The organism is Pedobacter heparinus DSM 2366 (assembly GCF_000023825.1).
Taxonomy (GTDB): domain Bacteria; phylum Bacteroidota; class Bacteroidia; order Sphingobacteriales; family Sphingobacteriaceae; genus Pedobacter; species Pedobacter heparinus.
Genome location: NC_013061.1, coordinates 2,998,922 through 3,056,592 on the forward strand (window position 1 = coordinate 2,998,922; position 57,671 = coordinate 3,056,592).

The following is a 57,671-nucleotide window of genomic DNA, read 5'->3' on the forward strand; positions in this document are numbered from 1 at the left end:
ATAAACTATATTTTGGTGATGACGACCTGCTGGTTGCTGAAGTGGTTGACAATACCACCTCTCGTGGACGTACCATCCGTTTCTTATTTGATGGCACTGACGAAGAATTCAGAAAAAACATTGAGATATTGGGCGAAACACCACTGCCAAAATACATCAAACGTAAAGCTACTGCACAGGATAAAGAACGTTACCAAACTATTTTCGCAAAACATGAAGGCGCTGTAGCAGCCCCTACTGCCGGTTTACACTTTAGCAGGGAACTGATGAAACGCCTGGAGTTGAAAGGGATTAACTTTGCGGAGGTGACACTACACGTTGGTTTAGGTACCTTCAGATCTGTAGAAGTTGAAGACCTGACCAAGCATAAGATGGATTCTGAGCAATTTATTATTGAGCAGAAAGATGCAGACATTGTTAACAAAGCAATTGAACGTAAAAAAAGGATCTGTGCCGTGGGTACTACTTCAATGCGTGCCATAGAATCGGCTGTTTCTTCAGGCAGGACCCTTAAGGCTGCTAACGACTGGACCAGCAAATTTATCTTCCCTCCTTATGATTTCAGCATTGCAAATTCTATGATTACCAATTTCCACACACCTGAATCTACTTTGCTGATGATGGTAAGTGCATTTGGCGGCTATGATTACGTCAGACATGCTTATGAGGTGGCTTTGAAAGAAAAATACCGTTTCTATAGCTATGGCGATGCGATGTTGATCATCTGATAAAAATATTAACCAATAAATTGAAAATTGCAATAGGAGATTTGAAACCAATCGGTTTAATCTCCTATTTTTGTTTAAAAGCTGCCCAATATGAAGTATTATGCAATTATAGTAGCCGGAGGTTCAGGGAACAGGATGCAAAGTACTGTTGCCAAACAATTTTTATTGCTGGATGGCAAACCGGTGCTCATGCATACACTTACAGCTTTTGATCAATGCAAATACAGACCCGAAATATTACTGGTACTGAATATACATCAGCACAGCTATTGGGAAGAACTTTGTCTGAAGTATAATTTTGATATCCCGCACAAGGTAGTAAGTGGTGGTGAGCAACGGTTCCACTCTGTAAAAAACGGGTTAAAAATTATCAAAGGAAATGGAATAGTGGCCGTCCATGATGCTGCCAGACCCTTGGTTTCGGCTGCGCTGATTAACAGGTCATATGACGTTGCCGAAGAAAAAGGTAATTGTGTAGCAGGCATAACACCAACAGATTCGGTTAGAAAAATTCTGGAAGAAGGAAATGAATCATTAAACAGAAATGAGCTGGCATTGATACAAACACCACAAACATTTCAGGTGAGTACGCTTAGAAAAGCTTATCAGGTTCCATTTAGAAATGATTTTACTGATGATGCTTCTGTAGTTGAGTTTGCTGGTTTTAAAATAAACCTGATTGATGGTGAGCGAGAGAACATAAAGATTACCTATCCGGAAGATCTGGAAATCGCAACGATCTTTATAAAGAAAAGGGAACTTAGTTAGGGTTTACCTTTGCCATGCCAAACCAGGCCGACATGGCAAAGGATAAGATTATGCAGCCCTGTTAATGACTTTAAGCAGAATTGCTATGATTGCGATAACCAGTAAAATGTGAATCAGCCCGCCTACATTTGGCCCAAAGCCATTAAAGAAGAAGCCAATAATCCATAATATAACCAAGACTACAGCAACAAGATAAAGTAAATTTCCCATAACGTTCAATTTTAAATATGTGTTTTAAGTTTAAATCATAGATTGTTAAAGAATCTATGACATTACATTAACAATAATCAAACCGAAAAGTTCTGAAAAAAAGAAAGGCCCCGTATTTTCGGGGCCTTTTAAAATCTATTATGGCTTTTATTAAACCCTAATACTCATCTTCATTAAAGAAGAAATCATCCTTAGTGGGATAATCAGGCCAAATTTCTTCTATGGTTTCGTATGGTTCACCATCATCTTCCAGAGCTTGTAAATTTTCTATCACCTCTACCGGTGCGCCTGATCGTATACCATAATCAATCAATTCATCTTTTGTTGCAGGCCATGGAGCGTCTTCCAGGTGCGATGCGAGTTCTAATGTCCAATACATATTTCTTACTATTAGGTTATTCAAATTTATTTCGCAAAAGTATATTAAAAAACACGAGCAAAACAAAATTTTTTTCAACTATTTCCATTCTATAACTTTGTTTGTCAGTTATATTTGGTTTATAAAAACTACCACTTCAACTGGCTGTACATCCCGATCATAATCGCGGAATCCAGATATTTTCCTCTATTTTAGCATCTGAACTCAGTTTTCGTGCCAAAACAAATAAATAATCACTTAAACGGTTCAAATAAATAGTCATTTTTTCGTCAACAAAGCTATCTGACGCCAGATGAACCGTTAACCGTTCGGCCCTGCGGCATATACAACGGGCAATATGGCAATAGGAAACCACCGTATTTCCGCCGGGAAGGACAAAATGTTTCAATTCTGGCAATACTTCGTTCATATCGTCCATTTCTTTTTCAAGCAAGCTGATGTCGCTTTCATGAAGATCGGGAATTTTCATTCTTGATTTTTCAGGATCCGCAGCTAAAGACGCACCAACGGTAAACAGACGGTCCTGTATCTCCTTTAACACCTTTTGGTAATGGACATCTATTTCCTGACACATGATGAGACCGATATAGGAGTTCAATTCATCTACAGTGCCATAACACTCTATCCTCAAATGGAATTTAGGCACCCTTGTCCCCCCAATCAAAGATGTCAACCCTTTGTCACCTGTTTTGGTGTATATTTTCATCTATCTATATACTTTTTTCAATTTATCTTTTCAAAGTCATCACCTTTTTCCTTTAATCCGGATAAACGTGGAGAAACTGTTTTGACATCTGTATTTTGATAATCCTTCTCGATCAGTCCGTCCCGCATCCTTACAATACGGTGTGCATGCTGGGCTATGTCCTCTTCATGCGTTACAAGAATAATGGTATTTCCTTTGCTGTGGATCTCTTCCAGCAGTCCCATGATCTCGATGGAAGTTTTGGTGTCCAGGTTTCCGGTAGGCTCATCGGCCAGAATAATGGAGGGGTTATTGATGAGTGCCCTGGCAACAGCAACCCGCTGACGCTGCCCGCCCGATAACTCATTGGGCTTGTGGGTTACGCGGTTACCCAATCCTACGTTCTCCAATGCTTTATATGCACGTGCTTCACGTTCTTTTTTATTGGCACCCGCATAGATCAGCGGCAGGGCGACATTATCCAGCGAGGTGGAACGGGGCAGCAGGTTAAAGGTTTGAAATACAAAACCGATCTCCTTATTTCGGACCTCGGCCAGCTCATTGTCTGACATGTGGCTTACATTGGTACCGTTTAATACATAATGTCCCTTGCTGGGTGTATCCAAACAGCCTAAAATATTCATGAGGGTAGATTTCCCTGAACCAGAAGGCCCCATCAACGCTACAAACTCTCCTTTATGAATATCAAGTGTAACCGATTTCAATGCATGGATCACTTCAGAACCGATGACATATTTACGACCAATATCTTTAATGTTGATTAACGCTTTATCAATCTTTACTGTCGACGCTTTCTCCATTTTTTTTGTTTTTAGACAACGCCTATCGGGCCAATGTTACAAATACCTTTATTTTTCTATAATCTTTGGCACCAGAAAAAAGCTTTCGTTGTGGCGGGCAGCATTTTTTAGTCCGTCGGCCACACTGATCTCCTGTTTTACCTTGTCCTCACGCCAAACATTTTCTTCCATATTCATATATACCAATGGCTCAACACCCTGGGTATCCAACTCGTTCAGTTTTTCCATAAAAGTAAGGATCTTGTTCATATCGGGGATCAGTGCTTCAATTTCTTCCTCCTTTACAGCAATTCGGGCCAGATCTGCCACTTTGTATATGGTTTGCTTATCTATAATCATTTATCAACAAGTTTACTGTTTATCAGCTCAAAAATACGGTCTTTTAGTTCATCTGAATCATTTATTGTCAAATTAGTAGTTAAAACCGGCTTATGTACGTAAATATCACATATTCCTGGTGTAGAACCATATTTTGCCCCATCATCCCACATTCTTTTCCAGATATTGGTTAAACTGACCGGAACAATAGGAATTTTCTTTTCTATGGCCAATCTGAAAGGGCCGTTTTTAAAGGGCATCAATTTTGGCGGATAGTGTCCATCATCTATTTTCCCTTCCGGAAAAATGATCAGGCTCATCCCCTGTTCAAGGTTTTCGCCTGCCCGTTTAAAGGCCCTGAAAGCAGATATTTTACTTTCACGGTTTACAGGAATATCAATCGTCTTAAAAAATATCTTCAGTACAGGATTTTTAAGCAGCTCATCCTTTCCCATAAAATGAAACCGTCCCCTTGCCAGGGTACATAAGATCATGATGTCGAGATTGGAAGTATGATTTGAACAATAAATATAAGGCTGATGGTCAGAAAGAGGTTCTTCGAAGGTAAAACGAAATATGGCTCCTATAAAAAAACTGCACAACCTGCTGTTCAGTTTACGCATCTGATTCAGTAAACCATAGGTTCCAGGATTTTGGGCAGCAAGGTAATAGAAGGGATAAAAAAGCAAGGAGAACAACAGTATAATAAAGATGGAATAGATTCTGTGTGCTTGCTTAAAAATACTGGTCATGGACATTCAAAAAATTAAAATGGACAAACAAATATTAGGGTTTTTTATTAATTTCGGCCTCCTGAATCTTTTATAGATCCGGTTTTAACTGGCTGAATGTATAAAATTTTTCTCGAGATCATATAAGATATATACTAATGAAAGAAACGGTAGTTAGCGGGATCCGTCCGACAGGACAGTTACACCTTGGAAATTATTTTGGTGCAGTAACCAATTTTGTAAAAATGCAGTATGATTATAACTGTTATTTTTTTATTGCCGACCTCCATTCTTTAACCACCCATCCTACACCTCAGGACCTGCATGGCTATGTGAGACATGTGCTGGTAGAATATCTGGCCTGTGGAATAGATCCTGAAGAAACGACCATCTACATTCAGTCTGATGTTCCTGAAGTTGCTGAATTGTACCTGTACCTGAATATGAATGCCTATATGGGCGAACTGGAAAGAAGTACTTCTTTTAAAGATAAAGTAAGATCACAGCCCGATAACGTAAATGCAGGTTTGCTAACCTACCCTACCTTAATGGCAGCTGATATTTTGATCCATAAGGCTACCAAGGTACCTGTTGGAAAAGATCAGGAACAACATCTTGAGTTTACACGCACCTTTGGAAACCGTTTTAACAGATTATACAATGCTGATTATTTCCCAGAGGCTTTTGCTTTCAACTACGCAGAGAACCTGGTTAAAATACCAGGTTTAGATGGCAATGGTAAAATGAGTAAATCCAGTGGGGACGGCAATTGTATTTATTTGGCGGACAGCCCGGAAATCATCCGCAAAAAAGTATTGCGCGCAGTAACAGACAGCGGACCAACTGAAGAGAACCAGGCCAAGCCGGAAGCTATCCAGAATTTATTTGACCTGATGAAAATTGTTTCAGCAGCCGATACATTGGCACATTTCGATGACATGTACAACAAAATGGCAATAAGGTATGGTGATTTCAAAAAACAACTGGCCGAAGACATGATTATTTTTAACACGCCTATCCGTGAGCGCATAGAGGAAATCTCTAAAGACAGCTCTTATCTGCGTCAGGTAGCCAAACATGGGGCTTTAAAAGCCAGAGAGAGCGCACAACGGACAATAAAGGAAGTCAGAGAACTCATCGGTTTCAAATCATTTTAATAATAAAGAATAAAAATTACTACCTTTCTGATCTACAAGAATAAAATATGCACATAGCAATAGTTGGAAATATTGGCGCGGGGAAAACTACCCTGACCGGGTTACTTGCAAAAAATTATGGTTGGGAAGCCTTATATGAAGCTGTAGATAACAATCCTTACCTGGAGGATTTTTACAGTGACATGAAACGATGGAGCTTTAACCTGCAGATTTATTTCCTGAACAGCCGTTTTCAGCAAATCGTAGACATTCAGAACTTTAACAGGAATGTAATTCAGGACAGGACCATTTATGAGGATGCGCATATTTTTGCCGATAACCTTCATGAAATGGGACTGATGACCACCAGAGATCATCAAAACTATAAAGCTATATTTGAAAATATCACTTCATTTATTAAACCACCCGATTTGCTGGTATACCTGCGTGCTTCTGTACCTACGCTGGTAAACAACATACAACGCAGGGGAAGGGAATACGAAACCAGCATCCGGATTGATTATTTATCCAAACTAAACGAAAAATATGAAGCCTGGATAAAGAATTATAGTTTGGGCAAACTGCTGATACTGGATAAGGATAAATTAGATTTCAGCAATAACCCTGAAGATCTGGGCACTATTATACAGGCAATAGAAGCAGAAATTAACGGCTTATTTTAGCATGAAAGTACTTGGCATTATACCGGCACGTTATGCCTCTACCCGTTTTCCTGGTAAGCCTTTAATAGAAATTCAGGGCAAAAGCATGATCCAAAGGGTTTATGAACAAGCTTTAAAAGCCATAAGTTTAACCAAGGTAGTGGTGGCTACAGATGACGAACGCATTGCAGAGGCCATAAATAACTTTGGTGCTGAATTTGTAATGACCAGAGATGATCATCAGAGTGGTACAGACCGTTGTGCAGAGGTATCACAGCACTTTCCTGATTTTGATATTGTAATCAATATACAGGGAGATGAACCTTTCATCAATCCCAAACAAATAGACCTGCTGGTATCCTGTTTTGAGCATGGCAATGTAAAACTGGCAACATTGATTAAAGAAATCCATACGGAAGAGGAACTACTTAATACCAATATTCCAAAGGTTGTGATCAACAGCAGACAGGAAGCTATATATTTTAGCAGACATACCATTCCTTACATCAGAAATGCTGAAAAAAACAAATGGCTTGATGTGCATCAGTTTTATAAACACATTGGAATTTACGGTTATACCACCCCTACCTTGCTTGAAATCACCAGGCTCCAACCTTCTTCACTTGAAATGGCTGAAAGCCTGGAACAATTGAGATGGGTAGAAAACGGTTATACCATCCAGACCAGGATAACAGCCATAGAAACAATTGCAATAGATACCCCTGAAGACCTGGATAAAATTGTGGGATAACAACCCTGATTATTTATTATATTAGGCTATGCATAAGAAAAATTATTTAATCCTGATTTTATTTGCCTTAGGATTGCTAACAGCCTGCAATTCCTCTGACCATCAAAACTTCTCTAAAACGGCTGATCAGGTTGTATTGAAACCTTTTAGCGATAGTCTGAAAGTAGATACGTTTAAAGTATCCCTGATGGGAGATGTATTAAAGGATATTACCATTCGGTTTACCATTACATCACATGGCGGACAACTTATTTACAAGAAGGACTTTAAGGCAACAGATCTGATTGAAAATTATAAATCCAGTGTAGACCTGAAAAAAGAGCGTACCCAGCTGGCCTTTATAAAGGACGAGTATAAACTGTTCTTTGAGGATGAGAACTTTCTGGAACCTGCGGTTACAGAAAATGAAAATCCCGACAAAAATACACCAGACATACATTTTTATAACGAATTGAAACAATCTGCTTTAAACGGTTTCAAATATCGTTCGGGTAAAGAGACCAGTGTTTACATTGCCTGGTCTGAAAAGGAAAAAAAAGTTAAACCCTATTACAGTTGCTGTAAATAGTCCATTTTAATTTTATTGCTAAAAAACCGCTTTTATATAAGACAGAAGCATGTCTAAATTCAAAAAAACGATACTTTCTGAACCTCATCAAAAAAAAATAAAAATAATATTATGATTGTTATAAATTTTATATTATGTTTATATAATCAAACAGCAAGTAAGAAGTTTGATTTTTTTAAAACCAGCATATTCTAACCAAATATACTTTTACAAAAGAGCCCGATTTTTTTCGGGCTTTTTTTATAATCCGCTCTTAAGACACCTGTAATTTGTTCGGTTGTTGCTATGTAAAAACAGGTGTTTTATAGGTGTTTTCTACCTGTTTCATACCTGTCTCGTACCTGTATACACCTATAAAACCGGGTTTAAACGCGGTTTTTACGGACAATATCCATCTTTCCTGATGCCACCATTTGAATCGATGGAACTGTGGTTGTACGGTAGGGTATATGGCTTATAAAAACGAAGATAATTTGGAAAAATTAATGCGGACAGGAAAATAGTTCTTAGATTTAAGAACTCGACACGGTGGTTACACGGTAATTTATGCTGAAGAAGATTTTAAGTTTTATTCTTTTAACAATTTCTGTTTTTACCGTTTCGGCACAAAAAGCAAGTATAAAAGGTTTTGTTGCAGATACCCTGGAAAAAAAGAAACTGGAATACAGTTCAATTTTACTTATCCGATCATCAGATTCTATATTGGTAAAAACAACAAGATCAGATAAAAACGGAAAATTTGACCTCAAAAACCTGTCAAAAGGCGATTACAAAATATTGATATCATATCCTAAAATGGCAGATTACATTCGAAACCTGAGATTATCAGACACTTCAAATATAGATTTAGGAAACATCAATATGGAATTGAAATCCAAGGTTTTAAACGAAGTAGTGATACAGGCCACAAAAAATGCAGTACGAATGAAGGGCGATACCCTTGTTTTTCAGGCCGATAGTTTTGCTGTCAGGACCAATGCAAATGTGCAGGAACTTTTAAAAAGATTACCCGGAATAGATGTAGACAAAAACGGGGTGATCAAAGCCCAGGGAAAAATGGTAAAAACAGTATTAGTTGATGGGGACGAGTTTTTTGGAGACGATCCCTTACTAGCTACTAAATATCTGAAGGCCAATGCAGTTGACGAAATACAGGTGTATGATAAAAAAAGTAAAAATTCTGATCTGACGGGCATAGATGACGGCATAAAAAACAAAACCATCAATATTAAGTTAAAAGAAAATGCAAAAAACGGTTACCTCTCTACGATCGACCTGAACAGCAATATGGAAAACCTTGGCGATTACGGAGGTATGATGGGAATATTTAAAAATAAACTGAAGGCCGCTATTTACGGCAATTATTCCAGTCTGAACAATGAATCCAGGATTAACAATTCGATGCGTAAGTTAAAAGGTGAAGAATATGACCTGATAGAGGTAGGCGATGATGGCAGTTCAATCATGTATGTTTCCGGTGGTGACGATGATGATGATTACATTTCCGCATCAGGCGGACTACCCAACAATTTAAGTTTGGGCGCTTATTATGCAGATAAGTTTAGCGATAACAAAATGGGCATTAAACTTAATTTCAAAAGTTTTGACAACAACAATGTTAACCACACCACTACAAATGCCCAGGAATTGCTCCCTAATGAAACAAAATTTTTTAGTGCCGGCAAAACCGACAACAATTCCAGTATAGCGGGCGAATCTTTAAAAGGCACTTATAACTACACCCTTGATCCACAGTCTAATTTAAAAATATCATTTGGATTAAGTAAAAACAGGAACGAGAGCAATTCTGTAAGTGCAAATGAAACACGTACAGGTAATGGTTTTTTCATCAGTAAGAACAATCAGGAAAATGCCGGACATGGCAATAGCGAAATCTTCAATGGAAATATAAACTGGTCAAAGCGGTTCAATAAAAAAGGAAGGACACTTTCCATAGACCTGCAGCCCCAAAGCCAGACCAGCAAGAGTACGGAGAATAGCTCTAACCTGACCAATTACTTTGACAGTAACGGAAACCTGGACAGAGTTGAGGACACAGATCTTAGAAAAAAGAATAGCGGCAACCAAAATTCTATAGGTACCAGGATCAATTATACTGACCGCATTTCTAAAAGGTGGACACTTGAGGCAGGTTATAGTTTTAAAACCATTTCATCGGGAAGTAACCGTATGGTTTTTGATAATATTGGGGACAATGCCAAAAAGATCGACTCTTTAAGTAATAACTTTAAGTTTATAAACTTCTCCAACGTTGGGAAAATGATTTTACAGTATAGTTATGACAATTTCTCTATATCAAGCGGGCTGGAAGCTACCCAAACCAATTTTGAACTGAAGGATGTGGATAAGCAGACAGATTTCCAAAGAAGCTACCTTAACCTTTCGCCTAGAACCAATATATATTACAAAGTTAATGCAGGCACTACCCTTGCCATTAATTACAATGGTTATATGCAGCAACCAAGTATAGACCAGTTGCAGCCGGTCAGGCAAATCAATAACCCCTTGTATCAGGTAATTGGAAATTCAGCATTAAGGCCATCCTTTACCAATAGTTTCGGGCTTTCCTACAATAGCTTTCAGTTTAAATCGGATCAGTATATATCGGCTTACTTCAACTATGGTTTTACCAATAATGCTATAGTAAGCACAGAACTGGTTGATGAATTTAACAAAAGGATTTCAAGCTTTATTAACGTTGGCGGCAACAATTCCATCAGTGGTAATTTAAGTTACTCAAAAGGCTTCTCCAAATCGCACCTGCGTTTTGGGGTAGACCTGGGGATAAACAGGTCGAATACCATTGCCATTATAAATGCGACCCAGAACAAAACCGCAAGTACACAATATAATTTAAGGGGTTCATTGAATTATTATACACAAAAAATAGAATTCAGCTATATACCTTCAGCCTCTTTAATGACAGGAAAATCATCAATCGGAGAAATCAACGATGGCAGAAGCGTTACCCACAACCATGAAATTTCCGGAACTGTTCAATTGCCCTTTAAAACCGAATTCAACACCTCTTTTTCTTTATCCTTCCGTCCTGCAAATGCCGCATTTGGTCAGGATATCAATACAGCCATATGGAACAGCTATCTATCGACCAAGGTACTTAAAAGTGAAGCATTGGAGATCAAGCTTTCTGTAACAGACATTCTTAACCAAAAGATAGGATACAATAGATTTGTAGGTGGAAACGTTACAAGTGAAGATACCTTTAGCTATATACCCCGTTATGTACTGATCGGACTAAACTGGAATTTAAGTGGTAATTTCATAAAAAAGACTACTGAAAAATAACAAATGGAATTCAAAGTACTAGCCTTTCTGCTCCTATGTTTTCCCTTCCTGTCACTTAAGGCACAGGGAACATTTATACCGTATGGCAAAATTACATTTGAAAAAAAATTCAATGTCATCAGAAGTCTGGACAATACTTCAGTGCCTGATGAAGCTAAAGCAAAAATGCAGAAGTACATCACCAACGAATGGGAATTTATTTTTGACCAGAACAGATCTTTGTTTAAACCTGTCAAAAGAGAAAAGGAAGACGAAAACCAAAGCTTCTTCCCTTTTGCCCTGGGCAGGCAGACCAGCGAAATTTATACCGATTACAGTAAAAAACAACGGGTATTAAAACGCAATATTATGGGCGATGACTATTTACTTACAGATACCATCCCCAATCTTGACTGGAAAATTATGCATGATGTAAGAAATATTGCAGGGTATGAATGCAGAAAAGCGATTGGTATTATTTACGATAGTGTATATGTAGTGGCCTTTTATACGGATGAAATTTTACTGCGTGGTGGTCCGGAAGGATTTACCGGTTTACCGGGTATGATTTTAGGTCTGGCTATACCCCGTTACAATACCACCTGGTTTGCCACAAAGGTAGAAGGCTTTACCAATCACCAGGCGGAAATCATACCGGCATCAAAGGGAAAAAAAATAGAAACAGAGAAAGATTTAAAAAAACTGATCGAATTATTTACCCGTTACGAGCCCGACAAAAAGGAAAAAGCAGAAGAAGCAAAAAAAAAGCTATATGGTTTTACGCTCTAACATTTTCTCCGATAAGATTTTAACGTTTTTTTCTATCACCAACGAATATTTGTAAAAAGAGCCTCCCTGCTTCAGTTTTATTTGCTAACTTTGTATCCCGTACAAAAACAATAAGACAGCAATTTAATTACTGCTTTATTTCAGAAAATCACAAACATGACTAAGTATATTTTTGTTACGGGCGGTGTTACTTCCTCATTGGGCAAGGGCATCATCTCCGCTTCATTAGCCAAATTATTGCAAGCACGTGGCTATAGTGTTACCATCCAAAAGTTTGACCCTTATATCAATATTGATCCGGGAACCTTAAACCCTTATGAGCATGGAGAATGCTATGTTACCGAAGATGGTGCAGAAACAGATCTTGACCTTGGTCATTACGAACGTTTTTTAAACGTTGCTACTTCGCAGGCCAATAACGTTACCACTGGCCGGATTTATCAGAACGTAATCAATAAAGAGAGACAAGGAGAATATCTGGGTAAAACAGTACAGGTAGTACCACACATTACCGACGAGATTAAAAGGAATATGCGTTTGCTGGGAGAAACCGGCGAATATGATATTGTAATCACTGAACTGGGAGGCACAGTTGGTGATATTGAATCTCTGCCGTTTATTGAAGCGGTACGTCAGTTTAAATGGGAAGAAGGTGCACACAATGCGATTGTAATCCACTTAACACTAATTCCATATCTTGCTGCTGCCGGAGAATTAAAGACCAAACCTACGCAACACTCTGTAAAAGCATTACTGGAATATGGTATCCAGCCAGATATCCTGGTTTGTCGTTCAGAACGTTCCATATCTCTGGATATCCGCAAAAAAATTGCCTTATTCTGCAATGTAAACGTAAATGCGGTAATCGAATCACTGGATGCCTCTACAATATATGATGTTCCTTTACTGATGATGAAAGAACAGCTGGATAAAACAGTATTGAGCAAACTTAAACTTGCACAAAAAAATGAGCCGGACATGGAGAGATGGAAAGAATTCCTTGGCCGCTTAAAAAACCCGACCTCAGAAGTAAAAATTGGTTTGGTTGGTAAATATGTAGAATTGCCCGATGCTTATAAATCTATAATTGAATCTTTTATTCATGCAGGTTCTAAAAATGAATGTAAGGTTAAAGTAGAATATATCCACTCAGAAAGTATTTATCCAGACAATGCAAAAGAACGTCTGGCACATCTGGATGGCGTACTTGTAGCACCTGGTTTTGGTAGCAGGGGTATTGAAGGAAAAATTGATACCATTAAATATGTTAGAGAAAATAATGTTCCTTTCTTTGGTATCTGTTTAGGTATGCAATGTGCGGTAATTGAATTTGGACGGAACGTACTGGGATTAAATGGCGCAAACACTACCGAAATTGATGAAGAAACAATTCATCCTGTCATCAATATGATGGAAGATCAGAAAAACATTACGGCCAAAGGGGGCACCATGCGTTTAGGGGCTTATCCATGTGACCTCAAAAAAGGCACAAAAGCTTATTCGGCTTATGGAAAAACACATATTACAGAGCGTCACAGACACCGTTATGAATTTAACAGTGCTTATTTAAACCAATTCGAAGAAGCCGGCATGATCGCTTCGGGCGTAAATCCTGAAAGTAATCTGGTTGAAATTGTAGAGTTAAAAAACCATCCTTTCTTTGTAGGTGGGCAGTTTCATCCCGAATTAAAATCAACAGTTGCTAATCCTCACCCACTTTTTGTTAAATTTGTCGCCGCTGCGATGGAGTTTGCGAAGAAAAAAACAAAATAATACGCGTTTAATTAACAATAATGGATAGAAATACGTTTACAGGATTGTTCCTGATCATGATCGTTTTGGCAGGTTCTTTTTATTTTTTTAAGCCAAGCGAGGCTGAAATAAAAAAAGAAAGGGAAAGAATCGCTGCTGATTCGGCAAAAAAAGCCGGGGTTGTCAACACTCCCACGCCTGTAGCAGCTGTTGCAGCAACACCTGTTGTGGATTCAGCAGCATTAAAAGGCCCTTTTGGTGCAAACATTAGTGGTACAGTACAGACCAGTGTACTTGAAAATGAAAATTTAAAACTAGTACTTAGCAATAAGGGCGGTAAAATTTTATCCGTTGAGGTGAAAGGAGAAAAAACCTATAATGGAAAACCTGTCATTTTATTTGATGGAGATCAGAATAAATTTGGTTTAAACCTAAACATAAGCGGTAAAATTGTTAGCACAAATGACCTTTACTTTACGGCAACCCCTGGTAATGGTATCGTTACCATGCGTGCCAATTATTCGGCTAATCAATACATTGAATATATTTATGATCTAAAACCGAAAAGCAGTCAGGTTGGTTTTAACATTAATTTAAATGGTTTAAACCAGGTTATTCAAAACAATACCATCGCTTTGAACTGGGAAGCTACCTTGCTTGAACAGGAAAAATCCGGGAAAAAAGAGCGGGAGCACTCTGCACCCTACTATAAATATGCAGACAAAAACCCGGACCACCTAAGTATAGCCAAGGATGAAAAAGAGGAGCTTGCAGCAGGGAAAATTGAATGGATATCTTTCAAACAACAGTTTTTCTCGGCAGCCTTAATACCTAAAAATGGATTTGAAAAGGGAGATCTTGAGGTTAAAGTAAGTACCGAGCCTGGAAAAATTAAATGGTATGGTGCCAATATGGTACTGCCTTTTAACCAGCTTGCAGCGCAAAGCTATGCCATGGTCTTCTATTTCGGTACCAATAAATTCGATACCCTGAAGGCACAGGGTTATGAACTTGAAAAACAGGTAGATATGGGCTACTGGCCACTTAAATACATCAACAGGTTCATTGTATTACCTGTATTTAAGTTCTTGGAAAGCTTTAACTGGAACTATGGCGTAATCATTTTGCTTTTAACCATTGCGCTAAAAGTAGCCATGTCTCCGCTCACTTATAAATCATACCTTTCCATGGCTAAGATGAGGATATTGAAGCCGGAAATGGATGTGATCAAGGCTAAAGTTGGTGATGACAATCCTACGCTTTTACAACAGGAATATTTAAAGCTTTATAAACAGGTAGGTGTAAACCCGCTTGGAGGTTGTTTGCCTATGCTGCTGCAACTGCCCTTTGTAATGGCCTTCTTCTTCTTCTTCCCTAATTTATTTGAGTTAAGGGGGGAAACTTTCTTATGGATGAAAGATCTTTCTACTTATGATGATTTTATCAAATTCGGCTTTACCATTCCTTTTATTGGTGATCACCTGAGTTTGATGTGTGTACTGATGACGATCTCTACGTTGATCTATACTTATTTCAACAACCAGATCTCGGGAGCTACAGGACAAATGAAATATATTGGGTACATCATGCCAATTATCTTTTTAGGTGTACTGAACAGTTACCCGTCAGGATTAAACTATTATTATTTCCTGGCCAACATGCTCACTTTTGCCCAGCAGTTCCTGATCAAATCTATGGTTGATGATGAAAAGATCCATAGAACATTACAGGAAAATAAAGCAAAACCAGTAGAAAAGAAAAAGAAATCTGGGTTCAGTGCCAAGTTGGAAGACTATATGCGCCAGCAACAGCAAACAGCTGCTCAACAAAAAAAGAACAAGTAAAAGTTACTTTTTGATAAAAGAAGCCATATCATTTAAATGATATGGCTTCTTTTGTTTGGCATCTGCTATTGTAAAAATTGGCATACAATAGCTGTTTGTGATTTTTTTTTGTGATTTTTAGCCCGCAGGGCCCAAAACCAACCTACATCTTAATTTTATGCACAGATTTTTAAGCATTACGCTACTTCTATTTTCAAGTTTAACTTACGCTCAAAAAAAACCAATAAACCATACTGTTTACGATAACTGGGAGTCGGTTGGCACAAAACAATTATCCAATAATGGGATATGGGCTTCTTATTCGGTGCTAAAGCAGGAAGGAGATGGTACTTTGTACCTCAACAATCTTTTGTCAAATACCAGACTAAATGTATCAAGGGGTACGAACCTACAATTTAGCACCGATTCTAAATATGCGGCCTTAGTGGTTAAGCCCATGTTTAAAGATGTTCGTGAAAGCAAGATAAAAAAGAAAAAACCAGATGAGCTGACCAAAGATTCCCTTTGCCTGGTTAACCTGACCAATCAGGCTATCGACAAAGTGCCAAGGGTCAAATCTTATAAAATGCCTGAGAAAGGCGCTTCATTGGTTGCATATTTACTTGAAAAACCTATAGACACTTCAAAAAAAGCAAAACCAGATGCACCAGAAAGCAAGACCAAACAGGAAGGTACCGATCTGATAATAAAAAACTTACTTACGGGCACAACCCGTACTTTTAAGTATGTAAGTGATTACAGCTTTAATAAGAGTGGTAAACAACTGGTTTTTGCCTGTACCGGTTCGAAGAAAGATAAATTGGCCGACGAAGGCGTATTCCTCTTAAATACAGAAAAAGGCAGTGTAAAAACCCTTGTAAAAGGTAAAGGAAACTTTAAAAATTTCATCTTTAATGAAGAAGGTGAATACCTTGTATTTTTAGGTGAGAGAAGTCCTGAAAAAAAGGAGATCAAAGATTTTAACATCTACTATAATTCTCCCAGTCTTGATACAGCACAGATTCTGGTAGATAACGAAATTACTGGAATGCCTGCTAAATGGGCTGTTAGCGGCGATGGAAAACTGGGTTTCAGTAAAGATGGCAATAAGCTGTACTTTGGTATTGCTCCGGTTAAAAAACCAAAAGATACTACCCTGGTTGATTTTGAAAATGCTAAACTGGATATATGGGGCTATAAAGACGATTATTTGCAACCTATGCAGTTAAAAAACATGGAAAATGAGCTCAAAAGATCCTATTTAACTGTCATGGAAATATTCAACAGCAATCCAAAGATTGTTCCATTAGCGGATATTAAACTTCCTGAAGTTATGCCGGTAGCTGAAGGCAATGCCAATTTTGCATTGGCCTTTACAGATTACGGCAATAGGATCCAGTCGCAATGGACTGGCAGTTCTATAAGAGATTATTATTTAGTAGATACCAAAACAGGAAGTAGAAAAAAAATTATTTCAGACCTTTCGGGATATGCTATTGCGTCTCCGGCAGGAAAATATGTTCTTTATTTTGACAAAAAAACAGCCAACTGGTACACTTATAATGTACTTACTGCAAAAATCACCCATTTAAATAATGGGCTAAATATCAAATTTGTTGATGAGGAAAATGATGTTCCGGAAGACCCTTCACCTTATGGTCTGGCTGCCTGGACCGCAGAGGACAAGGCAGCTCTGATCTATGATCGTTACGATATATGGGAATTTTCGCCGGAAGGAAAAAATGAGCCTAAAAATATCACCAATGGATTTGGGCGGCAAAACAAGATCACCTTCCGTTATGAAAAACTGGACACCGAAAGCAGGTTTTTAAATAAAAAAGAAACCATCTGGTTGAATGCCTTTAACAATACCACTAAAGAAAGTGGCTTTTATAAAAAAGAAATTGACAATGCTAAAAATCCGGAGCTGGTGGTGATGGAAAAAATGAGATATTCAGGTATGGTTAAAGCCAAAGATGCAGAACGCTTCATTTTTGACAAAGGTAGTTTCAGCAATTCACCAAATGTTTATGTGTCGGCCGACATGAAAAACCAGCTAAAACTGAGCAATACCAACCCCCAGCAACAGGATTATAACTGGGGTACTGCAGAACTGGTAAAATGGACTACACCTAAGGGTTTTAATGCAGAGGGCATATTATATAAGCCGGAAAACTTTGATCCGACAAAGAAATACCCGATGATTGCATATTTCTATGAAAAACTTTCTGACGGTTTATATACTTACCAGTCACCGGCACCTACCCCATCCAGGTTGAATATTACTTATTTTGTAAGTAATGGCTACCTGGTATTTACGCCGGATATCAGTTATGAAAAAGGCTACCCTGGTCGTTCTGCTGAAGAGTTTATCAATTCAGGAGTTGAAGCGTTAAAGAAAAACAGTTGGGTAGACGGGACAAAAATAGGCATACAAGGGCAAAGCTGGGGTGGCTACCAGGTAGCCCATCTGATTACCAGAACCAATATGTATGCTGCTGCATGGGCTGGTGCACCGGTAGTAAATATGACTTCAGCTTACGGCGGTATGCGTTGGGAAAGCGGTATGAACCGACAGTTCCAGTACGAAAAAACCCAGAGCCGTATTGGAGCTACTTTATGGGAAAAACCAGAACTGTACATCGAAAACTCGCCATTATTTAAATTGCCCAATGTAACTACACCGGTTGTAATCATGTCCAATGATGCCGATGGAGCAGTGCCATGGTACCAGGGAATTGAAATGTTTACGGGTTTGCGCAGATTGGGCAAACCAGCATGGCTGCTAAACTACAATAACGAAGCACACAATTTAATGCAGCGTCAAAATAGAAAAGACATACAAATTCGTGAGCAGCAATTCTTCGATCATTACTTAAAAGGTGCAAAAGCACCTGTTTGGATGGTAAATGGAATACCTGCAACCGAAAAAGGCAAAACATGGGGATTTGAACTTACAGATGAAAAACCTTAATACAGAAAACATCATAAAGGACTATGCTACTTTTGCTGAATCTGCTATCCGAAACCGCTTTATTAAGCACAAGGATGTTTTAAAACTGATAAAGCAGTTACCAGCTGATTTTAAGGTTACAACAGCTGGCTATTCTGTTGAACAGAGAGTATTGAACCTGATAGAATGGGGCAACGGACCAGTTAAGGTATTTTTATGGAGCCAGATGCATGGTGACGAAGCCACAGGTACCATGGCCTTGTTTGACCTGGTCAGTTACCTGCAGCAGGATGAAAATACTGAATTGGTAAATCAGGTAAAAAGTGTCTGCACACTATACATTCTTCCTCTGGTAAACCCTGACGGAGCGGAAAGGTTTACCAGGCGCAACGCGCAGCAAATAGATATCAATAGAGATTTTCTTAAAACTGTTTCTCCGGAGGCTAAAATACTTAAAGAATTGCAGGCAGCTATAAGGCCCGATTTTGGGTTTAACCTGCACGACCAGCTCACCTTATGGAGTGTAAACGGCAGCAAAAAACCAGCTACCTTATCATTTTTAGCGCCTGCTTTTGACGAGCAACTTTCCAACAGTCCGAACCGTGAAAGGGCAATGCGGGTTATAGCCGACATGTTTACAGCTGTAACTCCTTTCCTTCCGGGACATATCGGTTTATTTGACGATGAACACGAACCAAGGGCATTTGGTGATAATTTCCAGCTCAGGGGTACCTCCACCATTTTAATTGAAGCTGGAGGCCTGGTAAACGATGATGAAAAACAGGAAATCAGAAAGTACTATTTTTTAGCTATCCTGGCAGCCCTGCATTCCATAAGTACCAAAACTTACCAGCAACAGCAACTGGCAAATTATTTTGACATTGCTAAAAACAACAAGCAGATTTTTCATATCCTGATCCATCAGATTAGGTTAAACGGTATTGAAGTAAGCATAGGCATAAATTATGAAGAGAAACCCATGGCTAAGGCCGGGGCTACTTTTAAGAATTATACCATTCAGGACATTGGGGACATGGATAATTTATCGGCTTACCATATCTATCAGGGAGCCGATTTGCAGGTTAATGGAGAGGTTTTACTTTATGAAAATGCGGATTTTCAACTTTTATCAAAAGGAGAAATAATATTATCTTTTAAAAACGGGATATTAGAATCAAAACTTTAAATTTAAGGCCTAAACTAAATCGTTTTTAATGGCATTAAGCAGAATCTGGTCGGCCTTTATCATTGTTGCAATTGTAGTAGCAAGTGTAAAGTGCTTCTTTTTTGGACAAAGTGATATTTTTAACTGGATGGTTATCGGCAAAGCCGATGATGCCACCAATCCTTTGAAGTTAGATGGCATTATACAGACCTGTTGGGTAGCCGTTGAACTTTGCCTCAAACTCATTGGGATTCTGGCCTTGTTTATGGGGCTGATGAGCATTGCCGAAAGAGCCGGTGGGATCCGTTTATTGTCGAGGATTGTAGGACCTTTCTTCTCCAAACTTTTTCCTGATATCCCCAAAGGCCACCCTTCAATGGGGCACATGATCATGAATTTTTCGGCCAATTTACTGGGTCTGGACAATGCGGCAACGCCCTTTGGTTTAAAAGCTATGGAAAGTTTACAGGAACTTAATCCGAGTAAAGATGTAGCCTCAAATTCGCAGATCATGTTTTTGTGCCTCCATGCAGCAGGGCTTAACCTTATACCGGTTAGTGTAATTGCGATTCGTGCTTCGCAAAATGCATCAAATCCTACAGATATATTTATTCCCTGTTTAATAGTAACTTTTGTAGGAACAATAGCTGCCATGCTTATTGTTTCTTTTAAACAAAAGATCAATATCCTGCAACCGGTAATCATCCTGTGGGTACTTAGTATCTCTTTAGTAATTGCTTTACTGGTACTTTATATTGTTTCACTGAATGCTGAGGGTATAAAATCTTTTTCCGGCATATTAAGTAATGGTTTAATACTACTTGTATTTTTACTGATTATACTTGGAGGGCTTTATAAGAAAATAGATGTTTTTGATGCATTCATAGATGGTGCAAAAAACGGGTTTGATACGGCTATTAAAATTGTTCCTTACCTGGTTGGAATGCTTGTTGCCATTTCTCTTCTTCGTACCAGTGGTACTTTTGATGTGGTGATCAGCACAATAAAAAGTGCTTTTGCTTTTTTAGGTGCCGACACCAGATTTGTTGAAGGACTGCCAACTGCATTGATCCGTCCATTAAGTGGCGGCGCAGCGAGGGGAATGATGGTAAGTACCATGGAAACTTATGGTCCTGATTCATTTGCCAGCAGGCTGTCCGGAATATTCCAGGGGGCTTCAGATACTACCTTTTACATAATAGCTGTTTATTTTGGCTCTGTAAGTATTAAAAATACACGATATGCCATCGGTGCTATGCTTTTAGCAGATCTGGTGGGTGTTTGTACAGCAATAGGGATGGCTTATTTATTTTTTGGCTAATAATAAAGGAAGCTGGTTTATGCAGCTCCCTTTATTTGATTATCAGGTCTTTTCAGTATTCATATACTATTATTGAGCCAATGAAAAGCTGATAGGAATGTTATATTTCACACGTACAGCTCTACCATTTTGAATTCCAGGCATCCATTTAGGGCTGGCTTTTAACACCCTAACAGCTTCTTCGTCTGTACCATAACCCAGTTTTCGCTCCACTTTAATATCGGTAAGTGCCCCACTTTTCTCTATAATAAAAGACAGGAATACTTTGCCTTGCAGATTAATTTCCTGGGCAGCAGCAGGGTATCTGATAGATTTCGAAAGGTAAGCATAGAACTTTTCCATTCCACCAGGAAAAACAGGCTGTACCTCTAGTGCATTAAATACATCATATACTGTATTGTCCTCTGTTGCCACGGCTCCTTTGGGTCCTTTCCCGGTTGGCCCTTCTATAACTATTACACCGTCTGGTTCACCAATAACATTTTTCGGTCCTGGAGTGGCTTCTTTTAAATCACTGATCTGAACAGGGTCTACATCTTTTACCAGGTCGTCCTGAATAACTTTAGGCGGAAGAAACTTAACCTGGTCCTGCTTTGCCGGAGGCGGCTCAATTGCTGCTGGTGGTAGTGTTTCAGGATCAATAGCTGGTGGTGGTTGAACTATAACCTCCGTTTTTCTTTCCGGCAACACCTCGATCGTTTCATTCCCTTTGATCAACTTAATGATCTTAGGAGATAAGAAAAACAGGACAAACAGTGATCCTGCGATAAAAAGCGCTTTAGCCGTATCTGATGAACTTTGTCTCCTGAGCGCATAGGCTCCGTAGCTTTTGTTTTTCTGATCAAATACTACGTCCAGCCATTCATTGCCAAATAAATCGATTTTAGAACCTAACATTGCTTTAGAATTTAGAAGTTAATACCATACATTTAAAATATGGATGCTAAACTCCAGTACATTCCATAAGGAATAAAATAATAAAATTAAAATACCCTTGGACAAATAAACGATCTGGGTACACGGCCAAAAGTTAGGCCTAATGTCAGTTCATGGGAACCATTCTGATTGCTACCAAGTTTGCTGGTTACATAATCATAAGAATAACCCATGCGAAAGCGTTCGGTAACAAATACCTGTATAATACCTGATATAGAATTCTGTTTACTCAGGTTAAGGTCCTGATATTGTTTTTTCCATAAGCCAAACCCAGTTCTATATGAACCGCCCAACCACAACTTATCGTTAAATATGGCCATAACATTTAAATCTGCACTTGTAGGGCCCCTAAAATCTTCTTTGATCATCAGACTTGGGCGTACCCTTACATCAGGAGAAATATTGGCCAGGGCACCTGCAATGAAATAGGCATGTCTGCTGCGTACAATATTAAAAGAGCCAGAAGGTACGGTATTGTTAACTTTAGAACCTGAAAAAGCATCCATCAAAGAAAGACCGAGATACCAGAAATCAGAATTATAATATACACCAAAACGTACATCTGGCACTATACGGTTATCGCTTCCATCTGCCAGTGCCTGATCACCCTGTTCCGAAGTCCTGATCATCTGACCTTTCAGACTGTATTGTGCTACGCCTAAGCCTATTCCAAAACTCAATCTTTGTGTATCATCAGCGTTAAGCTGCAGTCTGTAAGCATAATTTGCAGTTGCCGAAGTTGTAAATTGAGGTCCAATTTTATCAGAAGTAATTTGAAAGCCCAGGCCCATTTTCCTGTCGCGCGGATCTACAATGCCATCAATAGAAATTGTTCCGGTTTGGGGGGCACCCTCTACCCCAACCCATTGCGATCGTAGCGCCAGCTGGGCAAACCATTCTTCTTTATACCCTGCATAAGCCGGGTTTACACTTAAACTATTGAATACATATTGAGAGAACTGGATGTTCTGCTGCGCAATGCTCCGTCCCGCAAACATGCAGAGCAGATATCCAACAACAACCAAACATTTTACAGCTTTCATTTTATCAAATTATTTTATCTCTTTATCAATACCCAGCTCCGTTTCGACTCTTCTTTATTTCCTGTTCTTAGTTTTAATACGTAGAAATAAGTACCATCATTCAAACCGTTACCATCCCATTCGTTTTTATAATTGTTATTTTTATATACCTCATCGCCCCAACGGTTATAAACAAAAAGGCTTACCCCATCATAGTTTTCGATGCCTGTAATCAGGAAGGTATCGTTCTTACCATCGCCATTAGGTGTAAATGTATTTGGGATATCCAGATCTGGAGGAGCAACATTAATGGTTACAATGGCAACATTAGATGATAAGCCGTTTGCATCATCAACTTTATAGGTAAACTTCTCTATCCCAAAAAAACCTTTGTTTGGTTTATAAACAACCTTTCCATCTTTATTTACCAATAGTTTACCATTTACAGGCTGGCTTTTTACTTCCAGGGTGGCAGCATTTAAAGGAAACAGGGCTGGCCGGTCGTTGTTTATTACTGGTACAGCTACTTCCTCTTCTGCCTTGGTTTTGGCATAATCATCTATCGCTATAGGGTATCGTGTTATGTCGATCACTGTAGGCTCATCGTTATTTTCAGCGGTGCCCGATGCATCAGTAACCTTAACATTTGTTTTTGTAAATCCTGCAACTGTTGCTGTATTACTTACAGTACCAGCAATCTTTTCCTCATTGGTAATGGTATATACTGCAATACCAGTGGTTGAAGCGCCCGGAGCAAGAATTGTTTGCTTTAATGCAATAAGTTGAGGGATTTTTGGATCTCTTACAACCAGGTTATTTAAAGTTACATTTCCATTGTTCGTAATATTGAAGGTATAGGTCATGGTTTTAAAATCACGGTTCATAGCACCGGTTTTAACCAGTGTTATTGAAGGGTTGGTATGAATGTCTACCTCTGCAATGGCCGATTTGGATTGAGGATAAGCTTGTGAACTAACTGTTGCCGTATTGATGATTTTTCCGGTATTTCCGGTTGGTATACCGTTAAGATCAAGATCATTCTGAGTAACAGTATATGTTCCTCTGTAAGTCCATGTCTCATCTTTTTCTAATATCGCATTTCCGTTATCGCCTGTTGGCTGGCTGAGCATACCTCCAAGCAACGGATCATTAACCTTTACATTGTTGTGGTTTGCATCTCCGGTATTTTTTATGGTTATGGTATAATTAATTTTATCTCCAACTGTAGCGACTACATTTTTATCTGCGGTTTTACTGATTGAAATATCTATACATGCAGGGACACGAACAGTGATTTTAAAGGGTTGCCCGGCGCAACCACCTGTTTCGGCTATAGGTGTTACTATATAAACAACAGTTTGTTCTGTGGTTGAAGTATTGATCAGTGTTGCATTAAGTATTTTTCCGGAACCATTTATAGCACCTAAAACAGTTGAATTTACAGTCCAGGTAAAGGATGCTGCAACCCCATTTCCACCTTTTAAAGTATTGTTTACATTTTTTGTTTGCAGGTTATAACTAAATGAGGATTGGGAACAGCTTAATGAATTGATGTTGTCATCAAATCCCTTAGGCACACGATTCACAGTTACTTTTGTTAAAGCCGATAGGTTACTGGCACACCCGGTGCTGTTGGTAACTTTCACAGTGTAATCCCCTATCTGATTTACATCCAGGGTTTTTCCGGTTGCGCCTGGCATCAACACTCCATTTTTATACCATTGATTTCCATTTGCTGATGAAGAGGTTAAGGTAACTATGCCCCCTTCGCAAAAAGTTGTGGCACCAGCTGGTGAAATATCGGGTATCTCAGGATAAGGACTTACAGTTACCGGAATGGCCTGGGAAGGAAGGCTACTACATCCGTTTGCATTGGTAACGATCGTAAAATATGATCCTGTTGCTGTTGCGATATAGGTTTTATTTACTGCCCCTGAGATTAGATTGCCGTCTTTATACCACTGGTTACCCGTTGAAGCACTGGAAGTTAATTTCACAGAGCCTCCAATACAGAAAATGGTATTACTTTCTGCAATTACCGTTGGTTGTAAAGGCAATGGGTTTACTGTAACCGGAACTGCTGCTGAAGCTGGGCTTGAACAGGAATTACCATCGGTAACTACAACTGTATAATTGCCGCTTTCACTTGCTGTATAAGTTTGGTTCGTTTCACCGGTTAACAAAGTAGTACCACGGTACCACTGGTAACTGGCAGCAACTGATGAGGTCAGCGTGACAGAACCACCAAGACAGAAAGTTGTCCCTCCAGAAGCCGTAACCGTAGGTTGAAGTGGCAATGGGTTTACTGTAACCGGAACTACTGTCGAAGCTGGGCTTGAACAGGAATTGCCATCGGTAACGATTACTGTATAATTGCCGCTTTCACTTGCTGTATAAGTTTGGTTCGTTTCACCGGTTAACAAAGTAGTACCGCGATACCACTGGTAGCTCGTAGCTGCACTGGAAGTTAACACTACTGAACCACCAACACAGAAGGTGGTTCCTCCAGAAGCCGTAACCGTAGGTTGAAGTGGCAATGGGTTTACTGTAACCGGAACTGCTGCTGAAGCCGGGCTTGAACAGGAATTGCCATCGGTAACTACAACCGTATAATTGCCGCTTTCACTTGCTGTATAAGTTTGGTTCGTTTCACCGGTTAACAAAGTAGTACCCCGATACCACTGGTAGCTCGTAGCTGCACTGGAAGTTAACACTACTGAACCACCAACACAGAAGGTGGTTCCTCCTGAAGCCGTAACCGTAGGTTGAAGTGGCAATGGGTTTACTGTAACCGGAACTGCTGCTGAAGCCGGGCTTGAACAGAAATTGCCATCGGTAACGATTACTGTATAATTGCCGCTTTCACTTGCTGTATAAGTTTGGTTCGTTTCACCGGTTAACAAAGTAGTGCCCCGATACCACTGGTAGCTCGTAGCTGCACTGGAAGTTAACACTACTGAACCACCAACACAGAAAGTTGTCCCTCCAGAAGCCGTAACCGTAGGTTGAAGTGGCAATGGGTTTACCGTAACAGTAACTGCTGTCGAAGCCGGGCTTGAACAGGAATTGCCATCGGTAACTACAACCGTATAATTGCCGCTTTCACTTGCTGTATAAGTTTGGTTCGTTTCACCGGTTAACAAAGTGGTGCCCCGGTACCACTGGTAGCTCGTAGCTGCACTGGAAGTTAACACTACTGAACCACCAACACAGAAGGTGGTTCCTCCTGAAGCCGTAACCGTAGGTTGAAGTGGCAATGGGTTTACTGTAACCGGAACTGCTGCTGAAGCCGGGCTTGAACAGGAATTGCCATCGGTAACTACAACCGTATAATTGCCGCTTTCACTTGCTGTATAAGTTTGGTTCGTTTCACCGGTTAACAAAGTAGTACCCCGATACCACTGGTAGCTCGTAGCTGCACTGGAAGTTAACACTACTGAACCACCAACACAGAAGGTGGTTCCTCCTGAAGCCGTAACCGTAGGTTGAAGTGGCAATGGGTTTACTGTAACCGGAACTGCTGCTGAAGCCGGGCTTGAACAGAAATTGCCATCGGTAACGATTACTGTATAATTGCCGCTTTCACTTGCTGTATAAGTTTGGTTCGTTTCACCGGTTAACAAAGTAGTGCCCCGATACCACTGGTAGCTCGTAGCTGCACTGGAAGTTAACACTACTGAACCACCAACACAGAAAGTTGTCCCTCCAGAAGCCGTAACCGTAGGTTGAAGTGGCAATGGGTTTACCGTAACAGTAACTGCTGTCGAAGCCGGGCTTGAACAGGAATTGCCATCGGTAACGATTACTGTATAATTGCCGCTTTCACTTGCTGTATAAGTTTGGTTCGTTTCACCGGTTAACAAAGTGGTGCCCCGATACCACTGGTAACTGGCAGCAACTGATGAGGTCAGCGTGACAGAACCACCAAGACAGAAGGTTGTCCCTCCAGATGCATTAACTGTTGGTTGAAGTGGCAATGGGTTTACCGTAACCGGAACTGCTGTCGAAGCTGGGCTTGAACAGGAATTACCATCGGTAACTACAACCGTATAATTGCCGCTTTCACTTGCTGTATAAGTTTGGTTCGTTTCACCGGTTAACAAAGTAGTACCGCGATACCACTGGTAGCTCGTAGCTGCACTGGAAGTTAACACTACTGAACCACCAACACAGAAGGTGGTTCCTCCAGAAGCCGTAACCGTAGGTTGAAGTGGCAATGGGTTTACTGTAACCGGAACTGCTGTCGAAGCCGGGCTTGAACAGGAATTGCCATCGGTAACTACAACCGTATAATTGCCAGTTACTGTAGCCGTGTATGTTTGGTTCGTTTCACCGGTTAACAAAGTAGTACCACGGTACCACTGGTAGCTCGTAGCAACTGATGAGGTCAGTGTAACAGAACCACCAAGACAGAAAGTTGTCCCTGCAGATGCCGTAACCGTAGGTTGAAGTGGCAATAGGTTTACTGTAACCGGAACTGCTGCTGAAGCCGGGCTTGAACAGGAATTGCCATCGGTAACTACAACTGTATAATTGCCGCTTTCACTTGCTGTATAAGTTTGGTTCGTTTCACCGGTTAACAAAGTGGTGCCCCGGTACCACTGGTAACTGGCAGCAGCTGATGAGGTCAAGGTAACAGAACCACCAAGACAGAAAGTTGTCCCTCCAGAAGCCGTAACTGTTGGTTGTAGTGGCAATGGGTTTACCGTAACCGGAACTGCTGTCGAAGCTGGGCTTGAACAGGAATTGCCATCAGTAACGATTACTGTATAATTGCCGCTTTCACTTGCTGTATAAGTTTGGTTCGTTTCACCGGTTAACAAAGTGGTGCCCCGATACCACTGGTAACTGGCAGCAGCTGATGAGGTCAAGGTAACAGAACCACCAAGACAGAAAGTTGTCCCTCCAGAAGCCGTAACCGTAGGTTGAAGTGGCAATGGGTTTACCGTAACAGTAACTGCTGTCGAAGCTGGGCTTGAACAGGAATTACCATCGGTAACGATTACTGTATAATTGCCGCTTTCACTTGCTGTATAAGTTTGGTTCGTTTCACCGGTTAACAAAGTGGTGCCCCGGTACCACTGGTAACTGGCAGCAACTGATGAGGTCAGCGTGACAGAACCACCAAGACAGAAGGTGGTTCCTCCAGAAGCCGTAACCGTAGGTTGAAGTGGCAATGGGTTTACTGTAACCGGAACTGCTGTCGAAGCTGGGCTTGAACAGGAATTGCCATCGGTAACGATTACTGTATAATTGCCGCTTTCACTTGCTGTATAAGTTTGGTTCGTTTCACCGGTTAACAAAGTAGTACCGCGATACCACTGGTAGCTCGTAGCTGCACTGGAAGTTAACACTACTGAACCACCAACACAGAAGGTGGTTCCTCCAGAAGCCGTAACCGTAGGTTGAAGTGGCAATGGGTTTACTGTAACCGGAACTGCTGCTGAAGCCGGGCTTGAACAGAAATTGCCATCGGTAACGATTACTGTATAATTGCCGCTTTCACTTGCTGTATAAGTTTGGTTCGTTTCACCGGTTAACAAAGTAGTACCGCGATACCACTGGTAGCTCGTAGCTGCACTGGAAGTTAACACTACTGAACCACCAACACAGAAGGTGGTTCCTGCAGATGCCGTAACTGTTGGTTGAAGTGGCAATGGGTTTACCGTAACCGGAACTGCTGTCGAAGCTGGGCTTGAACAGGAATTGCCATCAGTAACGATTACTGTATAATTGCCGCTTTCACTTGCTGTATAAGTTTGGTTCGTTTCACCGGTTAACAAAGTGGTGCCCCGATACCACTGGTAACTGGCAGCAGCTGATGAGGTCAAGGTAACAGAACCACCAAGACAGAAAGTTGTCCCTCCAGAAGCCGTAACCGTAGGTTGAAGTGGCAATGGGTTTACTGTAACCGGAACTGCTGTCGAAGCTGGGCTTGAACAGGAATTACCATCGGTAACTACAACTGTATAATTGCCGCTTTCACTTGCTGTATAAGTTTGGTTCGTTTCACCGGTTAACAAAGTGGTGCCCCGGTACCACTGGTAACTGGCAGCAACTGATGAGGTCAGCGTGACAGAACCACCAAGACAGAAGGTGGTTCCTCCAGAAGCCGTAACCGTAGGTTGAAGTGGCAATGGGTTTACTGTAACCGGAACTGCTGTCGAAGCTGGGCTTGAACAGGAATTGCCATCGGTAACGATTACTGTATAATTGCCGCTTTCACTTGCTGTATAAGTTTGGTTCGTTTCACCGGTTAACAAAGTAGTACCGCGATACCACTGGTAGCTCGTAGCTGCACTGGAAGTTAACACTACTGAACCACCAACACAGAAGGTGGTTCCTCCAGAAGCCGTAACCGTAGGTTGAAGTGGCAATGGGTTTACTGTAACCGGAACTGCTGCTGAAGCCGGGCTTGAACAGGAATTGCCATCGGTAACGATTACTGTATAATTGCCGCTTTCACTTGCTGTATAAGTTTGGTTCGTTTCACCGGTTAACAAAGTGGTGCCCCGATACCACTGGTAACTGGCAGCAGCTGATGAGGTCAAGGTAACAGAACCACCAAGACAGAAAGTTGTCCCTCCAGAAGCCGTAACCGTAGGTTGAAGTGGCAATGGGTTTACCGTAACAGTAACTGCTGTCGAAGCTGGGCTTGAACAGGAATTACCATCGGTAACTACAACTGTATAATTGCCGCTTTCACTTGCTGTATAAGTTTGGTTCGTTTCACCGGTTAACAAAGTAGTACCACGGTACCACTGGTAACTGGCAGCAACTGATGAGGTCAGCGTGACAGAACCACCAAGACAGAAAGTTGTCCCTCCAGAAGCCGTAACCGTAGGTTGAAGTGGCAATGGGTTTACTGTAACCGGAACTGCTGTCGAAGCTGGGCTTGAACAGGAATTGCCATCGGTAACTACAACCGTATAATTGCCGCTTTCACTTGCTGTATAAGTTTGGTTCGTTTCACCGGTTAACAAAGTGGTGCCCCGGTACCACTGGTAGCTCGTAGCTGCACTGGAAGTTAACACTACTGAACCACCAACACAGAAGGTGGTTCCTCCTGAAGCCGTAACCGTAGGTTGAAGTGGCAATGGGTTTACTGTAACCGGAACTGCTGTCGAAGCTGGGCTTGAACAGGAATTGCCATCGGTAACTACAACCGTATAATTGCCGCTTTCACTTGCTGTATAAGTTTGGTTCGTTTCACCGGTTAACAAAGTAGTACCGCGATACCACTGGTAGCTCGTAGCTGCACTGGAAGTTAACACTACTGAACCACCAACACAGAAGGTGGTTCCTCCTGAAGCCGTAACCGTAGGTTGAAGTGGCAATGGGTTTACTGTAACCGGAACTGCTGCTGAAGCCGGGCTTGAACAGAAATTGCCATCGGTAACGATTACTGTATAATTGCCGCTTTCACTTGCTGTATAAGTTTGGTTCGTTTCACCGGTTAACAAAGTAGTGCCCCGATACCACTGGTAGCTCGTAGCTGCACTGGAAGTTAACACTACTGAACCACCAAGACAGAAAGTTGTCCCTCCAGAAGCCGTAACCGTAGGTTGAAGTGGCAATGGGTTTACCGTAACAGTAACTGCTGTCGAAGCCGGGCTTGAACAGGAATTGCCATCGGTAACTACAACCGTATAATTGCCGCTTTCACTTGCTGTATAAGTTTGGTTCGTTTCACCGGTTAACAAAGTGGTGCCCCGGTACCACTGGTAGCTCGTAGCTGCACTGGAAGTTAACACTACTGAACCACCAACACAGAAGGTGGTTCCTCCTGAAGCCGTAACCGTAGGTTGAAGTGGCAATGGGTTTACTGTAACCGGAACTGCTGCTGAAGCCGGGCTTGAACAGGAATTGCCATCGGTAACTACAACCGTATAATTGCCGCTTTCACTTGCTGTATAAGTTTGGTTCGTTTCACCGGTTAACAAAGTAGTACCCCGATACCACTGGTAGCTCGTAGCTGCACTGGAAGTTAACACTACTGAACCACCAAGACAGAAGGTGGTTCCTCCTGAAGCCGTAACCGTAGGTTGAAGTGGCAATGGGTTTACTGTAACCGGAACTGCTGCTGAAGCCGGGCTTGAACAGAAATTGCCATCGGTAACGATTACTGTATAATTGCCGCTTTCACTTGCTGTATAAGTTTGGTTCGTTTCACCGGTTAACAAAGTAGTACCGCGATACCACTGGTAGCTCGTAGCTGCACTGGAAGTTAACACTACTGAACCACCAACACAGAAAGTTGTCCCTCCAGAAGCCGTAACCGTAGGTTGAAGTGGCAATGGGTTTACCGTAACAGTAACTGCTGTCGAAGCCGGGCTTGAACAGGAATTGCCATCGGTAACTATAACCGTATAATTGCCGCTTTCACTTGCTGTATAAGTTTGGTTCGTTTCACCGGTTAACAAAGTGGTGCCCCGGTACCACTGGTAACTGGCAGCAACTGATGAGGTCAGCGTGACAGAACCACCAAGACAGAAAGTTGTCCCTGCAGATGCATTAACTGTTGGTTGAAGTGGCAATGGGTTTACCGTAACAGTAACTGCTGTCGAAGCTGGGCTTGAACAGGAATTGCCATCGGTAACGATTACTGTATAATTGCCGCTTTCACTTGCTGTATAAGTTTGGTTCGTTTCACCGGTTAACAAAGTAGTACCACGGTACCACTGGTAGCTCGTAGCTGCATTGGAAGTTAACACTACTGAACCACCAACACAGAAGGTGGTTCCTCCAGAAGCCGTAACCGTAGGTTGTAAGGGCAATGGGTTTACTGTAATCGTTACTGCTTTTCCCGCCCCGGAAGCATTTTCGCAACTGTTATCACCTTTAACCGTTACATAATAGGTAGTGCTAACAGTAGGATTAACAGTATAAATTGTCCCCGTATGAAGTAATGTTGTAAGGGCAGCCTCACTATACCAATTGAAAACCGGATTAACGATAGTACTACCAGCAGCCAAATTAGACGTCAATTCGGCACTCTGACCAATACAAATCGCCTTATCAGCAACTTCAATATCTGAAGCAATAGCCCTGGAACCTACCGTTAGTACTACCGTTTTTGTTGACCGTTGAGTTCCTAAAGTATTTATTGTAAAAGTAAATATGCCAGAAGCGGTTGGTGTACCTGTAATTGTCAATTTACCTCCTGTTATATTTTTAACCAGCCCGGCTGGCAATGCAGGCAGGATTTGAACATCTGTTCCACCTGCTTCAAGAACATACTCAATCGGCACAATTGATGAATTTACACATACGAGCTGAGCATGGGCCGTATTGTATTTTATATTGTTACAAACCTCATTGGCAGTACCATTTAAACATTCATCGTGTGGATTAGTAGGTGCCTTATCAAATATAATATTGGTTGCATCTGGGTCCGTAACATCCTTCGGTCTCATTATACTTGCATCGACAAGAATATCATTTCCCGAAATACCAGCACCAATAGTTCCGTTAATTGTATAAGTAACTATACAGCCATTAGCCAAATCCAGCATAGAACTAAATCCCGTTGCATCTAGCACAGCATTACTTTCTGCACCCGTTGCCCCAGTAAAAGAACTACTTATGCCGTTAGCATTGACGGTAAAGCCAGTAGGTACATTAAAATGAAACGCTGCTCCTGTCACATCACTTACACCGGCATTTTTAACCTTCACTGCATAAGTAACCTGAGTACCTGCAGCTGTAGAAGTATAAGTTGGTATTACACTCACCACCTGCAGCTCTGCAACTTTAACATTCACATTTAAGGGCTGGGCTTCTTCCTTACTAAGGATATAAGCATAAGTATCCATAGCCTTTTCATTACCATAGCTATTTGTTCCGGCACCACTATTTCCAGAGCCACTGCTCCCGCTATAGCTTCCCCATTTATGTCCATTCGAATTACTTGAGATTCCATTAATTACATTTACCTGTGGATTAGAAACCTCACCAGCCTTACCTCCGGTAATATCGCTGTCATCCCAATATACCCTATCACTATACACACTTTCGTCAATAATATTAGGCGTTGGATTTACAGGATAAAACGCTGAGTTTTCAGTCAATTCAATAATAATGCCCTTTGGGTTTATCTCCATATCTATAAATGGAAAATGTACCTCCGCTGATGCCAGTCTAACTCTTACTTCAGGAACAACCAAACCTCCTGGAACTAAATTACCTAAGCCATCTTTTCCATCCCATTTTATCGTATTCACACCATTGGCAGCAGCACCATTGAGCACCCTGTCTTTACCAGCGCCAAGTGGTATAGTGATCCGGTATGAACCTGCAACATTTGTTTTAAAGATTATTGTTCCTCCTTTTTGACTGGCCTGCCCAACAGTCCCTTCAGAACCTACAAAATCGATATTCGAAACAACCGGAACAGTTGGTTCATTTTTTAGCCAGGTAGTCGTAGAAGTAGTTCCATCTATTGCAACCTTAGCGGAAACCGGCAGATCAGGAGAAGGAGGGCCATAAAACAGTTTATGAGTAACCAGGTTTTTTGTCAAATCATCAACAGCCCTTGGATCATGTACAGCATTGGCAATTACAGTCTCGTCTGTTGTATTCAGACTTTTATAAAGTGGATTCCCCGTAGCATCTACAAATCCTTTATTATTCGAAAAAAAAGTAAAGCCCAAGCCGTTATTACCGTTATTTTTTACACGGTAAGCCCTTCCGTCTTTAGTTAAAACATAATTTATCCCATTATAGGCCTTATTCGAATCATCAAAATTCTGGGACAACTTTAAATTCAGAACATTTGTATACACCCTACCCCTCAGCCATTTATCTTTGACAGCATTACAAACTGAAACATCCCAGGCAGAAATAAGGGGGGTATTATTACTTTGACTCCAAGTACCATCTGCGAAAACGTCTGAGGCGGTAGGGCTATTTGTATCTACTTTATTACCTGTTGGTATAAATTCAATTTTCCAAACACCCTCATCATTACCCACCTGAAAAGAATAAGGTAAATAGCGATTATTCCCAGCACCTTCTCCTGGAAAACGTGGCCCAGCTAATTCTTCGGTTCTACTGGAAATTTTACCCACCGTGCTTCCAACAGTAGTCATTGTCTGTACCCCTGATGGGGAAGTGATAATAATTATCCCATTACCAACTCCCTGTGCACTGGATGCCACCGCTATATATTCATTTTTAACAGCGTAAACATAATGCGTTCCAAGGGTTCTGAAAGGGAAAGCTACTGAAGTACTAATAATTCCGAGTGCAGCATTGGAATATAAAAATGCACGATTACCCGATGCCCCAACCGGATATAAATCTTTACTCCCCTCTGCCAGTACATTCGATAAATTAAATAATGAGCATAATAGAAAAACCAGACAGCATATACCTCTGTAACAGGAGAGCACATTAGATCTGAGCGTATTCAGCATAAATTTAGATATACATTTATTCCGCTTTATAAAAAACTTCTTGTCTTATGTATTCATATTCTTCCAATGGGATATTTTCCTCATTATAAAAACACATAAAATAAAATATTAATTTCTTATAAGTTTAATTTCATTTACCTTAAGCAAAGTAATCAGAATTTAGATCATTTCTATGAAAATTTTAACTTTTTTAATAACAATCAGGCCAAAAATTTAAACAACATCAAAAAACAGCCTAAATACATTAAAAAGACATAAAATTAAATAAATTCAAAATATATGAATAAAAAAACACAAAATAAAAAAAAGAATAATAAGAAAATAATTCTACACTATGAGAAATAAAATACACATAATTTAACAAAACAATATTATACCAAATAACAAAAACAATGACGAATAAATCAAAAAACGGCGAATTTTGCTTACAACAATCAGTTTACACCCATACCACCATCAAACTAGTGACACAAAATAAACAATAAAGAAAATAAAAAATCTTAATGAAACGAGTTGTTTGACTACTATCGGCCGTACAAAAACAACCCATTATTTAGGAACGGAAACTGTTGTGACTTCTATACAGGGTTTAAAACATGTCATATATTTCGTATCTTACAACATGAAAGCTAAAGAAAATCAAACCTCAGCCCTAACCAATACCAGACGTAAGAACCCTGATGATTGGAATGCCGTGTTTTATAACAAGAAGGTGCTTTGGGGTGGGCTAAGCAGCAAAACCACCTATTATGTTTTTTTTGCAGTTCTAATCCTTGTTGCCATTATTTATTACTTATAACTATACGGCATTACATTACATTAATGATTTGAAAACCCTTCTGAACAATTACCCAACCTTTGGCATACTTTATCATCAGGATCAATCCAGCTGATTGTATATAATATATTGTATATTTGACCGACCATTTAAAAAATTGCAGCGTTGAAAGACAAATTACAATCTGATTCGTTAGGCCAGCTGGCTGATCCTACTTATTCCAGAGTGAGAGAGAAACTTCGGGAAGATATTCTTTCGGGATACTTTATTTCGGGTGAAAGATTAAAAATAGCAGAACTGGTAGAACGTTATAAAGTTAGCCAGATGCCTATTAGGGAAGCTTTGCAACAGCTACAAGGTGAGGGATTGTTAATTATTGAACCAAACAAAGGTGCCCATGTTAGAAAAGTGGATAAACAATTTTTAGAAAGCATCTACGAGATCAGACAATTGATTGAAGTATACCTTACCGTAAAATGTATAGAAAACTTAAAACAGAAAGACCTTAAGCTCCTAAATCAGATCCAGAAAAGTTACGAGTCCGCAGCTGCAAAAGAAGACTATACAATCTGCTTACAATTGAACCGTCGCTTCCATTCCACCATATATGAACTGGCAAATAATAGTGAAGGACTGCAGATACTGGAAAAACACTGGCAGCTCATCAACACCTTACGACTTACTTATGGTTTCGGTTCAAGGCGAACGGCCGAAGTCATAGAAGAACACCAGGCTATCCTCCTTGCCCTGGAAAGTCGAAACCCTGCAGCAGTTGAAACTGCAGCTTCATTACACTGTGTAAATGCTAAAGCTGATCTCCTTGCTCAAATGGGCGACAGACTTAAATAGCATTTTCATTATTTTAAATCCAAAATATTAAATAATTGATAAATATATTACTACTTGATAATCAAAATTATAATTATTTATATATATATTGTATACAATATATAATATATTACTTTTGGAAAACTATAAGAAAGCACTGACATAAACTTCAGTCATACTAACCAAAATAAATTACCTGATGGACATTAAATGGATTGGACAAAGCGGCTATATTGTAGATGTAGACGGTATTAAGCTAGTAATTGATCCTTATCTCAGCGATTCCATTTATAAACTACAAGGATTAAAACGGATGTTTCCTATTCCCCTGGCCATTAAAGACCTGCATCCAGACTATATTTATTGTACCCACAATCACCTGGATCATTTTGATCCGCAAACTATACTCAACATCCTTAGTTACTTTCCATTGTGCAAAATTATAGGTCCCTCAAGTGTCATTGAACATGCAAATAAATTGAACATTAGTATCAGGAATACAATTTTACTTAACCAATGCGAACAATTATCATTAGGCGAACTCAAACTTACTGCCACTCCTGCCATTCATACTGATCCTTTTTCAACGGGACTAATCGTTGAAGATAAACACCACAAGGTCTATTTCTCGGGTGATACTGAATATGTGCCAGAGCTTGCGGGCTTAATCACAAAGATATCGGATACCAAACTGGATGCACTTTTTGTTTGTATCAACGGAAAACTGGGAAATATGAATGCAGAAAATGCGGCAGTTTTTGCACTTGCCCTTAACCCTGAAATGGTTATTCCCAACCACTATGGCATGTTTACTGAAAACACTGCAGACCCAGTGTATTTTGCAGCCCTATGTACATCGGCCGGTTTAAAGTCAAAAATAATGCAGATAAATACCAGCATAAAATTATAAATGAACAGATGAAAATCACTGAGATCAAAACCTTTATTTGCCATTCATACCGAACAAACTGGGTGTTTGTAAAAGTAATTACTGATTCGGGCCTGCATGGCGTAGGCGAGGCAACACTGGAAATGAAAGAATTGACTGTGTTGCAGGCCGTAAATGAATTAAAAAGATATTTAATAGGAAAAGACCCTCACCAGATAGAAGCCATCTGGCACGATTGCTATCGAGATGCCTACTGGCGGGGCGGGGTTGTTTTAATGAGCGCACTGGCCGCTATAGATATGGCTTTGTGGGACATCAAAGGCAAAGACCTTGGTGTACCGGTATACCAGTTGCTTGGAGGAAAGGTAAGAGATGCCGTACCATGTTATGCGAATGGGTGGTTTGCCCCTGCAAAAACCCCTGAAGAGTTTGCCGAAAAAGCAAAGGAGGCCGTAAAAATCGGTTTTAAAGGTTTAAAATGGGACCCATTCGGATCGGCCTATATGAACCTGACCAAAAAAGAGTTTTCTTATGCTTTGGCTTGCATTGATGCTGTTGTTAATGCTGTAGGAACAGAGATTGACATCTTAATTGAAGGGCATGGCCGTTTTAACATGCCAACTGCTATAAGGGTAGCCCATGCCCTTGAAGACTTTGACATTACCTGGTTTGAAGAACCTATTCCCCCTGATCATATGGAGGGACTGGCGCAATTAAGAAGAAAAACCAAGGTGCCTATTGCAGCCGGCGAGCGTCTTTACAGCAGATGGGATTACAGAAGTTTTCTAAACCAGGAATGCGCAGATTTTATCCAGCCTGATGTAAGTCATGCTGGTGGTATATCAGAACTTAAAAAGATTGCTGCTATGGCCGAATGCTATTACATTCCGCTTTGTCCGCATAACCCGAGTGGCCCTGTAGCTAACGCTGCCACACTTCATATTGCTGCATCTACACCAAATTTCCATTTCCTTGAAACGATGAGCAGTGACGTTCCTTACCGCAATAAAATAAGTACCGAAAAAGTTGAATTTATAGACGGAATGATGCAAATTAACAACTTGCCCGGCCTTGGAATAGACATTAACGAAGAAGCAATTGTGGCTTACCCTTATGAGCCGAGGGACTTGCGACATTACAATGGGAAGTTAACCGAAATACGCCCGGAAAATGCAAAGGGCTATTTTGCAAAGTAATCTTTTAAAGACAGCATCAAAATGATCAGATACAGTGCCCGGAACAACTTAAGCCTCAGGTCTTTTAACTGGGAATTGATTGTATTGCTTTGGCTGGTTTTTTTCTTTAACCAGGCCGACCGTCAGATATTTAACGTGATATTACCTCAGATTAAAGCAGCACTGAAGTTAACGGATGCAGAATTGGGGATGATTGCATCGGTATTTATCTGGGCTATAGGACTATGTGTCCCTTTAAGTGGTTATATCGGTGATGTTTTCAGTAAGAAAAAAGTAATCATTTTTAGCCTGTTGTTGTGGAGCACCGCAACCTTTTTTACCGGCCTTAGCGCAGGCCTGGTACACCTGATCGTTTTAAGGGCAGTAGTAGGGAGCAGTGAATCTTTTTACGCCCCTGCAGCAAATGCGCTTATAGCAGAAAAATATCAGGAAAAAACTGGCCTGGCTATGGCCATACACCAAACTGCGTTATATGCCGGGATAATCATCAGCGGATTATCTGGTGCATTGATAGCCGAAAGATTTGGCTGGAGCACCGCCTTTTATTTTTTTGGTGGGATAGGAATCATACTTTCCATCGTGCTGTTTGTCAGGTTTAAAAAAATTATTGCACCGGATACGGTACAGACAACCTATAAAGTAACATTATTTGACGGCATCATGGGACTGTTCAGGAAAAAGACAGCGATATTACTTACGCTTGCCTTTGCCTGTATGGTATTTGTAAATGTAGGCTATTTAACCTGGTCTCCTACTTTCTTACATGAAAAGTTTAATCTCTCACTAGCAAATGCTGGTTTTTCTTCCATGTTTTACCATCATATTTTCGCTTTCCTTGGCGTATTGCTCGGAGGACGTTTTTCCGATCAGCTGGTTAAAAAAACTGCAGGTTCGAGACTCAAACTACAAGCTTTAGGCCTGTTACTAGCTTGTCCTTTTATTTATTTAATGGGCTCGGCAAATCAGCTGTTTTGGGTATATGCGGGGATGGGCTTATTTGGCTTTTTCAGGGGGATTTATGATTCTAATATTTATGCTTCTTTATTTCTGGTCATCCCCCCTACCATACGGGCCTCTGTTTCAGGGGCCATGATTATGTTTGCTTTTTTGATAGGTGCCTTTGCACCATGGATTTTAGGCATTGTAAAACCTACATTAGGGTTATCTGATGGGTTATCGGCCCTTTCCATAGTATATCTGGCTGGCAGTATCTTTATATTTATAGCGCTGAAATTTACTTTATCCAAAGAATTATATATTGCTGCACAGACCGATAAAATTTAATTAAAATATGAAGTCATGAACGAACTAACCGGAAAAACTGCACTTATAACCGGATCTTTAAGGGGTATAGGTAAAGGTATTGCCTTATGCCTGGCAGAAAAGGGGGCCAACATTATACTTAACGACCTGGCAGAAACCGATGATCTTCAGCAAACGGTTGACCAGATCAGGGCATTTAACCAGGAGGTTTATTTTAAAGCAGCAGATGTCAGTTTAAAAACAGATGTGGAAGCCCTTTTTTCCTTTATTAAAGCCCATATAGGTCAGCTGGACATCCTGATAAACAATGCGGGGACATCGCAGGCAAAAGACATTTTTGACATCAGTATTGAAGATTGGGACCATATTTTAAGCACCAATCTTAGCAGTTGTTTTCTATGCGCCAAAAATGCGATGGAAATGATGAAAGTACAACAGAGCGGACGCATCATTAACATCAGCTCAGTTGTTGGGCAGCAAGGCGCATTGTATGGTCATGCTCATTATGCGGCCAGTAAGAGCGCCATTTTAGGCCTTACCAAAACATTGGCCAGAACAGGCGCCCCCTTCGGAATCAGGGTAAATTGTATTGCACCCGGTATCATAGAAACTGATCTGCTAAATCAAACTCACGGAATTGAGGGGATTGCCAAGATAGCTGCTGGTGTGCCGCTCGGCATCGGACAGCCACGTGATATAGGTTTGACAGCTGCATTCCTGGCAGGTGAAGGCGGCAACTACATTACCGGCGCTACCATAGATATCAACGGAGGGCTTTATTTCAGATAATATCACAAATTTTAAATGGTATTTATTGCTTAAATAGTAATATAAACACATTATATCAACCAAAATTATTATTAAATAATGTTTTTATTAAAATATTCATATTAATTAAGATATATATTGTATACAATATATAATTTATTAGGTTTGTAATACATTACCTGAAAGGCTGTTAAAACAAGCAGAGATTTTTTAAACTAACCAAATATAAATATGTTACTTAAACCACTAAGGCTTTGTGGGCTTATTACTTTCAGGGTAATAATTTCCTGGGTATTACTGATGACTTTATCAATCCAAAGTAATGCTCAAAGCAGAAAAATTTCAGGTAAAGTGACCTCTGATGACAATGAACCGCTCTTTGGTGTCACCGTATTTGAAAAGGGTACTAAAACCGGGGCTACTACTGACGCCGACGGTAAATTTGTACTTACTGTTTCAAATGCAAACGCTACATTATCCTTCAGATATGTCGGCTACCAGTCAAGAGACATTCCTTTAAACAACAGAAATACCATAACGCTTGCGCTTAAAGCATTGGACAATGCCCTGAACGAAATTGTAGTTGTTGGCTACGGCACAACAACCCGGAAAGACCTGACAGGTGCTGTTGGCCAGGTCAAAATGAACGAATTTGAGAAAGCCCCAGTAAAATCATTCGATGAGGCCCTTGCGGGTCGCGTAGCCGGGGTACAGGTTTCAGGCGCTGATGGACAGCCTGGCGAAGTCAACACCATTGTAATCCGTGGTGCAGGTTCTATCACTCAGGACAACTCACCCCTATATGTCGTGGACGGCTTTCCACTGGAAGATGCAAACAACAATTCAATAAACCCAGCTGATATTGAATCTATTGATATCCTGAAGGACGCATCGGCTACAGCCATATATGGCGCAAGAGGTGCAAATGGGGTCATCATCATTACCACCAAAAGAGGAAAAGCAGATGAGCCCGTGATCGCTTATAATGGTTACTACGGTTTTCAGAAAAACACGAAGACCATAGACCTGATGAATCCTTATGAATTTGTAAAATACCAGCTGGAGCTCGATCAGGCAAATGCGACTACCACTTACCTGAGCAATGGAAAAACGCTGGAGGATTACAGAAATGTGAAAGGACTCGATTTCCAGGATCAGATTTATAGAAATGCGCCCATGCAAAGCCACGATATCTCACTGAGAGGCGGATCTGATAAAACACGTTATTCAATTTCCGCCAATATCATAGACCAGAATGGAGTAATTTTAAACTCTGATTTCAGGCGTTATCAGGGACGCATTACCCTGGATCAGAATGTAAACCGAAAGTTGAAAGTAGGTGTAAACCTGAACTACAGCTATACCATTTCCAATGGAACAATAGTCAATGCCTCCTCCTCTACCCAGTCGGCCAGCACCAATCTGCTTTATGCAGTGTGGGGCTACCGTCCTGTTACCGGTAACGACAATAACCTGGATGATGAACTGTTTGATCCTGGTTTTGATTACAATGTAATTGCCGATTACAGGGTCAACCCCGTAATCTCTGCCAAAAATGAGCTCCGCAGAAACTTAACCACAGGATTAATTGCCAATGCTTATGCCGAATACAAAATTATCCCTTCACTGACCTTAAGGGTAACCGGTGGCATTACCAATAATATGCTCAGAAATGAATCCTTTTATAACTCCCTTACCCAAGCTGGCAATCCCCGTAATTCAAGTGGAGTAAACGGATCTATTTACTATAACCCTGCCACAACCTGGCTAAATGAAAATACGCTTACCTATAAAAAAATATTTAACAAAGTACATAACCTGACCATACTTGGAGGTTATACCATGCAGGGAAACAAAACTGCAAGAAATGGTTTTAACGCACTGAACGTTCCAAATGAGTTGTTAGGACTTGACGGTCTGGACGAATCACCTTCTCTGATCGGTACTTCGTTAAGCTCCAGGTGGGGGCTTTTGTCTTACCTCGGACGTATAAATTACAATTACAATTCAAAATATTACCTGACAGCTTCTTTCCGATCCGACGGATCTTCAAAATTTGCCCCTGGAAAGCGCTGGGGCTACTTTCCTTCCGGGGCATTTTCATGGCGTATGAGCGGTGAGGAATTTATGAAGAAATTAAAATTTGTTTCCGAAGCAAAACTCCGTCTTAGCTACGGGGAAACCGGTAACAACAGGGTGGGCGACTTTCCTTACCTCGATCAGATTACCCAACCCAATTCTGCAGGTTATTCTTACGGCAACGGCTCTCCGTCAAAAGGTGCTATATTAACTGCTTTTGGAAATGCCAGTCTGAGATGGGAAACTACAAAGCAGGTAAACATTGGCTACGACCTTAGCCTGTTTAAGCAGCGCATCAACTTAACTGTAGACTTGTACAAAAAAACTACGCATGACCTATTGCTGCAAGCTCTTCTACCCTATACCACCGGATTGTCAAATGCCTACAAAAATATAGGTAAAATGCAAAACAATGGACTTGAAATTACACTAAACACCGTCAATATTAATGGAAAAACATTCAGTTGGAACTCCAATTTCAATATCAGTTTCAACAAAAACAAAGTACTTGCACTTGCTGAGAACCAAACTTCTCTAACCAGTCCGGTAAGTTTCGATCAGAAATGGAATGCACTTTCTCCTTATATTGCTGTTGTAGGTCAGGCAGTAGGCCAATTATATGGTGCCATCTGGGATGGAGTTTATCAGTATGAAGATTTTGATAAAAGTCCCCAGGGTGTTTACACACTAAAAGGCAATATCCCCAGAAATGGCAACCCTACAGTGCAGCCCGGGGATATCAAGTATAAAGATATCAATGGTGATGGAAATGTTAATGCCTCAGATTTCACGGTAATCGGACGTGGTCTGCCTGTACATACAGGTGGCCTGTCAAATAATTTTATCTATAAAGGTTTTGACCTGAATGTATTCCTGCAATGGTCCTACGGGAACGACATCATCAATGCCAACCGCCTGCTCTTTGAGGGGAATGGAAAACAGTCCAGGTTCTTTAACCAATATGCGAGTTATGCCAACAGGTGGCAGCCCGATAATCCCAGCAATACTTTATTCCGTACCGGGGGACAAGGCCCTTTCTATTATTCCAGCAGAGTAGTTGAAGACGGCTCATACCTCAGGCTAAAAACCATTTCACTGGGCTACAATGTACCTGTAAAAATATATAAAAAAGCCAATCTCAAAAGTTTAAGAATCTATGCTTCTGCCCAGAACATTGCTACCTGGACAAATTACTCTGGACCAGACCCTGAAGTCTCTGTAAGAAATTCAACGCTTACACCGGGGTTCGATTTTTCAGCCTATCCACGTGCAAGTACACTCATATTCGGATTAAACTTATCGCTCTAACCTGTTAATTATTAAAAGTATGAAACCGATAAAATATTTTTACCTCATTATGCTGACAGCCATCACCATTTCCTGTCAGAAAGTACTGGACACCAATCCGACTGATTTTATTGATCCTTCGGCCTTTTACAAAACACCCGAACAACTGCAAAGTGCCTTAAATGGCGTATATAATGCCCTGGGTACGCAAGAAGTATATGGAAACAACTACCTGTATATGTTTAATACCAACACAGACGAATCTTATGGCCGGACAGTAGAACTTACTCCCTCTTATCAGTATGATGCGGCGGATGCAAAAAACGAGTTATTCTGGAAAGGACTTTACACCGGTATTGAAAGGGACAATCTGCTGCTTTCAAAATTGGATGATGTACCGATGGATCAAACCGCAAAGAACGTCATCAAAGGACAGGCTTTATTCCTTCGGGGCTTTCAATATTTCATGCTGGTCAGCAATTATGGAGATGTTCCATTGATCCTCAGCCCAACAGCCTCTGTAACACAAGTGAATGTTGCCAGGACTCCGATGAAAAATGTTTATGCACAAATTACCAAGGATATGATCGATGCTGAAGCCCTGTTGCAAACACAGACTGCCACTGCACTGGGCATGGGCGGAAAGGTTACCCGTACGGCGGTACAGGGCATGCTGGCCAGGGTATATCTGTATATGGCAGGATTTCCTTTAAACGATACAGAAAAATATAAGGATGCACTGTTCTGGGCCAATAAAGTAGTTCATCCTTCTGGGAATGCACCTGAACATGCCTTAAATCCGGATTACCGCGATGTATTCTTAAAATATGCAAAAGAACAGTACGATGTAAAAGAAAGTATGTGGGAGCTGGAATTCTGGGGCAACAACACCGGAGGTGTCAACTTTGGAAATACTTATACCGGCAGGTTCTGCGGCATTTTGTGTAATGATGCGAATAAAGGTTTCAGTTCAGGATCTATAAACGCAACCCGAAAACTTTACAACTCCTACCAACTCAACCCATTAAGTACTGCTACACCAAATAAGGCTTCTTTTGACTGGAGAAGAGATTGGAACTGTGCCAATTATACCTGGGGCAGCGGAGCAACGGCTGTAAAAACCACTGTAACCAATACCTGGCTTATGAATGCCGGAAAATGGCGCAGGGAGTACGAAATTGTTGAGCCCAAAGATAAAAACTATACTTCTCAGAATTTCGCTTTTCTGCGTTATTCAGATGTATTGCTCATGCTTGCAGAAGCCGAAAATGAAGTAAACGGACCTGCTAATGCTTATCAATATGTAAATATGGTCCGCAAAAGGGCTTATGGCTTATTGTATGGAAATGTTGTAAAACACATTGCTGTAACCAACGGAGGTTCTGGCTATACAAGTATACCAACTGTAACCATTAATGGTGGTGGTGGCAATGGGGCTACTGCTGAGGCAAGTATTTCGGGTGGGTCAGTTACCGGCATCACCATTACCGCAGCAGGGACATTGACCACTGCCGGCCCGTACTACAGCTCAGCTCCTGCTGTAACCATTACCGGTGGCGGGGGAACGGGTGCTACTGCTATAGCCACCATTACCCAATCTACCGATGCGGACCTTTCCGCATTACAAATCTCCAGCAAAGCAGAACTATTAGCTGCGATAAAGGAAGAAAGATCAAGGGAGCTTTGTTTTGAAGGGTTAAGAAGGAACGACCTGATCCGATGGGGAAAATTTGTGGAAGACATGAAAGCCTTTCTGGTCTATGCAAATGCCAATGCAGGCACAGCAGCAAACATCACCACTGCAGCTACCAAAGTTTCTTCCAGGAACATTTTCATGCCCATCCCGATCCATGATATTCAATTGAATAATTTATTAGTACAAAACCCCGGCTATTAATCTTAAAGCTATGAAATGCATATATATACTGTTTTTTGCCCTATTCTTATCCCTTTCCTGTAAAAAAATGGATGTAGCACAGCCCAACTTTGAGGTGCAGTTAAACAAGCTTCAGTATAAAATTAACGATACGGTCAGGTTTAACTTTTCGGGTAGCGTAGAAAATATTGTTTTCTATTCCGGAGAACGTGGCTTCAGATACGCAAATAAAGACGAGGTAACTATAGAAACCGGTATTCCGCAATTGCAGTTTACAACTGCTCTTGCAGGGGTGGCACAAGCCAATTCACTTAAAATACTGGTTACCAAAAACCTGTTGGGCAATACCCCCGAAAACCTGTTGGCTACCAGCTGGACCGACATCAGCAGCCAGGTAACCCTGGCCAGTAATTCTACCAGCACCGTATCTGGAATTGTAGATCTGGGCCCATACGCTGCCGAAGGAACGCCTTTTGCACTGGCATTTAAGTATGCGGCAATAATGAGCCCTACAGCTGCACAACCAACCTGGGTGGTCCGTGCCTTTTCCATCAGCAACCTGTTTCCAGATAATTCATCAGTACCGCTTGTTACGCTGGCCACCGGGCCATGGACTTCATATAACTTCAAAAATCCCGCTGCAGCATGGACCGTTTCAGCAACAGAACTAAGAATGAATGGCAGTGCCACAAATACTCCTGATAATGAAGACTGGCTGGTTACCGGACCTTTAACCTTAAAGGCAACAAAGGAAGTGGCTGACTTTGGTTTGTCCATACAAAATATTGCCGGACGGAGATTAAGCAATTATGATTATATATATAAAACTCCCGGCGTATATAAAGTAACTTTAGTAGGCTTTAATAATAACATCGATGCCAATAAAGCAGTTGTCAGGGAATTTGAAATTACGGTAATACCATAAAAAATCCGGAGATGAAATTATTCAGAAATATCTTATTTTTTATAGTCCTTATAGGAGGAAGTATAGCAAAGGGGCAGAATCTTGCTGTTTATGACAATTCAAAACCTGTTGTATTGCTGCAACCATTGGATATGCTTAGGGTTAAACAAATCGAAGCGATGTTACCCGAAAAACCTTCTGGATTTGGCGAGACCTATAAAAACCGCAAAGAATGGAACAGACTGCTGAACACCAGGAAATACGACAAATTGCTTAAAAGTGCCGACAGCTCATTGACGGAGCCCTTTCCGGCCTGGAGCGATACGGATTACCTTGCCTACTGGACTAAAGGAACTTCTGTACCGGGAAAAAACATGCTCCAAAAGCGCCTGCTCTGGTTAACCCGATATGTATTTGCAGAATGTCTTACCGATCAGGGAAAATATACAAAGGCTGCAGAAGATGCCATACTTGAACTGTGCCGGCAGAAATCATGGGTAAATCCGACACATGATTACAATAAGGTAAATTTTGAAGGCAAAAAATACCTGGTAGAGTTGTCGGCAGTAAGTTATGCCCACCATATTGCACAGGCATTATATTTATTGGGTGACAAGCTCGGCCCAAAGGTTAAAGATGAGGCCATCAAGGCTTTACGCCTAAGGGTATTCGACCCTGTGTTAAACTCAGTGGCCACCGGCAATAGCGAAAATTTCTTTTTAACCAATACAAATAACTTTAATGCAGTCTGTCTGTCCGGAACAGTGGGTGCTGCTGAAACCATCCTCGATGATAAAAGAGAACGGGCCAAATTTATTGCCATTGCAGAACGCTACCATAAAAATGGTGTGCACGGGTTTTTGCCCGACGGCTATTGTACCGAAGGTCTGGGTTATTACAATTACGGTTTTGGCCATTTCGTACTTTTACGTGAAACGGTATACAGAAGCACCGGAGGCCAGATAGACCTGTTTGCAGATCCAAAAGTTAAACTTATTGCTGAATTTCTTCCTAAAACAGTAATTATCCATGGTGTTTTCCCTTCAATTGGCGACTGCCGGCCTTATACCCAACCTTCTGCTTTCATTTTATATTATGTGAACCGGAACCTGGGTGTAGATGTATCGGACTTTAAAAAGACGGCTTTTGAAGGCCGTTCTACTGAGCTTGCAGAAAGTATCCTGGCAGTTTTTCCGGAAAAAATATCTTCTGAACAGATAATGGTAAAAAGCAAGGGCAATGAACTAAGGTCTTATTTTGACCAGGCTGGTGTACTCACTGTACGCCCCGGCAAAAACTCAGCCATGGATATGGGCGTTGCCATTAAAGGGGGCAACAACAATGAGCACCACAACCACAATGACATTGGCTCTTTTTCTATAGTAGTTGGGGATGAAGTTTTGATGGGCGATCCGGGTATTATACCCTATACTTCCAAAACTTTTGGTCCCGAAAGGTATACCTATAAAACCATCGCTTCCTATGGGCATCCTGTACCTCTCATTGCAGGTAAAGAACAAATTCCTGGTGCAGCCGCACAAGCCAATGTCATCAGCACCAGCTTTAACAATGACCAGGATAAACTGCTGATGGACATTGCCTCTGCATATCCGGTAAAGGAACTGAAAAAGCTTGAACGGGAATTCACCTATAACCGCAAACCAAATGGTTTTCTGACAGTTAAAGACAATTTTAGTTTTAGCAATACCCAAACCTATGAAACAGCTTTAATAACCAGGGGTAAATGGAAGCAGGTCGGTCCCGGAGCAATTGAAATCACAGGCAAAAAAGATAAACTACTGGTTACAATAGAAAGTCAGGATGGGTTTGAAATCAAAAGTGAAGAGCTGTCTGAAGGTGGCCTTCCTTATACGCGTCTAGCCATCCGGCTCAACAAACCTGTTCAGGAGGGTACCATTTCAATGGTCTTTAAACCAATCAGATAATGAAGTTACAAGAGATTATGGGCCAATACAGAATAATGTTAATGGTCATTTTTCTGGTTCTTGGAAATGCTGGGGTAAAATCTGCTGTTATTAGCTCTTCAGCTACAGGAGGAAACTGGAACACGGCATCCAGCTGGGCCGGTGGAATTGTCCCCATAAGCACCGATACTGTAAAAATCATAGCAGGCAGTACCATAACGGTAAACTTGAGCGGGACAGTTACAGTAAAAAACTTAACACTCACAGGAACCTTGAATTTTGCATCCGGATCTGGTGCCCTGATGGTAAACGGAAACCTGCTGATCAACAGTGGTGGAAAGCTGGATGCCTTTAATGGAACAACCGGCAAAAGTGTAACCATAAATGGAGATTTGACCAATAACGGGTCAATGGAATTTTCAAGAGCCGGAAGCATCCTGAAACTCGGAGCTGCCGCTTTAGCAGGCAGTATCAGCGGTTCAGGAAATTTTAACATCATCCGCCAGTTGACAATAGACAATATAAACGGTGTAGTGTTAAATGCAGCAATAAGTATCTCCAACACGCTTCTGCTAAATGAGGGTACATTTACCAATGGTAGCCTGCTTACCCTTAACAATACAAACATAGGAAATGGTCCTGCATCGGCACAATGTATCATTCAGCGTTCGCAAAGTGCAACCCTTGCAAATACTTATACACTGGGTGCAACAGCATCACTTTATCTGTCCTATGTGCACAACCCCGCAAAAGCCGGAGCGGGCATTTCGGAGGGCAATGAAATGCCTGCTTCCAGGTCCTTGTTTCGCATAACCGTAAATAATGCAGCAGGTATCTTTCTGAACGATGATGTAACCCTGCGTTCTTCAAGTTCTGCACTGGTACTGACTTCAGGTGTGATCAATTTACCAGCAGGTAAAACCCTCATCTGTAATCATATCAATAACACAAATACCAGCGGCAATGCCTCCAGTTATGTAAACGGCGGACTGGCGATGGCCGTAGGAACAACTGCAACTACAAGGATATTCCCTGTTGGCACCAGCGGTCAAAACCGCAAAGTGACATTAACAGGCCTCTCGGCTTCATCGGGCACCTTAATCATCAGGTTTGCAGTAGAAGCATCTGGTACACCAATTATCGGCTCAGGCCTTACTTCCCTCTCCAATAAAAGGGTATGGAAAGGGAATATATTAAGCGGAACAATGAACAATTATACAAATATTACGATTGACCATCAGCCAGATGATTCCATTTCCGGATCAGTAGTTGACGCCAGGATCGCGAATTCAATCTCGTTAAACGGAACATATAACAGCCTTGGGGCAGGATCAAACACTTTTACAACTATAAAATCCCCAACGGCAAGTTATACGGCGTTGGGCTGGTTCGCTTTAGGGGCTTTACTTCCGCCAACCAGCACCTATTACATTGCAGCTGATGGCAATGATGCTGCAGATGGAAAAACCACCACCACCCCTTGGAAAACTTTGAACAAAGTAAATGGCCAGGTTTTCAACACAGGAGATTCCCTGCTCTTCAGAAGAGGCGATACCTTTAATGGCAAGCTACTGGTCAAACATACTGCAAACCTTTATATTGATGCTTATGGAACAGGAGCAAAACCTGTAATCAGTGGTGCGGCAGCTATAAATACCGCCTGGACCGTTTACAGTGGTAACATCTGGCAAACGGCCTTTAGTTCAGGCCAACCAGCTGAAATCAGGTCACTGATTAAAGGGAACAAGCTGTTACCCATAAGCCGCTACCCCAATCCCAATGTAAATAACGGGTATTTAAACTTCGAATCCTTCTCTGGAAATACCCAGATCACTGACAATGACCTTTCATCTACCCCAAACTGGACCGGTGCCGAGTTCGTTTTAAGGTCGCATCCATTCCGTTTGATACGTACAAAAGTAACCACACACAGCGGAAATACGATTACCTTTCCTGATCCGGTTGACCTTGGCATCAAAAATGGCTTCGGCTATTTTTTTGTGAATGACCTGAAAGCCATTGACCAGGAAGGTGAATGGGCTTACAAACCATCAACAGGTACAATTTACGTGTATGCAACATCAGACCCAAACCTTGCCAGTTACGCCTTTTCCGGGGAAGATACGGTTTTACAGGCAGACACCCTTAATCAACTTGTGATCAAAAACCTGGACATTAAATATGCCGGCAAACTGGCATTACTGTTAAACAAAACAACTGCGGCAATAATAGACAGTGTCGACATTTCCTATTCGGGTGGTGATGGAATTGTACTGGGCAACAGCAACCAGGCTACCATACAAAACTCAAGTGTATCAGATGTAAACTGGAGCGGAATCTTCAGCCAGGCAAACAGCGACCGCATTACCATCAGCCACAACAATATTTCAAACATCGGAAACGCAGCCTATGGCAAGGGGAAAACTTTTGCCGGTATAGATTGTAATTCCGCCAATTCTATTGTTTCCTATAACAAAGTATTTAAAACAGGCTATTCAGGTATCATTTCTGCCGGGGTCAACAACCTCATCAAAAGAAATGTAATCGACAGCGTGGTGCTCTTGCTAAACGATAACGGTGGGATCTATACCAATGACAACATCAATAAGACCAACGGAACTTTAATTGAAGGAAACATCATCACAAACAGTATCGGCGAGTACCTGGGTGCCCCGGTTGCCAGTTTGGCCAGCGGCATCTATCTTGACAACTTATCCGAAGGCATCACCGTCAGTAACAATACGGTTGCCTTTGTGAATGGCTATGGTCTTTACGGACATTTGCTGCAGGGGGGCAATAAGTTTTACGACAATACTTCTTTCCAGAGTGCCTTATCCGAAATGCGGCTTCATGTTCCTGCCAGCATACCACAAACTGATGTCCGCGGAAACCTACTGGTTACCAACGATCCAGCAGTGACCCACAATGTATTGCTGGGCAACTGTCCCGATTATACGTATGCCGAGATCGGCCTGTTCAAAGATAATTATGTGATCAATCCATTTAATGATAAAACCATACGCTTCAATTATAAAGAAGGCAGCAGCAGTCCAAATATCCGCTATAATTCAGTATACGAATGGGAAACCGCAGCAGCACAAATCAATGGAACAGTCGCTTCCCCCTTAAAATATCCATTGGTCACCACCCCATCAGAGGTCATTAAGTTTTACTATAATACGGCTGGTACAAACCAGAGTTTTACTTTACCTGCAGGCTCATTTATCGATGTGAAGAACCAGGCTTATTGCGGAACCTTAACTTTAGCACCTTACAGTTCTGTCATACTTTTAAAAGCCAGTTCGCTCAGTTGCCTTAGTCCGGCTTCCTGTGGAATGCCGGCAAATATGACACTGGTGCAGACTTCCGACACCACTGCATCACTTAGCTGGGATACTGTTGCTACTGCCATCAATTATGATGTTCGTTACAAAGGTACGGCGGATACTGATTGGAAATACTACCATAATGTTTTTGGGACCTCGGTATTATTGCTCCATCTGGATCCTGAAAAAACTTACGAATATCAGGTAAGGTGCAGCTGCTATGGAACTGAAAGCGATTGGAATTCATTGCAGGATAGTGCCACCAGTACTGCTGCAATGGCAACTCCGGATAAGAAAATTCAGCTTAGCGATATAAAAATTACGCCTGCAATTGCACCAAAGTCAAACCTGACCGCCTACCCCAATCCTTTTAAAACCCAAACTACAGTAGCTTTTAATCTTCCCTTAACCCAGGATAAAGTAACTTTAGAAGTTTATAATGTTATGGGAAGCAGGGTGCAAAAGTTATATGAAGGCAAAGCATACGGCGAACAGCCTTACGCTTTTGAATTTGACAGAAAGCTCCTGCCTGCTGGTATCTATTTTATCAGGCTTACTACCTCACAACAAACAAAACATTTTAAAATAGTAATTACAGATTAATGTTAGAGATTATATAATGAAGAAGCATACATTTTACATCACACTCAGCGTGTCATTATTCCTGATGACTATATCCCCCGGCAATTTTGCCCAAACCTATCAGCCGGAATGGCAGTCGCTCGATAAAAGGCAGACCCCCAGCTGGTGGACTGATGCCAAGTTCGGTATTTTCATTCATTGGGGCCTGTACTCCGTTCCGGCTTACGCACCTGTTAACGAGGTTAAAGGAGTTTACGAAAAATATGCGGAACATTACGAAAACAGGCTGATACAAGGCAATAAATTATTTACCGACCACCATAAGCAATTTTATGGGGAGCAGTTTAAATACAGTGATTTTGCGGCAATGTTTAAAGCAGAATACTTTAAGCCAGAAGAATGGGCCGATCTGTTTGCTAAATCTGGGGCAAAATATGTGGTGTTGACTTCCAAGCACCATGATGGATTTTGTTTATGGCCAAGTGCTGAAAGTAATAAATGGAACAGTGTGGATGCCGGGCCTCACCGTGATCTGGCTGGCGATCTTACAAATGCAGTTAAAGACAAAGGCTTAAAAATGGGTTTTTACTATTCATTGCTAGAATGGAACAACCCGCTTTATAAGCCCCAAACCATAGACAATTATGTAGAAAACCACATGTCACCTCAAATGAAGGACCTCGTAACCCGATATAAGCCAGAGGTGATCTTTGCAGATGGAGAATGGGATTACCCATCAGAAAAACTCAGGAGTCCCCAATTCCTTTCCTGGTTGTATAACGAATCGGCGGTAAAAAACACAGTTGTTGTCAATGACCGATGGGGAAAAGAAACCCGCAGTAAACATGGCGGCTATTACACTACCGAATATGACCTGGTACACGATGCCAAAGGTATTGGCGAAAAAGCAGCACATCCATGGGAAGAGAGCCGTGGCATAGGTACCTCTTATGGTTTTAACCGGTTTGAAACATTGGAGCATTATTTTACAAGTAAACAGCTGGTAGACCTACTGATTGATAAAGTGAGTAATGGCGGTAACCTGCTGCTCAATATTGGTCCGGATGCCAATGGCTTAATCCCTATAATTATGCAGGAGCGCCTGCTGGATATAGGTGCCTGGCTAAAGGTGAACGGAGAGGCCATATACGGCAGCAGTTCCTGGATAGGCGGGGCAGCAAACCAAAAGGACAAAGGTATTTTTTACACCCAAAAAGGTAAAGATATTTATATAATATGCACAAAATGGCCACAAACTGATATGACAATCGGAACGATTAAAAAGGCAGGCAAAGTTAGTTTGCTGGGTTCCGCTACACCTGTCAAGTCGGAGATAAAGAGAGGAGAATTACACATAATCCCTCCCATCCTGAATCCGGCAACAATGCCATGCCAGTATGCCTGGGTATTTAAAGTAAAAGTGATATGAAGTTTAAATTAATTCTGGCTTTTGCGCTGTTCATCCAAACCTTAGATGGGTTTACACAGAATGTCAACAAACCCCTTTTTCCCTCCGGTAGTAAGGTTTGTTTTGTAGGGAACAGCATTACCAATAACGGGGAATATTACAATGATCTGTGGATGTATTATGCCACACGGTTCCCGAATACGCAAATACGCTTTTACAATTGTGGAATATCGGGCGATGTTGCCGGTGGAATCTTAAAAAGGATGGACCGGGATATCCTGTCCCATCAGCCAACACATGTGGTAATGATGATTGGAATGAACGATGTGAAACGTGATCTTTATGGAAAAAACCAGGCCAGCAATACCTTGAAGGAAAAGGCATTGGCCGAATACAATGACAATACTGATGCTGCAGTCGGTATTTTAAAAAAGCGGGTTGGCAATGTTATCCTCCTTCAGCCTTCAATTTATGATCAGACGGCAGTTATAGAAACAGAAAACCTGTATGGTGTTAACGATGCCCTGCAGCGTTGTGCCCGGCAAATGCGGGTTCTGTCAGAAAAGTACCATACCGGATTGGTAGATTTTCAAACCATTCTGCTCCGCATTAATAAAGAAGAGCAGCTAAAAGACCCTGCTTTTACCATCATCGGTAAAGACAGGGTACACCCCTTATCTGCAGGTCACTTTGTAATGACCTACCAGTTCCTTAAAGACACGAAAGCACCTCAATATGTATCAAAGCTTGTGATCGAAAATAGTCTGGCGGCTTCTCAAAAAAATAGCTTTAATGCAGAAATAAAAAAACAATCCAGTAAAAACAACCGCTTAACTTTTGAATGTATTGAAAAAAGTCTACCCTGTCCGGTTAAAGAATCCGCAAAAAAAGCGCTCAGCTGGATACCTTTTAACGAAGAGTTTAACACAGAGTTGCTGCAGGTAAAACACTTAACACCTGGAAGCTATAATCTTTTTATTGACGACGCTTTGATAGCAACTTTCAGTGCAGAAGCCCTTTCGACAGGAATTAACCTTGCCGTTTACCAAAACACACCCCAATACCAGCAGGCCATGAAAGTAATGGATGCCTGCTTAAAATACCGGGATACGGAAGCAGTGATACGCAATCTTAGGTTTGTTGAATTTACGCAGCTGTCCGGCCTTAAAGATCAATCTGATCTGAATGTAGTAGAACAATACCTTGTTAAAAGATTGGAAACTTTAAAAGATGGCGGGCATTATGAATATTACCAGAAACAATTTAAGAACTACATTTTAAAGAAGGGCGCTGAGGCAGAAACCTTAAAAAAATTACCCTTACTTGCTGCCACTATTTACCAGGTAAACCAGCCAAAGCCACATCTTTTTAAAATTGAGAAACAACCCTAAAGAACGTTGAGAACGTTGAGAAAATAAAACCTGAAAATGGAAAGAAGGAATTTTATAAAAAACATAGCAGCATTTGCCGCACTTCCTGTTGCTGCCCCACTACTGGCTGCTGTAAACAATGGTTACATTAAACCTGCCGCAAAAATCTTATTGCGCTCGTCATGGCAAACTGTAAACATTGGCGACATAGGCCATACGTTTGGTATTATGGAGCTGTTTAATACCTACTTACCTGGGGCGGAGGTAACGCTATGGCCAAACAACCTGGAGAACGGAGTGGATGTGTTGTTAAAGAAGAGCTTTAATAAACTAAAAATTGCAGAGGGAAAGATTGATGCAGAAGGAAAGCCAACAACACCGGAATTGCAGCAGGTATTTGAAAATTGCGACATCATGGTACATGGTTCAGGGCCCTGGATAGTTGTTCCGGCAGACCTTGCAGCCTGGCATAAGCAAACCGGCAAACCTTTTGGCATGTACGGAATTTCGCTGGTTGATGCTGATGTGGCCGCTTTAAGTTTAATCAACAAAGCTTCATTTATCTATTGCAGGGATACAGCCTCATTGGATTATTTAAAATCACTACATTCTAAATGTCCTGTAACCGAGTTTGCCCCGGACGCTACTTTTGCAATTAACCTTAGAAATGATCAGCTTGCAAGCAATTACTTACAATCAGCGGGTTTAAATAAGGGAGAATTTATCTGCGTAATTCCGCGTCTTAGGTATACCCCCTACTGGAAAATGAAAGGACTAAAACCTACTGAAGAGGAAGCAAAGAAATACATGATCTCGCAGTATTATAAAGATGTAGACCACGCTAAACTTCGTGAGGTGATCATCAGGTGGGTAAGGGAAACAGGCTTAAAGGTATTGGCCTGTCCGGAAGTGATTTATCAGGTAGAGCTATCCAAAGAAATATTAGTTGACCCACTTCCTGAAGATGTAAAAAAACATGTGGTATGGCGTGATAAATACTGGATTCCTGACGAAGCACAATCGGTATATGCGCAGGCAAGGGCACTGATCAGTTTCGAGATGCATTCCCCAATCATAGCGTTTTCATCAGGTGTACCTGCAATCCATTTAAGGCAACCTACAGATACACGGAAAGGGCAAATGTGGGCCGACATAGGCTTGCCCGAATGGCTTTTTGAAATCGATTTTACAAGCGGTAACCAGATTGGGGATGCACTAATGGAAATTCACCGGGATTATTTCAGCGCAAAGAAAAAACTGGCAAAAGCAAAGGATTTTGTGACCTACAGACAAAAAAAATCCATTCATCGCCTTATGGATGTTAGCTAACATTAAAGCTACACATCTTCCATGCCATACTGTTTTAAAACATCCGCAGGTACCCCCTCCCAACGGTTTGGTGCATTTCCTATATAACCAAGGTCTTTTACACCCATTTCTGTAGTATAAAATCCGGAAGCAGTAAGGTTACGCATCAGGGTAAAAAATGCAACACCCTGCTCCAATCCTGGTTTAACCTTTTCCGGATAGGCAATGTCATCTACCATTTCAATCTGCTGGCTTGCAGAAGCATCTTTAAAGGTTTTTTGGAACCTGTTTAAACACTGCAGGTCCAGCCATTTCAGGCCGCCGCGCATGGGTGTCTGATGTGAAGGTATATCTTTTACAATAAACTCTATAAAGTCGGGCACTTTAGCTTCCGATGCACTGCCAGATTTATCATCTTTAGGAATAATAATGTCGGCCAATACAGTTATCGTAGCCATTTCATGGTCGTTAAAAAACTTATAGCTGTTTAACTGCTTATCACGTTCTATTTCAAAGGCCTGCCTCCCAGGCTGGGCTCCATCTTCAACTTTTGATGTTTTTTCTTTACCAGGTTTGCAGGCTTCTATAACCATTCCTGCACTTATTGCTGTTAAGCCAATGGCTTTTAAAGAATCGCGTCTATTCATTATCTATTTAATCTGATCAGCTAATGTTTAATTTTTCTTTTTGCTGCAAAATATATTCAGCAGTACGCATAGACAAGGCTAAAATAGTCCAGGTTGCGTTTTTATCGCCCTGTTGAACAAAAGGAGCAGCATCTACTACAAATAGATTTTTACAATCATGCGCCTGACACCACCTGTTTAAGGCAGATTTTTTTGGGTCATCGCCCATTCTTACCGTTCCTACCTCATGGATAATTTTACCTGGTGCCTCCAAACCATAATTGGTATCCGCACCAGGGGGCTCATTTGCAACAGCCCCCATTGCATGCATAATCTCTTTAAACGTTTCCTGCATGTGCCTTGCCTGCTTCACTTCTTCAGGTGCCCATTTATAATTGAACCGAAGTACAGGGATACCGTATTTATCTACCACCTTGGGATCTATTTCACAATAATTGCTTTCCCTGGCAATGGCTGTCCCCCTGCCCGCCATCCACACCCCACTGCCAAAAAAACGACGATAATCGTCCTTCAGACCTGTACCATATCCGCCCGCTGGTTTCATCTTTCCATCCCTACCCGGTACTGTTCCATTTTTCTTTTCCATCCCCCAGCCAAAGTTATAACCAGGAATTCCAAATCCACCACCATATTCTATGTGATAACCCCGCGGAAAATCAAGCTTCTTGTTGTCCAGCCACCATGGAGAATAGATATGCACACTACCTGCACCATCTTCATTATACCTTTTCCGGTCCAGCAACTGCGGCAAATAACCACCCATACTGGCACCGGTAGAATCGTGAAGGTATTTCCCTACCACCCCACTATTATTCGCCAAACCATCCGGATGGGCAACTGATCTGGAATTGAGCAGCAAGCGTGCAGATTCACAAGCACTGGCACCCAAAATAATAGTTTTACCACGAACCTGGTACTCCTGCATATCCTTGGTATTTACATAAGATACCCCAGTTGCCAGGCCAGTTTTATCCGTTAAGACTTCCCTTACCATCG

At 41.1% G+C, this 57,671-nt stretch carries 38 protein-coding genes (2 of these 38 running past the window's edge); 27 read left to right on the forward strand and 11 right to left on the reverse strand.

The window, feature by feature from the left end; all coding sequences use genetic code 11:
* Positions 1-728: the 3' portion of a tRNA preQ1(34) S-adenosylmethionine ribosyltransferase-isomerase QueA gene (queA, locus tag PHEP_RS12755; protein WP_015808388.1), read on the forward strand. The gene continues 322 nt to the left of window position 1, outside the view; only the last 728 of its 1,050 coding nucleotides appear in the window; its start codon lies beyond the left edge, outside the window; its stop codon occupies positions 726-728.
* 90 nt (positions 729-818) lie between these two features.
* The gene (locus PHEP_RS12760; protein WP_015808389.1) at positions 819-1,496 is read left to right on the forward strand and encodes a 2-C-methyl-D-erythritol 4-phosphate cytidylyltransferase; all 678 of its coding nucleotides are present in this window, start codon (positions 819-821) and stop codon (positions 1,494-1,496) included.
* A 48-nt stretch (positions 1,497-1,544) separates the two neighbouring features.
* On the opposite strand, the gene PHEP_RS22085 is transcribed toward PHEP_RS12760, so the two are convergent.
* The 6 genes from PHEP_RS22085 to PHEP_RS12785 all read right to left on the reverse strand — a co-directional run bounded on the left by PHEP_RS22085 (position 1,545) and on the right by PHEP_RS12785 (position 4,667).
* Positions 1,545-1,706, reverse strand: coding sequence for a lmo0937 family membrane protein (locus tag PHEP_RS22085; RefSeq protein WP_015808390.1), 162 nt, complete (start codon positions 1,704-1,706; stop codon positions 1,545-1,547).
* A gap of 157 nt (positions 1,707-1,863) precedes the next feature.
* Positions 1,864-2,085: a DUF2795 domain-containing protein gene (locus PHEP_RS12765; protein ID WP_008240955.1), complete on the reverse strand. Its 222-nt coding sequence runs from the start codon at positions 2,083-2,085 to the stop codon at positions 1,864-1,866.
* Between the two features lie 157 nt (positions 2,086-2,242).
* Positions 2,243-2,791 carry a cob(I)yrinic acid a,c-diamide adenosyltransferase gene (locus tag PHEP_RS12770; RefSeq protein WP_015808391.1) on the reverse strand — a complete coding sequence of 183 codons (549 nt, stop codon included), beginning with the start codon at positions 2,789-2,791 and terminating at the stop codon, positions 2,243-2,245.
* A gap of 17 nt (positions 2,792-2,808) precedes the next feature.
* The gene (locus tag PHEP_RS12775; protein ID WP_015808392.1) at positions 2,809-3,591 is read right to left on the reverse strand and encodes an ABC transporter ATP-binding protein; all 783 of its coding nucleotides are present in this window, start codon (positions 3,589-3,591) and stop codon (positions 2,809-2,811) included.
* 48 nt (positions 3,592-3,639) lie between these two features.
* The gene (gene gatC, locus PHEP_RS12780; RefSeq protein ID WP_015808393.1) at positions 3,640-3,930 is read right to left on the reverse strand and encodes an Asp-tRNA(Asn)/Glu-tRNA(Gln) amidotransferase subunit GatC; all 291 of its coding nucleotides are present in this window, start codon (positions 3,928-3,930) and stop codon (positions 3,640-3,642) included.
* Positions 3,927-4,667: a lysophospholipid acyltransferase family protein gene (locus PHEP_RS12785; RefSeq protein ID WP_244862614.1), complete on the reverse strand. Its 741-nt coding sequence runs from the start codon at positions 4,665-4,667 to the stop codon at positions 3,927-3,929. Before PHEP_RS12785 ends, gatC begins: the two co-directional genes overlap by 4 nt.
* Positions 4,668-4,798: 131 nt before the next feature.
* Between PHEP_RS12785 and trpS the strand changes: the two genes are divergently transcribed.
* The 11 genes from trpS to PHEP_RS12840 all read left to right on the forward strand — a co-directional run bounded on the left by trpS (position 4,799) and on the right by PHEP_RS12840 (position 20,866).
* Positions 4,799-5,797: a tryptophan--tRNA ligase gene (trpS, locus tag PHEP_RS12790; protein WP_015808395.1), complete on the forward strand. Its 999-nt coding sequence runs from the start codon at positions 4,799-4,801 to the stop codon at positions 5,795-5,797.
* A gap of 47 nt (positions 5,798-5,844) precedes the next feature.
* Positions 5,845-6,459, forward strand: a complete 615-nt coding sequence (locus PHEP_RS12795) for a deoxynucleoside kinase (RefSeq protein ID WP_015808396.1) — start codon at positions 5,845-5,847, stop codon at positions 6,457-6,459.
* 1 nt (position 6,460) lies between these two features.
* Positions 6,461-7,189 (forward strand): 3-deoxy-manno-octulosonate cytidylyltransferase, encoded by a 729-nt coding sequence (kdsB, locus tag PHEP_RS12800; RefSeq protein WP_015808397.1) that lies wholly within the window; start codon positions 6,461-6,463, stop codon positions 7,187-7,189.
* Between the two features lie 28 nt (positions 7,190-7,217).
* The gene (locus PHEP_RS12805) at positions 7,218-7,757 is read left to right on the forward strand and encodes a hypothetical protein (protein ID WP_015808398.1); all 540 of its coding nucleotides are present in this window, start codon (positions 7,218-7,220) and stop codon (positions 7,755-7,757) included.
* A 546-nt stretch (positions 7,758-8,303) separates the two neighbouring features.
* Entirely contained in the window at positions 8,304-11,084 is a 2,781-nt protein-coding gene (locus PHEP_RS12810) for an outer membrane beta-barrel protein (RefSeq protein WP_015808399.1), read from the forward strand.
* Positions 11,085-11,087: 3 nt separating this feature from the next.
* Positions 11,088-11,852, forward strand: coding sequence for a GLPGLI family protein (locus PHEP_RS12815; RefSeq protein WP_015808400.1), 765 nt, complete (start codon positions 11,088-11,090; stop codon positions 11,850-11,852).
* 156 nt (positions 11,853-12,008) lie between these two features.
* The gene (locus tag PHEP_RS12820; RefSeq protein WP_015808401.1) at positions 12,009-13,625 is read left to right on the forward strand and encodes a CTP synthase; all 1,617 of its coding nucleotides are present in this window, start codon (positions 12,009-12,011) and stop codon (positions 13,623-13,625) included.
* A gap of 20 nt (positions 13,626-13,645) precedes the next feature.
* Positions 13,646-15,448, forward strand: a complete 1,803-nt coding sequence (yidC, locus tag PHEP_RS12825; RefSeq protein ID WP_015808402.1) for a membrane protein insertase YidC — start codon at positions 13,646-13,648, stop codon at positions 15,446-15,448.
* 157 nt (positions 15,449-15,605) lie between these two features.
* The gene (locus PHEP_RS12830; RefSeq protein WP_015808403.1) at positions 15,606-18,401 is read left to right on the forward strand and encodes an alpha/beta hydrolase family protein; all 2,796 of its coding nucleotides are present in this window, start codon (positions 15,606-15,608) and stop codon (positions 18,399-18,401) included.
* Complete coding sequence (locus tag PHEP_RS12835) at positions 18,388-19,566, forward strand: M14 family zinc carboxypeptidase (RefSeq protein ID WP_015808404.1); 1,179 nt, start codon at positions 18,388-18,390, stop codon at positions 19,564-19,566. The genes PHEP_RS12830 and PHEP_RS12835 overlap by 14 nt, the downstream gene beginning before the upstream one ends.
* Positions 19,567-19,594: 28 nt before the next feature.
* Positions 19,595-20,866 carry a nucleoside recognition domain-containing protein gene (locus tag PHEP_RS12840; RefSeq protein ID WP_015808405.1) on the forward strand — a complete coding sequence of 424 codons (1,272 nt, stop codon included), beginning with the start codon at positions 19,595-19,597 and terminating at the stop codon, positions 20,864-20,866.
* A gap of 69 nt (positions 20,867-20,935) precedes the next feature.
* On the opposite strand, the gene PHEP_RS12845 is transcribed toward PHEP_RS12840, so the two are convergent.
* The 3 genes from PHEP_RS12845 to PHEP_RS12855 form a co-directional block, all read right to left on the reverse strand.
* Positions 20,936-21,763: an energy transducer TonB gene (locus PHEP_RS12845; protein ID WP_015808406.1), complete on the reverse strand. Its 828-nt coding sequence runs from the start codon at positions 21,761-21,763 to the stop codon at positions 20,936-20,938.
* An 86-nt stretch (positions 21,764-21,849) separates the two neighbouring features.
* Complete coding sequence (locus PHEP_RS12850; protein ID WP_015808407.1) at positions 21,850-22,845, reverse strand: PorP/SprF family type IX secretion system membrane protein; 996 nt, start codon at positions 22,843-22,845, stop codon at positions 21,850-21,852.
* 14 nt (positions 22,846-22,859) lie between these two features.
* The gene (locus PHEP_RS12855; RefSeq protein WP_015808408.1) at positions 22,860-34,241 is read right to left on the reverse strand and encodes an Ig-like domain-containing protein; all 11,382 of its coding nucleotides are present in this window, start codon (positions 34,239-34,241) and stop codon (positions 22,860-22,862) included.
* A gap of 622 nt (positions 34,242-34,863) precedes the next feature.
* Here PHEP_RS12855 and PHEP_RS22240 point away from each other — a divergent pair.
* The 14 genes from PHEP_RS22240 to PHEP_RS12920 all read left to right on the forward strand — a co-directional run bounded on the left by PHEP_RS22240 (position 34,864) and on the right by PHEP_RS12920 (position 56,049).
* Entirely contained in the window at positions 34,864-35,040 is a 177-nt protein-coding gene (locus PHEP_RS22240) for a hypothetical protein (protein ID WP_155975985.1), read from the forward strand.
* Positions 35,041-35,184: 144 nt separating this feature from the next.
* A complete protein-coding gene (locus PHEP_RS12860) occupies positions 35,185-35,868 on the forward strand; it encodes a GntR family transcriptional regulator (protein ID WP_015808410.1) in 684 nt (227 codons plus the stop codon).
* Between the two features lie 178 nt (positions 35,869-36,046).
* Positions 36,047-36,757, forward strand: a complete 711-nt coding sequence (locus tag PHEP_RS12865; RefSeq protein ID WP_015808411.1) for an MBL fold metallo-hydrolase — start codon at positions 36,047-36,049, stop codon at positions 36,755-36,757.
* Positions 36,758-36,765: 8 nt separating this feature from the next.
* Positions 36,766-37,932 carry a galactonate dehydratase gene (dgoD, locus tag PHEP_RS12870; protein WP_015808412.1) on the forward strand — a complete coding sequence of 389 codons (1,167 nt, stop codon included), beginning with the start codon at positions 36,766-36,768 and terminating at the stop codon, positions 37,930-37,932.
* Positions 37,933-37,953: 21 nt separating this feature from the next.
* Positions 37,954-39,216 (forward strand): MFS transporter, encoded by a 1,263-nt coding sequence (locus PHEP_RS12875; RefSeq protein WP_015808413.1) that lies wholly within the window; start codon positions 37,954-37,956, stop codon positions 39,214-39,216.
* 15 nt (positions 39,217-39,231) lie between these two features.
* Positions 39,232-39,984 carry an SDR family NAD(P)-dependent oxidoreductase gene (locus tag PHEP_RS12880; RefSeq protein ID WP_015808414.1) on the forward strand — a complete coding sequence of 251 codons (753 nt, stop codon included), beginning with the start codon at positions 39,232-39,234 and terminating at the stop codon, positions 39,982-39,984.
* A 279-nt stretch (positions 39,985-40,263) separates the two neighbouring features.
* On the forward strand, positions 40,264-43,350 hold the full coding sequence (locus tag PHEP_RS12885; protein WP_036674605.1) for a SusC/RagA family TonB-linked outer membrane protein: 3,087 nt from the start codon (positions 40,264-40,266) through the stop codon (positions 43,348-43,350).
* Positions 43,351-43,369: 19 nt separating this feature from the next.
* Complete coding sequence (locus tag PHEP_RS12890; protein ID WP_015808416.1) at positions 43,370-45,226, forward strand: RagB/SusD family nutrient uptake outer membrane protein; 1,857 nt, start codon at positions 43,370-43,372, stop codon at positions 45,224-45,226.
* A 10-nt stretch (positions 45,227-45,236) separates the two neighbouring features.
* Positions 45,237-46,130: a DUF5017 domain-containing protein gene (locus PHEP_RS12895; RefSeq protein ID WP_081436853.1), complete on the forward strand. Its 894-nt coding sequence runs from the start codon at positions 45,237-45,239 to the stop codon at positions 46,128-46,130.
* Between the two features lie 11 nt (positions 46,131-46,141).
* The gene (locus tag PHEP_RS12900; RefSeq protein WP_015808418.1) at positions 46,142-48,055 is read left to right on the forward strand and encodes a heparinase II/III family protein; all 1,914 of its coding nucleotides are present in this window, start codon (positions 46,142-46,144) and stop codon (positions 48,053-48,055) included.
* Positions 48,055-51,963, forward strand: a complete 3,909-nt coding sequence (locus PHEP_RS12905; RefSeq protein WP_015808419.1) for a T9SS type A sorting domain-containing protein — start codon at positions 48,055-48,057, stop codon at positions 51,961-51,963. Before PHEP_RS12900 ends, PHEP_RS12905 begins: the two co-directional genes overlap by 1 nt.
* Before the next feature lie 16 nt (positions 51,964-51,979).
* Positions 51,980-53,371 (forward strand): alpha-L-fucosidase, encoded by a 1,392-nt coding sequence (locus PHEP_RS12910; protein ID WP_015808420.1) that lies wholly within the window; start codon positions 51,980-51,982, stop codon positions 53,369-53,371.
* Positions 53,368-54,741 carry an SGNH/GDSL hydrolase family protein gene (locus PHEP_RS12915; protein WP_015808421.1) on the forward strand — a complete coding sequence of 458 codons (1,374 nt, stop codon included), beginning with the start codon at positions 53,368-53,370 and terminating at the stop codon, positions 54,739-54,741. The genes PHEP_RS12910 and PHEP_RS12915 overlap by 4 nt, the downstream gene beginning before the upstream one ends.
* A gap of 36 nt (positions 54,742-54,777) precedes the next feature.
* Positions 54,778-56,049, forward strand: coding sequence for a polysaccharide pyruvyl transferase family protein (locus PHEP_RS12920; RefSeq protein WP_015808422.1), 1,272 nt, complete (start codon positions 54,778-54,780; stop codon positions 56,047-56,049).
* Between the two features lie 8 nt (positions 56,050-56,057).
* On the opposite strand, the gene PHEP_RS12925 is transcribed toward PHEP_RS12920, so the two are convergent.
* A complete protein-coding gene (locus tag PHEP_RS12925) occupies positions 56,058-56,675 on the reverse strand; it encodes a gluconate 2-dehydrogenase subunit 3 family protein (RefSeq protein WP_015808423.1) in 618 nt (205 codons plus the stop codon).
* 16 nt (positions 56,676-56,691) lie between these two features.
* On the reverse strand, positions 56,692-57,671 hold the 3' portion of the coding sequence (locus PHEP_RS12930; RefSeq protein ID WP_015808424.1) for a GMC family oxidoreductase. 757 nt of this gene lie beyond the right edge of the window; only the last 980 of its 1,737 coding nucleotides appear in the window; its start codon lies beyond the right edge, outside the window — the gene reads right to left on this strand; its stop codon occupies positions 56,692-56,694.

Excerpts from the sequence above, each read along its gene's own strand:
- PHEP_RS12760 (WP_015808389.1), top strand. The coding sequence starts at position 819 with ATGAAGTATTATGCAATTATAGTAGCCGGAGGTTCAGGGAACAGGATG.
- PHEP_RS12770 (WP_015808391.1), bottom strand. The coding sequence starts at position 2,791 with ATGAAAATATACACCAAAACAGGTGACAAAGGGTTGACATCTTTGATT.
- PHEP_RS12840 (WP_015808405.1), top strand. The coding sequence starts at position 19,595 with ATGGCATTAAGCAGAATCTGGTCGGCCTTTATCATTGTTGCAATTGTA.
- PHEP_RS12845 (WP_015808406.1), bottom strand. The coding sequence starts at position 21,763 with ATGTTAGGTTCTAAAATCGATTTATTTGGCAATGAATGGCTGGACGTA.
- PHEP_RS12765 (WP_008240955.1), bottom strand. The coding sequence starts at position 2,085 with ATGTATTGGACATTAGAACTCGCATCGCACCTGGAAGACGCTCCATGG.
- PHEP_RS12810 (WP_015808399.1), top strand. The coding sequence starts at position 8,304 with ATGCTGAAGAAGATTTTAAGTTTTATTCTTTTAACAATTTCTGTTTTT.
- PHEP_RS12885 (WP_036674605.1), top strand. The coding sequence starts at position 40,264 with ATGACTTTATCAATCCAAAGTAATGCTCAAAGCAGAAAAATTTCAGGT.
- PHEP_RS12835 (WP_015808404.1), top strand. The coding sequence starts at position 18,388 with ATGAAAAACCTTAATACAGAAAACATCATAAAGGACTATGCTACTTTT.
- PHEP_RS12815 (WP_015808400.1), top strand. The coding sequence starts at position 11,088 with ATGGAATTCAAAGTACTAGCCTTTCTGCTCCTATGTTTTCCCTTCCTG.
- PHEP_RS12785 (WP_244862614.1), bottom strand. The coding sequence starts at position 4,667 with ATGTCCATGACCAGTATTTTTAAGCAAGCACACAGAATCTATTCCATC.
- PHEP_RS12890 (WP_015808416.1), top strand. The coding sequence starts at position 43,370 with ATGAAACCGATAAAATATTTTTACCTCATTATGCTGACAGCCATCACC.
- PHEP_RS12910 (WP_015808420.1), top strand. The coding sequence starts at position 51,980 with ATGAAGAAGCATACATTTTACATCACACTCAGCGTGTCATTATTCCTG.
- PHEP_RS12805 (WP_015808398.1), top strand. The coding sequence starts at position 7,218 with ATGCATAAGAAAAATTATTTAATCCTGATTTTATTTGCCTTAGGATTG.
- PHEP_RS12905 (WP_015808419.1), top strand. The coding sequence starts at position 48,055 with ATGAAGTTACAAGAGATTATGGGCCAATACAGAATAATGTTAATGGTC.
- PHEP_RS12915 (WP_015808421.1), top strand. The coding sequence starts at position 53,368 with ATGAAGTTTAAATTAATTCTGGCTTTTGCGCTGTTCATCCAAACCTTA.
- gatC (WP_015808393.1), bottom strand. The coding sequence starts at position 3,930 with ATGATTATAGATAAGCAAACCATATACAAAGTGGCAGATCTGGCCCGA.
- trpS (WP_015808395.1), top strand. The coding sequence starts at position 4,799 with ATGAAAGAAACGGTAGTTAGCGGGATCCGTCCGACAGGACAGTTACAC.
- PHEP_RS22085 (WP_015808390.1), bottom strand. The coding sequence starts at position 1,706 with ATGGGAAATTTACTTTATCTTGTTGCTGTAGTCTTGGTTATATTATGG.
- PHEP_RS12775 (WP_015808392.1), bottom strand. The coding sequence starts at position 3,591 with ATGGAGAAAGCGTCGACAGTAAAGATTGATAAAGCGTTAATCAACATT.
- PHEP_RS12895 (WP_081436853.1), top strand. The coding sequence starts at position 45,237 with ATGAAATGCATATATATACTGTTTTTTGCCCTATTCTTATCCCTTTCC.
- PHEP_RS12850 (WP_015808407.1), bottom strand. The coding sequence starts at position 22,845 with ATGAAAGCTGTAAAATGTTTGGTTGTTGTTGGATATCTGCTCTGCATG.
- PHEP_RS12920 (WP_015808422.1), top strand. The coding sequence starts at position 54,778 with ATGGAAAGAAGGAATTTTATAAAAAACATAGCAGCATTTGCCGCACTT.
- PHEP_RS12865 (WP_015808411.1), top strand. The coding sequence starts at position 36,047 with ATGGACATTAAATGGATTGGACAAAGCGGCTATATTGTAGATGTAGAC.
- PHEP_RS12900 (WP_015808418.1), top strand. The coding sequence starts at position 46,142 with ATGAAATTATTCAGAAATATCTTATTTTTTATAGTCCTTATAGGAGGA.
- PHEP_RS12830 (WP_015808403.1), top strand. The coding sequence starts at position 15,606 with ATGCACAGATTTTTAAGCATTACGCTACTTCTATTTTCAAGTTTAACT.
- PHEP_RS12855 (WP_015808408.1), bottom strand. The coding sequence starts at position 34,241 with ATGCTGAATACGCTCAGATCTAATGTGCTCTCCTGTTACAGAGGTATA.
- PHEP_RS12880 (WP_015808414.1), top strand. The coding sequence starts at position 39,232 with ATGAACGAACTAACCGGAAAAACTGCACTTATAACCGGATCTTTAAGG.
- PHEP_RS22240 (WP_155975985.1), top strand. The coding sequence starts at position 34,864 with ATGAAAGCTAAAGAAAATCAAACCTCAGCCCTAACCAATACCAGACGT.
- kdsB (WP_015808397.1), top strand. The coding sequence starts at position 6,461 with ATGAAAGTACTTGGCATTATACCGGCACGTTATGCCTCTACCCGTTTT.
- PHEP_RS12795 (WP_015808396.1), top strand. The coding sequence starts at position 5,845 with ATGCACATAGCAATAGTTGGAAATATTGGCGCGGGGAAAACTACCCTG.
- PHEP_RS12925 (WP_015808423.1), bottom strand. The coding sequence starts at position 56,675 with ATGAATAGACGCGATTCTTTAAAAGCCATTGGCTTAACAGCAATAAGT.
- PHEP_RS12820 (WP_015808401.1), top strand. The coding sequence starts at position 12,009 with ATGACTAAGTATATTTTTGTTACGGGCGGTGTTACTTCCTCATTGGGC.
- yidC (WP_015808402.1), top strand. The coding sequence starts at position 13,646 with ATGGATAGAAATACGTTTACAGGATTGTTCCTGATCATGATCGTTTTG.
- PHEP_RS12875 (WP_015808413.1), top strand. The coding sequence starts at position 37,954 with ATGATCAGATACAGTGCCCGGAACAACTTAAGCCTCAGGTCTTTTAAC.
- dgoD (WP_015808412.1), top strand. The coding sequence starts at position 36,766 with ATGAAAATCACTGAGATCAAAACCTTTATTTGCCATTCATACCGAACA.